Here is a 57,245-nt window from a genome sequence, read left to right on the forward strand (position 1 = left end):
CGCTACAACTTCGACTCGCTGGAATTCGACGACCTGAAGACAGCGCGGGCACTGTATGGCGCGATCCGCGAGCGCGTCGCGCCCCGTGCGGCGGATTCGGCCACCACCTATCTGTTTCTCGACGAGATCCAGGAGGTGGAGGACTGGGAGAGGGTCGTCAACTCGCTCATGGCCGACTTCGACGTGGACATCTACGTCACCGGATCGAACTCGCGCATGATGTCCTCGGAGATCTCCACGCATCTGACCGGTCGCTATGTCACGTTCCGCGTGTTTCCGCTGTCGTTCCGAGAATTCCTCGCCTTCCGGCGTGCGGCGGGCGAGAACGCGGAGGAAGGCGCCGGCGACACCCGCCGGGCGTTGGCGGACTATCTCAGGCGGGGCGGTTTCCCGGCCACCGCGCTCGGCGGGTTCTCCGTTGAGGAGATCTATGCCATCGTCCGCGACATCTACAACTCCACCATTTTCACCGATATCGTGCGGCGCAACCAAATCCGCAAAGTGGATCAGCTGGAGCGCATCGTCAGATACACCTTCGACAACGTCGGCCGCACTTTCTCCGCCGCGGCGATTGCCAAATACCTCAAGAGCCAGCGTCGTGCCATCGACGAGGAGACCGTGTACAGCTACCTCGACAAGCTGGAGCGGGCATACATCCTGCACCGTTGCCGCCGGTACGACCTTGCCGGCAAGGAGATCCTCAAGACACAGGAGAAGTACTATCTGGCCGACACGTCGCTGCGGTACGCGGTGCTGGGGTACGATCCGGACAGCGTGGCCGCCATGCTGGAGAACCTCGTCTACCTGGAGTTACTGCGCCGCGGCTGGGAGGTGTTCGTCGGCAAGGTGGGCGATGCGGAGATCGATTTCGTCGCCACCCGTCGGGAGCGCAGGATGTATCTGCAGGTCTCGCAGGCCATTGGCTCGGCACAGACCGAGGAGCGGGAGTACGGACGTCTTCTCGCCATCCGTGACAGCCACCCCAAGTACGTGCTCAGGACCGACGACTTCGCCGCCGGCGGCCACGACGGCATCCGCACGATGCACGTCGCCGATTTCCTGCTCTCCGACGAGTGGTGAGCTTCAACAGTGGCACACCTCCAGGTTCCACCGCCTTTACGAGCCGCACAAGCATAGGGATTGCGCGATTACTCAGACATTCCCCCTGCGAGTATTCTGGTGAGAACCAGTGAGGGGAATCGATGACAATGGCGGATCCACTTGAAGTGCCGGACCAGCTAGTCTCCATCGGTGATTTCGGCGCGGGCAAAGCCTCCAGCGTCTTCGCCCGCGCCGAGCATGCGCCGGTGTTCGTGGTCAAGCACAACGTGCCCCAATACGTGGTGATGGACCTGCAGGATATCGACAACGCCCCGGAGCCTGACATCGAATGACGTGGAACATCGAATTCCTTCCCGAGGCGGACGAGGCCATTGCGCATGGCCGCGTCGCTCAGCCTTCGGCCTTGTCGAGGCAGGCCAGGGCGTTGAGCGTGCGCGGGTAGCCGATGTACGGCAGGATCTGCGAGAACACGGCGACCATGAAGGCGCGGTCGTTGCCCACCCGCCGGTTCGCCTGGAGGTGGCTGACCAGCTGCGGCTCGCAGCCGCCCTGCGCCGCCAGATAACAGGCGGTGATCATCTCGCGTTCGCGCAGCGACAGCCCGCCGCGCGTGTAGTAGTCGCCGAAACAGTTGCGCACAAGCCAGCCGTGGATGTGCCGGGTCTCCTCCGGCCCGGCTTCGGCGAACCCGCGCATGTGCTCGCCGAAGCATGCGCACTGCGCCCGCTCCCCGGCCTCCCCGCGGTTTTCCGGCGTCACGGTGCCCTGCGGCTCCAGCGGCGTGGCGACGCCGCGTTCGTGGAGCGCCTCGTTCGCCGCCCTGAGGAACGGCAGTGCGCGGCCGAAGCCGAGGTAGGCGCATCCCTGGTACACGACCTCCTTGAGCTGGATGGGCGTCATGCCGGAGTCGAGCGCCACCGTGGCCATCATCGCGAAGGCGTCGGCGCCCTGGCATCCCATCAGGGCCGCCAGGATTGCCATCGAGCGCCGCGCGTCCGTCAGGTCCGGATGGTTGGCGGCCGGCTCGTCCACGACCTCGCGGTAGGCGAAGGCGGAGAACAGGTCCATGAACTCCGGGTCGGATTCGGCGAGCGTCTGGCTGCCGTCCGCGAACAGGCCGCCCTTGCCGGCGTCCTTCTTGCCCCATGCCATCGTTCGGATCTCCTTCCTGCATGCCGCGGCCCGCATGGCCGCGCCCGCATCCCATGGTACGGCGCCCCGCTCCCCCGCGCCAATGCCGCGGTCCGCATCCCGGCCATGCGCCCCGGGCATGGCCGCGGCACAACCCTCTTCCGCAACGGCAAGGGCCGTCGTTCCCGGAAAAGGATTCCGGGAACGACGGCCCTGGTCCGCGCGCGGTCTGCGCGCGCGTCCGTCCCGTCGGACGGGCTCAGTCCTCGTCGATGGCGCCGCCGTTGGCGAACTGGCTGTTGTACAGGTCGGCGTAGGCGCCGCCCTTGGCGAGCAGTTCGTCGTGGGTGCCCTGCTCCACAATGGAGCCGTGGTTGACCACGAGGATGAGGTCGGCGTCGCGAATCGTGGAGAGACGGTGCGCGATCACGAAGCTCGTGCGGCCCTTCCTCAGCTCGTTCATCGCGTTCTGGACCAGCACCTCGGTGCGGGTGTCCACCGAGGAGGTGGCCTCGTCGAGGATCAGGATGTCCGGGTCGGAGAGGAACGCGCGGCAGATGGTCATGAGCTGGCGTTCGCCCTGGCTCAGTTCGCTGGTCTCGTCGTTCAGCTCGGTGTCGTAGCCCTGGGGCAGACGGCGCACGAACTCGTCCACGTGGGTGGCGCGGGCGCCTTCGAGCATGCGTTCCTCGGAGATCGTCTTGCCTTCGCGCACGCCGTAGACCAGGTTGTCGCGGATCGTGCCGTCGAACAGCCAGGTGTCCTGCAGCACCATGCCGAAGTGGCTGCGCAGGTCGTGGCGGGACATCTCGCGCGTGTTCACGCCGTCGATGGTGATGGCGCCGCCCTGGATCTCGTAGAAGCGCATGAGCAGGTTGACCAGCGTGGTCTTGCCGGCGCCGGTGGGGCCCACGATGGCGACGGTCTGGCCGGGCTTGGCGGTCAGCGAAAGGTCCTCGATAAGCGGTTCGGCCGGGTCGTAGCTGAACTTGACGTGGTCGAACTTCACCAGGCCCTTGACGTCCTCGATGTCCTTGGTGTGCGCCGGATCCGGCTCCTCCTCGGGCTCGTCGAGGAACTCGAAGATGCGTTCGGCGGAGGCCAGGGAGCTCTGCAGAATCGTGGCCATGGAGCTCAGCTGGCCGAGCGGCTGCGAAAGCTGGCGCGAGTACTGGGTGAAGGCCTGCAGGTCGCCCAGGCTCATCTGGCCGGAGAGCACCTTGAGGCCGCCGACCACGACCACGATCACGAAGTTCAGGTTGGAGAAGAACATCGTGGCCGGCTGGTTGAGGCCGGCGATGAACTGCGCGTTGAACGCCGAATGGTACAGCTCGGCGTTGCGGCGCTCGAACTCCTGCTTGGTCTGCTCCTCCTGACCGTAGGCGCGCACCACCATGTGGCCGGTGAACATCTCCTCGACGTGGCTGTTGACCTCGCCGGTGGCGGTCCACTGGCGGAAGAAGAACGGCTGCGACTTGCGGATGATGATGTAGGCGACCAGGAGCATCACCGGGATCACGATGAGCGAGACAAGCGTGAGCACCGGGGAGATGGTGAGCATCATCACGACGACGCCGATGATGGTGAACACGGCGAACACGAACTCGCCGAGCACCTGCTGCAGCGTCTGGCCGATGTTGTCCACGTCGTTGGTGGTGCGGCTCATCACCTCGCCGCGCGGCACGCGGTCGAAGTAGTTCAGGGGCAGGCGGTCGAGCTTGTCCTCGATCTGCCGGCGCATGCGGTAGACGGCGTTGGTCACCAGGCGGGTCATCGTCCAGCCCTGCAGCCAGCGCAGCAGCACGGTGCCGAGGAACACGCAGCCCGTGATGCCGAGGATGACCGCCACCTTGCCGAAGTCGACGCCGGAGCCGGGGTGGATGTCCATCGAGGAGACCATGCCGGTCATGGAGTCCAGTCCATGCTGCTTCATCATCTCGATGATCTGGTCCTTGGGCATGTCCGCGGGGATGCCCATCGCCCCGAGCATCTTGGAGATGATGCCCTCGAACAGCGCGTTCGTGGCCTGGCCCATGATCTTCGGGCCGAGCACCATGCAGACGGTGGCCAGGGTGGCGGCCAACACCACGAGGACGCACCTGAGCTTGTCCTCCAGGATGTAGCCGACCATTCGCTTGAGCGTGTGGCTGCGGGGCTTCTTGGTCATCGGAGCGGATTTCGCTGAAACTGCGCGGGGCATGGTCAGTCCTCCTCCTCGTTCTTGAGCTGGGAATCGGCGATCTCACGGTAGGTGGGGCAGCCGCGCATGAGCTCGTCATGCGTGCCCTTGCCCACCACGCGCCCGTTGTCCAGGACGAGGATCTGGTCGGCGTCCATGACGGTGGAGATGCGCTGGGCGACGATGATCACCGCGGACTGGCGGGTGATCGGCTTGAGCGCGTCGCGCAGCCTGCGGTCGGTCGCGAAGTCGAGCGCGGAGAAGGAGTCGTCGAAGGTGAAGATCTTCGGGGCGCGCATGATGGCGCGCGCGATGCACAGGCGCTGGCGCTGGCCGCCGGAGAAGTTCGTGCCGCCCTGGGCCACCGGGGCGTCCAGGCCTTGCGGATCCTCGCGGATGAAGCCGTCGGACTGCGCGATCTCAAGCGCCTTCCACATCTGCGCCTCGTCGGCGTTCGGATCGCCGAAGCGCAGGTTGGAGGCGACGGTGCCGGAGAACAGCAGCGCCTTCTGGGGCACGGGGCCGAAGAGCTGGGCCAGGCGGTGCGGGTCGTATTCGCGCACGTCGTGTCCGTCGACGAGTACGCGCCCGTCGGTCACGTCGAACATGCGCTGGGCCAGACGGATGATCGTGGACTTGCCGGAACCGGTGGCGCCGATGATGGCGGTGGTCTGGCCGGGGCGCACGGTGAAGCTCACGTCGTCGAGCACCGGGTCGTCGGCGCCCGGGTAGCGGAAGCTCACGTGGTCGAAGGTGACCTCGCCCTTCGGGTCGGCCGGCTCGTAGGGGTGCTCGGGCGCGGTGATGGACGGCTCGGTGTCGCGCACCTCGTTGATGCGCTTGGCGGAGACCATGGCGCGCGGGGCCATGACCATCATCATGGCGGCCATCATCAGGGAGGTGAGGATCATCATGAGGTACATGATGAAGGCCTGCAGCGAGCCGATTTCCATGCCGCCGGCGTCGATGCGCTTGCCGCCGAACCACATGATCGCGATGTTCGACAGGTTAATGATGAACATCATGAGCGGCATCATCAGGCTCATGAGGCGGCCGACGGACAGCATGGTGCGGTACAGGTTGTCGTTGCCGCCCTTGAAGCGCTCCGCCTCGGTCTTCTCGCGGGTGAACGCGCGGATCACGCGCACGCCGGTGATCTGCTCGCGCACGATCCTGTTGAGCGCGTCGAGGCGTCGCTGCAGCTCGCCGAACAGCGGGCCCATGCGGCCCATAAGCAGGCCCATGACCACGACGATGACCGGCAGGATGACGACGAGCGAGGCGGTCAGCGGCACATCCTGCTTGAGGGCGAGCGCGATGCCGCCTAGGAACATGATCGGCGCCTGGAGCACGATCATGAAGCCCTGGAAGAACATCATCTGCACCTGCTGGGCGTCGTTGGTGGCGCGCGTGATCAGGGAGCCGGCGGAGAAGCGCTCGACCTCCTGCAGCGAGAATCCCTCGACGGCGTTGAAGTAGTCGCGGCGCAGCTGGTAGCCGATGCGCATGGCCAGGCGGGACGAGAGGTACGCGGCGACGATGGCGGCGATCACCTGCACGACGGCGAAGCCGAGCATGATGGCGCCGTAGCGGTAGATCTCGTTCTTGTCGCCCGAGGCCACGCCTTTGTTGATGATGTCGGCGTTGAGGTTCGGCAGGTACAGGTTGAGGATCGCCTGGACGACCTGGAACAGGACCAGCGCGGCGACCTGCAGCTTGTAGGGCCTCAGGTATTCCTTCATGATGCGGAACATCCGGTGCCGTACTCCTTTCTTGATGGATGGGTTGGGTGGACGTATGCGCGCCGCCGGATCAGGCGGCGGGCGGGACGGCGATGCCGTGCACGACGATGTCGGCGGCCCTCTCGGGGGTGATGCCGAAGTCGTGGTAGCGCCGGCCGAGCGCGAGCGCCGTGGCGGTACTCTGGATGAAGGCCACGGCCTCGTCGGGGTCGATGCGCAGCCGGTCCGCGTAGGGTGCGAGCAGGCCGCGGCATCCGTCGACGAACTGGCCGAGGGCCCCCATGTACAGGTGCTGGATGCGGCGCATCTCGGGGCGTGACGATTCGCGCAGGCTGCGCGCCTTGGACGCCTCCGTGGACCGCAGGAAGCGGTGGAGGATGCCCATCATCCCCGCCCAGGTGTCGATGCGGTCGGCGATCACGGCGATGTACCGGGCGATGCGTTCGGTGAGCCGGGCGGCGAGGTCCTCCCCCGCCGTGCCGTCGGAGGCGTCGAGGCCGAGCTCCTCCTTCCACGAGTCGTCGAGCGCGAGGCGTTCGAGACGGTGGGTGAAGGCGGCGACGAGAAGTTCCTCCTTGCTGCCGAACACGCGGAACAGCGTGCCTTCGGCGACGCCGGAGAGGCGGGCCAGTTCCTTGGTGGTCAGGTCCATCTCGGCGTCGACGACCGCATCCTCGACCGCCGTGATGATGGCCTCGCGACGGCGTTCGCTGGTCATCGCCGCGGCGCGCCGGCGTCGGGGCTGGGCCGCGGCCGCGCCGGAGGCGGCGGTCGCGCCGGCCGGGTCGGTCGGGGAGGTCGGGTCGGTCGTGGGCATGGTCGGTGTGGTCACGGCCGGCCAGTGTAACACGAGTGAGTGAGCACTCACTCATTTAGCTCGTAGAAAAAACGCCCTTGGCTTCCAAGGGCGTTTTCTCAGACCGCGCCGCTCAGCGGGCGAAAGCAGCCCAGCGGCCGTGGTCGTGGGTGACGGCCAAGTCGAGGCCGAAGACGGCGGAGAGCCGCTCCTCGGTGAAGCCGTGCTCCAGGTCGCCGGTGTACACGATGGTGCCGGGTGCGGGGTCGCGCCCGGCCACATTGGCGGCGTACGCGTCGGATTCCGACCCGGTGAGCCGACCCATGATGGCGACATGGTCGAAGCCGGCGGGGATCTCCTCGAGCCGGTGGGTGACCAGCACGACGGTGCGGTCCGCATCCTCGCGGCCGATGCGGCTCAGCGCGCGCAGCGCCAGCTCGCGGCCTCCCAGGTCGAGGCCGGTGGTCGGCTCGTCGAGGATGAGCAGGTCGGGGTCGGCCATGAGGGCGCGGCAGATGAGCACGCGCGTGCGCTCCCCCTCGGAGAGCTTGAACATCTGCTTGCCCTCCAGGTAGGCGATGCCGAACTGCTCCATGAGGCCGCGGGCCTTGGCGTAGTCGGCTTCAGTATACGTGTCGCGCCAGCGGCCGGTGGTGGCGGTCAGCGCGGTGACGACCGCGTCGAGCGGGTCCTCCGCCCCGGGGAAGGCGCGCGCCAGCTCCGCCGAACTCAGACCGATGCGGTTGCGGTAGGAGAACACGTCCACCTTGCCCAGACGGTTGCCGAGGATGTCCACGGTGCCGCAGGAGGGGTGGCCGCGCGTGGCCATCATGGCCACCAGGGAGGATTTGCCGATGCCGTTGGGGCCGAACAGCACCCACTTCTCCCCCCGTTTGACGTCGAGGTTGACGTCGGTGAGGATCACGCGCCGGCTGCGGCGGAACTCCACCCCGGTCAGCGTCAGTGCGGATGCGGTCATGGCATGGTCCTCCTTCGTATCGGCGGTGTTCATATGATGCCTCCCGCCGGAGGCTGGTCCAGCGGGAGGCGGCCCGGCTACTTGGCCTCGTCGATCACGGACTGGTACACGGCCACGGTCCGGTCGGCGATGGTCTCCCAGCTGAACTTGTCGCGGGCGCGCTCGTAGCCGGCCTGGCCCATGGCCTTGGCGCGCTCGGGATCGGCCATGACGCGGTTGATCGCGTCGGCCATGTCGTGCACGAACTTGTCCGGGTCCGTGGGCGTGCCGGTGCCGTCGTGCAGCTGGTCGATCGGCACCAGGTAGCCGGTCTCGCCGTCGACGACGACCTCGGGGATGCCGCCGGTGGCGGAGGCGACGACGGGCAGGCCGCAGGCCATGGCCTCGAGGTTCACGATGCCCAGCGGCTCGTAGATGGACGGGCAGATGAACGCGTCGCAGCCGTGCTCCAGCGCGTTGAGCTCCGGCTTGGGCAGCATCTCCTCGATCCAGATGATGTTGCCGCGCTCGGCGTCCAGCTTGGCGAAGGCGCCCTTGACCTCCTCCATGATCTCCGGCGTGTCCGGAGCGCCGGCGCACAGCACCACCTGCACGCCCGGGTCCACGAAGTGCAGCGCCTTGAGCAGGTAGGGCAGGCCCTTCTGGCGGGTGATACGGCCGACGAACAGCAGCGTGGGCTTGGAGCGGTCGATGTGGTAGCGATCGAACACGCCCCAGGCCGGGTCGTCTTCGGCAGGGGTGGCGAACTCGCTCATCGTGATGCCGTTGTGCACCACGACCACCTTGTCCGGGTCCACGTTCGGGTAGGCGGTGAGGATGTCCTCCCGCATGCCGGCGGACACGGCGATGATGCGGTCGGCGTGCTCATAGGCCTCTCGCTCGGCCCAGCTGGACAACTCGTAGCCGCCGCCGAGCTGCTCGCGCTTCCACGGGCGGAACGGCTCCAGGGAGTGGGCGGTGATGACCAGCGGCGTGCCGTGGAGCATCTTGGCCAGGTAGCCGGCCAGGCAGGCGTACCAGGTGTGCGCGTGGATGATGTCCGCGTCCACGTCGTTGGCGATCTGAAGATCCACGCCGAAGGTCCTCAGGGCCGGGTTGGCGTCCTTGAGCTCGGCGGGGGTGCCGTAGCCCTTGAGCGCGAGGCTTCCCTTCGGGGCGTCGCCGGGGATGGCGGGCACGTCGGCGGGGGTGCGCGGACCGTCGAACGCGCGCACGGTCACGTCCACACGTTCGGCGAGCACCTTGGAAAGCTCCTCGGCGTGCACGCCGGCGCCGCCGTACACCTTGGGCGGGTATTCGCGGGTCAGGATGTCAACCTTCATTGGTCCACCTCATTCATTGGATCTTCGGCATTCGGATGGTGTCATGTCCAACTTTAGGCCATCGGAACACGAAACGGCGTGCGACCCGCACACGTTTCGTGTGCGGGTCGCACGCCGTTATGCTCCGTAACGCCCCGGCGCGGCGCCGGTCAGACCGCGGTGCCGTTCTGGTCGAGGTTGGGGTTGTGCTTCGGATCGCCCGCGGTGAAGAACAGGGAGAGCACACCCACGATGAACACGCCGGCCACGGTCCACACCAGCCACATCGGCCGGGTGGGCAGCCACATGACCACCAGGAAGGCGATTGCCGCCAGGATGATGAGCGTCCAGCTGCCGACGCGCGCCCACTGGCGGGCGGAATGCGGCGCCTTGAGCAGCTTCGGGTTCGAGTAGTTCGGGTTCGTGGTCAGCGTGGCGTCCGCCTCCTCGACGGGGCCGCCGCTGGGCTTCCACGCGCCCTCGGTGTCCGTACCCTCCTGCAGGCGGATGGACTTCTGCTGCAGGCTCCACTCGTCGACCATGCCGCCGCGGCCACGGCCGCGGGTCTGGTCGTACTGGGCGGGGATGCCCTTGCGGGCGCGCTTAGCTTCGGCGCGGCGCTCTGCGCGGTTCGGCATGGTGAAGACTCCTTCGCGAACGAAAACGGTGGGTTCTGCGCATGAGTGTAGCGCAGGACCCACCGAAACCGCGGCTCAGCGCGGCAACGCCATCGGACGGGCGGAGGCCTTGATCGGGGCGGGCAGCTCGGTGGCGCCGGTCAGATACCGGTCCACGGCGGCGGCGCAGGCGCGGCCTTCGGCGATGGCCCACACGACCAGGCTCTGGCCACGGCCGGCGTCACCGGCCACGAACACGCCGTCCTGGCTGGTGGCGTAGGAGTCGTCGCGGGCCACGTTGCCGCGGCCGTCAAGGTCGACGGGCAGCTGCTCGCCCAGCGTCGTGGTGTCGGGGTGGAGGAAGCCGACCGAGATGAGCACCAGGTCGGCCGGGATCACGCGTTCGGTGCCGGGCTGGCGGGTGAACGGGCCGTCCTCGCCAGGGGCCACGTCCACGATTCTCAGGCCGGTGACGTGCCCGTGCCCGTCGGCGACGAAGCCGGCGGCGGTGGCCGACTCCTCCACCGTCACCTTGGCCTGCTCCTCCTCGGAGCCAACGAAGTTGACGGAGTCGGTGTTGTACAGGTACTCGCCGCCCTCCTCCATCGAGGAGGTCTTCTGGTAGGTGCGCGCGAAGGTCGGCCACGGCTGGTTGTCCGGCCGCTCGGCGGGCTCCTTGGGCATGATCTGGAGCACGGTCACGCTCTTGGCGCCCTGGCGGATCGCGGTGCCCAGGCAGTCGGAGCCGGTGTCGCCGCCGCCGATGACGACCACATGCTTGTCCTTGGCGTCGATGCCGTGCTCGACGGGCACGCCATACACGCGGCGGGTGGCGTCGGGCAGATAGTCGAGCGCGAAGTGGATGCCGTCGAGCTCGCGCCCGGGCAGCTTCATGTCGCGCGGCACGCGCGAGCCGATGGCGACAACCACCGCGTCGTAGCGGGAGCGCAGCTCGTCCCAGGTGATGTCGGTGCCGATCTCCACGTTGGTGCGGAAGCGGGTGCCCTCGGCCTCCATCTGCTCGACGCGGCGGTCGAGCAGGCGCTTGTCGAGCTTGAAGTTGGGGATGCCGTAGCGCATGAGGCCGCCGATGGCGTCGTCACGCTCGTAGACGACCACGGTGTGCCCGGCGCGGGTGAGCTGCTGGGCGCAGGCCAGGCCGGCGGGGCCGGAGCCGACCACGGCGACGGTCTGGTCGGTCAGGCGCTGCGGCGGCATCGGCTGCACATAGTCGAGGTCCCAGGCCTGGTCGATGATCGTGCACTCGTCGTTCTTGATCATCGTGGGCGGCTGGTGGATGCCAAGCACGCACGCCTGCTCGCACAGGGCGGGGCAGATGCGGCCGGTCACCTCGGGGAAGTTGTTCGTCAGGCTCAGGCGGTTGTACGCGTCCTCCCAACGCTCCTGGCGCACCAGGTCGTTGAACTCGGGGATGAGGTTGCCCAGCGGGCAGCCGGTCATGCAGAACGGGGTGCCGCAGTCCATGCAGCGGGCCGCCTGCTCGCGCGTCCACGGCTGCAGGCCGGATTCGGCGTGCACGTCGAGCCAGTCCTTGATGCGTTCGGCCACGGGGCGCTCGGCCAGCTCGCGGCGGGTGCGGACTTTCAGGAATCCTCTCGGGTCGCCCATCTCAGCGCGCTCCTTCCATCACTCGTTCGTAGGTCTCTTCCCAGACTCCGGGTTCGTTGAAGTCGACGTGGTTGGCCTCGGCCTGGCGCATCGCCTCGGTCATCGCCACGTACTGGCGCGGCACCAGGTGGGTGAAGCGCCCGGCCGCGTCCCGCCAGTCGGCGAGCAGGCCGGCCGCGAAAGCGGAGCCGGTCTCCTCGGCGTGGCGCTTGACCAGCGCCTTGACGATGGCCTCGTGACGCTCGTCGAGCGGCTCGGTGATGAGCGCGCCGGTGCTCACGGCGGAGGGGTTGACCTTGGCCATGTCGAGGTCGAGCACGTAGGCGTCGCCGCCGGAGAAGCCGGCGCCGAAGTTGCGCCCGGTGGGGCCGAGCACGACGACGGTGCCGCCGGTCATGTACTCGCAGCCGTGGTCGCCCACGCCCTCGACGACGAACGTGGCGCCGCCGTTGCGCACGGCGAAGCGTTCGCCCGCCTTGCCGGCGACGAACATCTCGCCGGAGGTGGCGCCGAAGCCGGTGACATTGCCGGCGATCACGTTCGTGTGCGTGTCGTAGGGCACGCCCTCGGCGGGACGGACCACCATGCGGCCGCCCGACAGGCCCTTGCCGGCGTAGTCGTTGACCTCGCCGAACACGCGGATGGTCTCGCCCTTGGGGATGAACGCGCCGATGGACTGGCCGCCTGCGCCGTGGAAGGTCATGTCGATCGTGTCGTCCGACAGGCCCTCGGCCCCGTAGCGGCGGGTGATCTCATAGCCGACCATGGTGCCCAGGGTGCGGTTGACGTTGCGGATCGGCATCTCGATGCGCACCGGCTCCTTGTTCTCCAAGGCGGGCTTGGCCAGCTCGATGAGCTTGTTGTCCAGCGCCTTCTCGAGCTCGTGGTTCTGCGCCTCGGTGCAGTGCAGGATGGTGCCGGGCACCGGGCCGGGCTGGGCGAGCACGTTGCTCAGGTCGATGCCATCGGCCTTCCAGCGACTGACGGCCTCGTTCTGGTCGAGGCACTCCACATGGCCGACGGCCTCCTCGAGCGTGCGGAAGCCGAGCTCGGCGAGCAGCTCGCGCACCTCCTGGGCGATGAACATGAAGAAGTTGACCACATGCTCGGGCTTGCCGCGGAACCGGGCCCGCAGCTCCGGGTCCTGCGTGGCGATGCCCTGCGGGCAGGTGTTCTTCTGGCATGCGCGCATCATCACACAGCCTTCGACGATGAGCGCCGCGGTGGCGAAGCCGAATTCCTCGGCGCCGAGCAGGGCGGCGATGACCACGTCGCGGCCGGTCTTGAGCTCGCCGTCGCACTGCACCACAATGCGCGAACGCAGGCCGTTGAGGATGAGCGTCTGCTGCGTCTCGGACAGGCCGATCTCCCACGGCGTGCCGGCGTGCTTGATCGCATTGAGCGGAGCCGCGCCGGTGCCGCCGTCGTAGCCGGAGATAAGCACCACGTCGGCATGGCATTTGGCCACGCCGGCGGCGATGGTGCCCACGCCGAACTCAGAGACCAGCTTGACGTGGACACGCGCCTTGGGGTTGGCCATCTTCGCGTCGTTGATGAGCTGCTTCAGATCCTCGATGGAGTAGATGTCATGGTGGGGCGGCGGGGAGATGAGCTCCACGCCGGGCGTGGAGTGGCGCACCTCGGCGATCCACGGCGGCACCTTGGCGCCGGGCAGATGGCCACCCTCGCCGGGCTTGGCGCCCTGGGCGAGCTTGATCTGCAGGTCGGTGGCGTGCACCAGATAGTCGGAGGTGACACCGAAGCGCGCGGAGGCGATCTGCTTGATACGGCTGACGAGCTCGGGGTCGCGCAGACGCTCCGGGGATTCGCCGCCCTCGCCCGAGTTGGAGCGGGCGCCGATCTGGTTCATCGCCTTGGCGAGCGTCTCATGCGCCTCCAGGGAGATGGAACCGTAGCTCATCGCGCCGGTAGAGAAACGCTTGACGATCTCGCTGGCCGGCTCGACCTCGTCGATCGGGATGGGCTTGCGCGTGTGCTTGAAGCTCATCAGGCCGCGCAGCGTCATCAGGCGGTTCGAGGTGTCGTTGATATGCGCCGAGTACTTCTTGAACATGCCGTAGTCGCCGCGCTGGGTGGACTGCTGCAGCAGGAAGATGGCCTCAGGGTCGTTGAGGTGGTCCTCGCCGGTGCGGCGCCACTTGTACTGGCCGCCGGTGCGAAGGTTACGGTGCGGCGAGGCGGTCCACTGGGTCGGGTAGGCGACGCGGTGGCGGATGGCCACCTCCTCGGCGATCTCGTCGAGGCCGGCGCCGCCGACGCGCGAGGTGGTGCCGGTGAAGTACTCGTCGATGAGCTCCTGCTTGAGGCCCACGGCTTCGAACAGCTGGGCGCCGCGGTAGCTCATGATGGTGGAGACGCCCATCTTGGCCATGATCTTGAGCACGCCGGTGGACAGGGCCTTGGTGAGGTTGCGCACGGCGGTTTTCTCATCGACCGTGACGTAGCCCTGGCGGGAGAGGTCCTCCACGGACTCGAACGCGAGATAGGGGTTCACGCAGGCCGCGCCGTAGGCGATGAGCAGGGCCACATGGTGGATCTCGCGCACATCGCCGGCCTCCACGCCCAGGGAGATCTGGGTGCGGGTGTGGGTCCCGAGCAGGTGGTGCTGCACGGCGGAGGTGAGCAGCAGCGAGGGGATCGGGGCCATGATGTGGTTCGACTCGCGGTCGGAGAGCACGATGAAGTTGCAGCCGTCGGCGATCGCGCGGTCCACCTCGCCGAAGATCTCCTCGAGGCGGGCCTTGAGGGCCTGGCCGCCACCAGCCACCTGGTAGAGGCCCTTGACGACGTACGGCTTGTAGTAGCCGCCGAGCACCTTGGCGCGGTCGAGGCGCTTGAGCTGCGCCATCTCGTCGGAGTCGATGACGGGCAGCGGGATGAGGATCTTCTTGGCGTGCAGCTCGGTGTCCTGCAGGAGGTTCGGCTCGGGGCCGATCGCGGACTCGAGGCAGGTGACGATCTCCTCGCGCTCCCAGTCGAGCGGCGGGTTGGTGACCTGCGCGAACTTCTGGGTGAAGTAGTCGAAGAGCATGCGGCTGTGGCGGCTCAGCGCGGGCAGCGGGGTGTCGTTGCCCATCGAGCCGAGCGGCTCCTTGCCGGTGTTGGCCATCGGCGTGAGGATGATCTTGAGGTCCTCCTCGGTGTAGCCGAAGGCACGCTGACGGCGCTGCACGGACTGGCCGGAGTGGCTCACGTGCTCGCGGGCGGGCAGGTCCTTGAGCTGGACGGTGTTGCCCTCCACCCACTGGCGGTAGGGGTGCTGGGAAGCAAGGGTGCGCTTGATCTCCTCGTCGGGGATGATGCGGCCCTCGGCGGTGTCCACGAGGAACATTTTGCCCGGCTCCAGTCGGCCGTTGGCCTTGACGTGCTCGGGGGCGACCTCGGGCAGCACGCCGGCCTCGGAGGCGAGGACCACAGTGCCGTCGTCGGTGACCATCCAGCGGCCGGGGCGGAAGCCGTTGCGGTCGAGCAGGGCGCCCACCTGGGTGCCGTCGGTGAACACGATGTCCGCCGGGCCGTCCCACGGTTCGATGAGCGTGTTGTTGTACTCGTAGAAGGCACGCACGTCCGGGTCGAGGTCCGGGTTCTTCTCCCAGGCGGGCGGCAGCATCATCGAGATGGCGTGCGGCAGGGAGCGGCCGGCCAGGTGGAGCAGCTCCAGGCATTCGTCGAAGGTGCCGGAGTCGGAGTAGCCGGGGGTGGCGATCGGCAGCAGCGGCTTGAACTCGCCGAGCAGCTCGGAGCTCAGGCGTCCCTCGCGGGCCGACAGCCAGTTGCGGTTGCCCTGGATGGTGTTGATCTCGCCGTTGTGCGCGATGAGGCGGAACGGCTGGGCCAGCGGCCAGCTGGGGAAGGTGTTCGTGGAGAAGCGGGAGTGGACGATGGCGACAACGGCCGTCATGCGCGGATCCGCCAGGTCGGGGAAGAAGGGCTTGAGCTGCATCGTGGTGAGCATGCCCTTGTAGGTGATGGTGCGGGCGGAGAGGGAGGCGAAGTACACGCCCACCTCGTGCTCCACGCGCTTGCGCACGCGGAAGGTGCGCCGGTCGAGTTCGATGCCGGCGAGACGGCGCTCCGGATCGGCGAGCACCAGCGTCTTGAAGGACGGCATCGTGGCGAGGGCCTGCAGTCCCAGGCCGTCCGGGTTGGTGGGCACGGTGCGCCAGGCGAGGGTCTCGAGCCCTTCCTCGGCGGCGATGCGGGCGATGGCCTGCTCCTGCTGGCCGGAGGCGGCGATGTCGCGGTCGAGGAACGCGATGCCGGCGGCGTAGTGGCCGGCCTTGGGCAGTTCCACGCCCACGGTGGCGCGCATGAACTCGTCCGGCATGGACATGAGGATGCCCGCGCCGTCGCCGGTGTTCTCCTCGGCGCCGACCGCGCCGCGGTGGTTGAGGTTGACGAGCACCTCGATGGCATCGTCGATGATCTTGCGCTCGGGGCTCTTGTTGAGGGTGGTGACCATGCCCACGCCACAGGCGTCGTGTTCGGCGCCTGGGTCGTACAGGCCCTGGGGTGTGTGGATCGTCAGATCGAGCGGAGCGTGGAAAGTCACCGAAACCACCTTCAGACTTTGATTTGGGCACGGACCGGGCGGTCCGTGCGGTTCTTTGTGAATGCCCGGGTAGTGTACCGCCCGCGCATGTCGGTCTCGCTCCGGCGTCCATATACCGAATGGACCGCGCGTGTCAAGGGTGTGTCCGGCGGCGGCGCGGGGCGGGGGCGTCAGCCGAGCAGCCGTTCGATGACGAGGTCGTTGAGCAGCCGGCCGCGCAGCGTGGGAACGAGCCGTGTGCCGTGGCGTACGACGAGCCCGTCGGCGACGAGTCCCTCCACCACGGCCGGGTCGGGCGGCGCCGGCAGGCCGGCCGTCTCCAGGCCCTCCCGCAGGCGGATGCCGAGCATCACGCGCTCCTCCAGGTCCGCCTCGGGGCCGATGGCCTCGCCGTCTGCCCACGGCACGCGGCCGGCGGCCAGCGCCGCGGCCCACCGGCGCGGATGGGCGAGGTCCCAGGCGCGCAGCCCGCGCGGGGCCGCGGCGGGGTCCGCCGCCGGGCCCGGGGCGACGCCCTCCGGGCGGGGGCCGCCCTCCCCCGCCCCGCCGGCGCGGGCGACGGGGCGGAAGCCTTCGGAGTCGTCGGCCCCGTCCACGTCGGCGTCGGGGAACAGGTCCGTGGCGCCGGCGACGGCGCGGTAATGGCTGTGGGCGCCGGGGCCGATGCCGGCCCAGTCGACGTTGCGCCAGTAGCCGAGGTTGTGCCGGCTTTCGTAGCCGGGGCGCGCCCAGTTGCTCACCTCGTACCATCGCAGCCCCGCGGCGGCGAGCAGTCCGTCGGCGATCTCGTATTTGGCGGCCTCGTCGTCGTCGTCGGGCCTCGGCAGCGTGCCGGCGGCGATGCGCCGGCCCATCGCCGTGGTCGGCTCGACGGTGAGGGCGTAGGCGGACACATGGTCAGTGCCCAGGTCGATGGCGGCGCGCACCGACGCGCGCCAGTCGTCCAGGCTCTCCCCCGGCGCCCCGTAGATGAGGTCGACGCTGGCGTCGAGGCCCGCGGCACGGGCGGCGCGCACCCCGGCCTCCACGTTGGCGGGGGTGTGCGTGCGGTCGAGCGTGGCGAGCACATGCGGCACGGCGGACTGCATGCCGAAGGAGAGGCGGGTGAAGCCGCCGTCGGCAAGCTCGCGCACATAGCCGGCGTCCACCGTGTCCGGGTTGGCCTCGCTGGTCACCTCGGCCCCGGGCTCCAGGCCCCACAGCTCGCGGATGGCGGCGAGCATGCGGTTGAGGTCGCGGGCCGGCAGGATGGTCGGCGTGCCGCCGCCGAAGAACACGGAGGCGGCGCGGGGCTCCTCGATGCCGCGCGCGGCCTGCCACGCGCGCACCAGGCGCATCTCGCGGATGGCCAGGTCGGCGTAGTTGCGGCGCGACGCCCCGCCGCCCAGGTCGGCGGCGGTGTACGTGTTGAAGTCGCAGTACCCGCATCTGCGCAGGCAGAACGGGACGTGCACGTAGACCTCGAACGGCGTCGTCGGCATGCGCGGGTCAGTTCTCGGTCTTCTGGGCGGCGCGGATCTTGTCCTTGGTGTCGCGGTCCACGGACTTGTCGTCGCCGGTGGACAGGGCGGCGATGAACGCCTCCTGCGGCACCTCCACATGGCCGAGCATCTTCATGCGCTTCTTGCCGGCCTTCTGCTTCTCAAGCAGCTTGCGCTTGCGGGAGATGTCGCCGCCGTAGCACTTGGCGAGCACGTCCTTGCGCAGCGCGCGGATCGTCTCGCGGGCGATGATGCGCGAGCCGATGGCCGCCTGGATTGGGATCTCGAACTGCTGGCGCGGGATGAGCTCGCGCAGCTTCTTGGTCATCATCACGCCGTAGGAGTACGCCTTGTCGCGGTGCACGATGGCGGAGAAGGCGTCCACCTTCTCGCCCTGGATGAGGATGTCCACCTTGACCAGGTCGGCCTCCTGCTCGCCGTCCTCGTGGTAGTCGAGGGAGGCGTAGCCCTTGGTGCGGCTTTTGAGCTGGTCGAAGAAGTCGAACACGATCTCGGCCAGCGGGATGTGGTAGTGCATCTCCACGCGGTCGGCGGACAGGTACTCCATCGTGCCCATGATGCCGCGGTTCTCCTGGCACAGGTCCATCACGGCGCCGATGAACTCCTTGGGCGTGATGATGTCGGCCGCGACCATCGGCTCGACGATCCGCTTGACCTTGCCGTCGGGGAATTCGCTGGGGTTGGTCACATGGTGCACGGAGCCGTCCTCGCTGGTCACCTCGTAGGTGACGTTCGGGGCGGTGGAGATGAGGTCGAGGCCGAACTCGCGCGAGAGGCGCTCGGAGACGATCTCCATGTGCAGCAGGCCGAGGAAGCCGCAGCGGAAGCCGAAGCCGAGGGCCACGGAGGTCTCCGGCACGTACTCCAGGGCGGCGTCGTTGAGCTTGAGCTTGTCGAGCGCGTCGCGCAGCTCGGGGAACTGGGCGTTGTCGATCGGGAACAGGCCGGCGTACACCATCGGCTTGGGGTCGCGGTAGCCGGGCAGCGGCTCGCTGGCCGGGTTGGCGGCGGAGGTGACGGTGTCGCCCACCTTGGACTGGCTCACATCCTTCGCGCCGGTGATCACGTAGCCGACCTCGCCGGCGCCGAGCGCGTCTGTGGGGGTCATGTCCGGGCTGATCACGCCGATCTCGATCGGGTCGTGCGTCATGCCGATGCCCATCATGTGGATCTTCTCGCGCTTGCGCAGCTCGCCGTCGACCATGCGGATGTAGGTGACGATGCCGCGGTACGAGTCGTACACGGAGTCGAAGATCAGCGCGCGCGCCGGCGCCTCGGGGTCGCCGGTGGGCGCGGGCACGTCCATGACGATGGTGTCGAGCAGGTCGGCCACGCCCTCGCCGGTTTTGCCGGAGACGCGCAGCACGTCGCCCGGCTCGCAGCCGATCAGGCCGGCGATCTCCTCGGCGTGCTTGTCCGGCTCGGCGGAGGGCAAGTCGATCTTGTTGAGCACCGGGATGATGGTCAGGTTGTGGTCGATGGCCATGTACAGGTTCGACAGCGTCTGCGCCTCGATGCCCTGGGTGGCGTCGACGAGCAGCACCGCGCCCTCGCAGGCGGCCAGCGCGCGGGAGACCTCGTAGGTGAAGTCCACGTGGCCGGGGGTGTCGATCATGCCGAGCGTGTACTCCTGGTCGTCGAAGGTCCACGGCACGCGCACGGCCTGCGACTTGATGGTGATGCCGCGCTCCTGCTCGATGTCCATGCGGTCGAGGAACCGGTCGCGCATCTCGCGTTCGGGCACGATGCCGCTCAGCTGCAGGATGCGGTCGGCCACGGTGGACTTGCCATGGTCGATGTGCGCGATGATGCAGAAGTTGCGGATCAGCGATTGATCCGTGGAACCGGGCCGGTTATGCTGGGCGACCACTGGATGTGCCTCCTGGCTGGGGGATGGGTTGTGTCAAACTGCACCAATGATAGCCGATGCCGGCGCCGACGGGGCGCGACCCGGGCCATGGCCGTTTTCCCTCCCCCGTGCTATCATCCCAGTCTTGTATGTCCTTACATAGCTAACGTCGTTTGGAGTTACATTGGCTAACATCAAGTCGCAGAAGAAGCGCGTCCTCACCAACGAGAAGGCGCACAAGCGCAACGTGGCCGTCAAGTCCGGCCTGAAGACCGCCATCCGCGCCACCCGCGAGGCCATCGCCTCCGGTGACAAGGCCGCCGCCGAGGCCGCCTACAAGGTCGCCTCCCAGAAGCTCGACAAGGCCGCTGGCAAGGGCGTCATCCACAAGAACCAGGCCGCCAACCGCAAGTCCGGCCTGGCCGTGGCGATCAACGCGATGTGATTCGGCCGGCTGGAATCCAGCCGCTGGAACGACGGGACCCCGCCTTCCCCTTCGGGAGGGCGGGGTCCCGTCGTATGTTCCGGACGTCCGGGGCGGCTGGCGGTCAGCGCCCCTCGCCGGAGCGTCCGGGTGCGTCGGACCGGGCGGTCTCCCGGCGCTGGGCGCGCGATTCGCCGGGCAGATACACGTTGCGCCGGGCGACGGCGCCGGGCACGGTGATGTCGAAGCGGACGGACAGCAGGCGCATCGCGATGACCAGCGCCACGACGCCTAGGTCGAGGGCGATCTCCCCCTCCATGCCGACCCATCCGTGTTGCAGCGCCTTGCACACGAACACGGTGAGCACGGAGCCGACCGCGGAGGGCACGAAGTACCAGTGGCGGTCGCGGATGATCATCGGCACCTCGTTGATGAGCATGTCGCGCACCATGCCGCCGCCGATGGCGGTGAACATGCCCATGAACACGGCGGTGGTGCCCGAGCTGCCCAGGCCGATGGCCTTGGAGGTGCCGTTGACGGCGAACAGCGCGACGGCGAGGGCGTCGAGGGTGAGCATCGACCATTTGAGCTTGTCGACCTCGGGGTGGATGACGGCCACGGCCACGCCGGAGGCGAGGGCGGTGAGGATGATGCCCTTGTCGGAGACGCCCACGGGGGTGACGCCGAGCATGACGTCGCGCATGATGCCCCCGCCCAGCGCGGTCAGCCAGGAGGTGATGACGATGGCGGTGAGGTCGTAGCCTTTGCGCACGGCAGCGAGCCCGCCGACCATGCCGCAGCAGAAGATGGCCACGTATTCGATGCCCATGAGGAACCCGTTGCTTTCCAGCGCCACTTCCATGCCGTGCCTCTCCCTGCCTTGCCCGTGGAACGCGAAAGGGCCGTGCCATGTGGCACGGCCCTTGTCAGTGTAGCGCGCAGAGGTCAGCAGACCTTCCACATCCAGTTGTGCGGATCGTCGATCTCGCCCATCTGGATGCCGAGCAGCTCGTTGCGCAGGTCGAGCGTGAGCTTGCCGGAGCCGCCGTCGGCGACGGTGACGTCGAACTTCTCGGACTTGAAGCGGCCGATCGGGGTGATGATGGCGGCGGTGCCGCAGGCGAACACCTCGGTGACCTCGCCGGACTTGATGTCCTCGAGCAGCTGCTCGAGCGGGATCATGGTCTCCACCACGTCGCGGCCATGGTCCTGCATGAGCTGGATGAGGGAGCGGCGAGTGACGCCGGGCAGGATGTTGCCGGTCAGCGACGGGGTCTCCACGTGGCCGTCCTTGTGGACGACCATCATGTTCATGCCGCCGAGCTCCTCGAGGTAGGTCTTGGTCGCGGCGTCCACGAAGCACACCTGCTCGCAGCCGTTCTCGATGCCCTTGTACTCGCCGAGCAGCGAGGCGGCGTAGTTGCCGCCGCACTTGGCGAAGCCGGTGCCGCCGGGGCCGGTGCGGAACCACTTGTCCTCCACCCAGATGCTCACCGGCTTGACGCCGCCGGGGAAGTACGGGCCGGAGGGGCTGGCGATCACGCAGTAGTCGACCTCCTGCGGGGCGCGCACGCCGAGGAACGGTTCGGAGGCGAACATGAACGGACGCATGTACAGCGTGTACTCGCGGCGGGAGGGCACCCAATCCACGTCACGCTTGACGAGCGCGGCGACGGAGCCGAGGAAGTCGTCGACGGGCAGCTCGGGCAGGTACAGGCGCTTGGCGGAGTTCTGGAAGCGCTCGGCGTTCGCGTCGGGGCGGAACAGCCAGGTGGAGCCGTCGGCGTGGCGGTACGCCTTGAGGCCTTCGAACACCTCCTGGGCGTAATGGAGCACGGAGGCGCCCGGGTCCATTTTCAGCGGCGCGTAGGGCTCGATGCGGCGGTCGGACCAGCCCTCCCCCTTGGTCCAGGTCATGTGGGCCATGTTGTCGGAGAAGACCTGCCCGAAGGCGGGCTTGTCGATGAGCTCCTGGCGCTTGGCGTCGGAGGCGGGGTTCGGGTTCGGCAGGACGGTGAACGGCTCGGTGAGCTTGTCGAGGGCCGCGGGGTCGTGGTGGGTGTTTTCGGTCATGATCACTTCTTCATTGTCATTGGTGAAAACGTGCCGGCACGCCACCCAGGGCGTGCCGGCGGGATGCGTCGTTCGGCTTGTGGCCGATGCTGGTGTCCACTGTCTCACAGCCATGTGCGGCCGGCGGACGGTGGTTCACATCGTGAAAGGCGATGGTACGGGGCAGGCCCACGGCCCGCATGGGGCCGTGGGCCTGCGAAGGAAGGCCATGGTGGCTCCGGGCCGGCCCGGCGGGCCGTGCCGCGGAAAGGGTCACTCGGCGTCCGTGGCCGCGGCGGTGTCCGCGGTGGCGTCGGCCTCGGTGGTGACGGAGGCGTCCTCCGGGACCTCGACGGTCACGACCGGCTCGTCCAGGTCGTCCATGTCGAGCTCGACGCCCTCGGGCAGCGCCACGTCCTTGAGCAGGACCTTGGTGCCGTCGACCATGCCGTCGACGTTCACGACGATGCGCTCCGGCAGGTTGGCCACATCGGCGCGGACCTTGAGCTCCTGAATCTCGACGAACGCGACGGCGACGCCCTTCGGGGTGCCCTCGGCGAACACCGGCACCTCGACGTCGATCTTCTCGCCGGCCTTGACCTCGTAGAAGTCCACGTGCTCGACGGTGCGCTTGAGCGGGTTGCGCTGCACGTCCTTGACGACGGCCATGCGCTTGTCGTCGCCGAACACCAGGGTGAACAGGGCGTTGGTGTGGCGCAGGGCGTTGGTGGTCTCCTTGGCCGGGAGCTTGATGAAGGCGGGCTGCTCGCCGCCGGCGTAGATGGTGGCCGGGATGAGGTTGGCGACGCGCATGCGGCGGGCAGCGCCCTTGCCGAACTCGTCGCGAATCTGGCCCTCGAGGGTGATGGTGTTGGCCATTGCTGACTCCTTGGTTGATCGATTCGTCCGTTCCGTCCCGGCGCCTCGACGCGCCGCACGCCGGACCCGCCCCAAGGAGGGATTCGCGTGACGTCGAGTCGATTACGGAGGCCGCATGGGTCTCCCTCGCCAAGACAACGGTTCTCAAGTGTACACAGGACGCGGACAATCTGCCGCTCCCGCGGACCGGCCGCGGCGCGGGCGGCGGCTGGCGCGGGGCCGGAGGGGCGATAATGGAGGGTATCGCCGTCATCCGACCAGTCACTGAAGAACCGAGGCTCGCAATGGTACGCACGCCGACCCGCACACCGCATCCCGCTCCCCCGTCCCGCCGAGGGCGGCTCCTCCCCGCGACCGCCGTGGCCGGCGCCGGCCTCGGCCTGGCCGCCGCCGGGGCGGCCGCGGCCGTCCTGGCCACCGCGGACTCGCTGTTCGCGACGCTGATCGACACCCAATCGCCGAAGTCGGTGCTGCGCCGGAAGGAGCAGGCGGCGGCCGACGGCCGGGCCGAGGCCGGCGCGGGACGGCCCGCGGCGGGTACACGTCCCGTCCGCGACGCCGGGGAGCAGGCCGAGGCCGCCCGTTGGTTCGAGGAGAGCCGGCAGCCGGTGGCCATGCGCAGCCATGACGGCCTGCGCCTGCGCGCGTGGCTGGTGGACCCGGATTGCGCCGACCCCACCCCGCACCGGTATGCGGTCTGCTGCCACGGCTATTCCGGCGGTCCGGACGAGATGGCGAAGGTCGCGCACCGCTACGCGCGCATGGGGTTCACGGTGATGGTGCCGGCGATGCGCGCCCATGCGCCGTCGGAGGGCCGCTACGTGGGCATGGGCTGGCTGGACCGCATCGACCTGCTCGGCTGGATTCGGCTCATCGTCCAGGCCGATCCCGAGGCGCGCATCCTGCTGCACGGCCAGTCCATGGGTGCCGCCGCGGTGATGATGGCGGCGGGCGAGGCCAGCCTGCCCCGCAACGTGGTGGCCGCGGTGGCCGACTGCGGCTACACCTCGGTGTGGGACGAGTTCCTGGCCCAGGCGCGGGTGCTGTACCATGCGCCCCGCTGGCTGGCGGCGCCGGTGCTGGCCGCGATGAGCGCCCTCGCCAGGCGCCGCGCCGGCTACGGGTTCAAGGAGGCGTCCTGCCTGCGCCAGCTGCGCCATACGACGATCCCGATGCTGTTCGTGCACGGCGGCGCCGACGACGTCGTGCCCGTCGCCTGCCTCGAACGCCTGTACGAGGCGTGCAACAGCGTGCACCGGGAGAAGCTGCTGGTCCGCGGAGCCGGGCATACGATGAGCTCCAGCGTGGACCCGATGCGGTACTGGGGCACGGTCGGCCGATTCGTCGGCGAGGCCTTCGGCCGGTGAGCGGGCCGCGTCCCCGGTAGCGCCCTCCGATACGGAGACGGGGCGCCTCCCCCGCCAGGGGAGAGCGCCCCGTCGATTATCCGGACGCGTCAGGCGCTCAGGCGAGCAGCTCCTTGACGGCGGCGATGACGGCCTGCAGGCCGGCCTTCGCGTCGCCGAACAGCATCTGCGTGTTGTCCTTGAAGTACAGCTCGTTCTCAATGCCGGCGTAGCCCTTGCCGCGGCCGCGCTTCATGACGACCACGTTCTGGGCCTTGTCCACGTCGAGGATCGGCATGCCGGAGACCGGGGTGCCGGGGCGGCGCGCGGCCGGGTTGGTCACGTCGTTCGCACCGACCACAAGCGCCACGTTGGCGGACGGGAACTGCGGGTTGATATCGTCCAGGTCCACGAGCTCCTCGTACGGCACGTTGGCCTCGGCCAGGAGCACGTTCATGTGGCCGGGCATGCGGCCGGCCACCGGATGGATCGCGTAGGACACCTCCACGCCATGGCCCTTGAGCAGCTCGCCCAGGTCGGCCAGCTCGCGCTGCGCCTGCGCCTGCGCCAGGCCGAAGCCGGGCACGAAGATGACCTTGTCCGCGTAGACGAGCTGCACGGCCACGTCGTCGGCGGTGGTCTCCTTCATCGTGCCCTCGGGGCCCTCGGCGGCGTCGGACGCGGCGTCGGAGCCGCCGAAGCCACCGGCGAGCACGGACACCAGCGGACGGTTCATGGCCTTGGACATCGCGATGGACAGCGTCACGCCGGCCGCGCCGACCAGGGCGCCGGCCACGATCAGGGCGATGTTGTTGATGGCCAGGCCGCTCATGGCCACGGCGGTGCCGGTGCAGGCGTTGAGCACGGAGATGACGACGGGCATGTCCGCGCCGCCGATCGGGATCACGAACACCAGGCCGTAGCACAGGGCGAACACGGTGACGAGCACGCTCCACAGCAGGCGCTGCTCCGGCTGCGCGCACAGCATCACGAAGGCGAGCACGGCGAGCACGGCGAACGCGACGTTCCACACGGCCTTGGCCGGCAGGGTGAGCTTGCGCATGAACTTGAGGCCTTGCAGCTTGCCGGCGGCCACGAGGGAGCCGGTGAAGGTGACGGAGCCGATGAGCACGCCCAGGCCGGCGGTGATGAGCACCACGAGGGACGGGGCGGATTCGGAGGTGAGGATGTCGTTGAGCGCGACGAGCGCGGCCGCGCCGCCGCCCACCGTGTTGAACACGGAAACGAGCTGCGGCATGTCGGTCATCTTAACCTTCTTGGCGCTCCAGACGCCGGCCACGGCGCCGATCACGATGCCGAGCACGAGCAGGGCGACCGCCACGGCGTGCTGGAAGCCGTTGGAGGCCTCGTTCACGAACAGCACGGCGAAGGCCATCACGCAGGCCATCACCATGCCGGCGGCGGAGATGAGATTGCCGCGGCGGGCGGTCTTCGGGGAGTTCATCAGGTGCAGGCCGATGACGAACATCACGGCGGCGAGCAGGTAGACGAACCATTCGACGACGCCAAGCGGGGTGGAAAGCGTCTGTTCCAGGGTGCCCATCACTTGGCCTCCTCTTCCTTCTTCTTGGACTTGTCGGACTTGAACATCTCGAGCATGCGGTCGGTGACCACGTAGCCGCCGACGACGTTCATCGTGCCGAGCACGGCGGCCAGGAAGATGAACACCCAGGCCAGCGGGCTGGTGGCGTGCGCGGCGACGATGACGACGCCGACGATGACGATGCCGTGGATGGAGTTGGCGCCCGACATGAGCGGGGTGTGCAGGGTGGCGGGCACCTTGCCGATGACCTCGACGCCGATGAGCAGCGCGAGGATGAACAGGGTGACGGCGACGACGATATCCATGGGCCTTCCCCTCCTTTACTTCTCTGCAGCGGTTGCTGACGCGGCGCGGCCGGCGACGACAAGCGCGTCGTCCAGCTCCTCGCCCGGGGCCTGGGCGAGCTTGCCGTCACGCACGAAGTGCGCGAGCACATCGGCCACGTTGCGGGCGAGCAGGTCCGAGGCGGTGGTGGCCACGCCGGAGGCGAGGTACGGGGCGCCGATGATGGTGACGCCGCCGTCGGTCACCTGGGTGCCGACCGTGGAGCCCTCGACGTTGCCGCCGAGGTCGCTGGCGGCGCAGTCGACGACCACGGCGCCGCGCTTGAGGCCCTCGACTCCGGCACGGGTCAGGAGGACCGGCGGCTTGCGGCCGGGGACCTTGGCGGTGGTGATGACGATGTCGAATCCGGCGGCCTTCTCGTCGACGGCGGCCTGCTGGGCGGCCTGCTCCTCGGCGCTCAGGGCGCGCGCGTAGCCGCCCTCGCCCTGGCCGGCGGAGAAGTCGAGGCCCAGGTCGAGGAACTTGGCGCCCAGGGACTCGACCTCGCCCTTGGAGGCGGGGCGCACGTCGTAGGCGGTGACGACCGCGCCGAGGCGCTTGAGCGTGCCGATGGCCTGCAAGCCGGCGATGCCGGCGCCCAGGACCAGCGCCTTGGCCGGGCGGATGGTGCCGGCGGCGGTGGTCATCATCGGCAGGAAGGAGGCATAGGCGTCGGCGGCGACGATGGCGGCCTTGTAGCCCATCACGGAGTTCTGGGAGGTCATCTCGTCCATCGACTGGGCGCTGGAGAGCTGGCGAGGCAGCCGCTCGATGGCCACGCCGACGAGGCCGGCCTTCTCCAGGGCGTCGATGTAGTCGGCGTCGGTGAAGGAGCCAAGCATGCCGATGATCCAAGTGCCGGCCTTCGCCTTGGCCAGGACGGCGGCGTCGGGCCTGTCGACGAAGCCGAGCGCGTCGGCGGCGGCGATGACCTCGTCACGGGAGGCGACGGTGGCGCCGGCGGCGACGTAGGCATCGTCCGTGTAGTTCGCTGCGGCGCCTGCGCCGCGTTCGATGAGGCAGGAGACGCCGCTCTTGCCCAGTCTGGTGACGATGTCCGGCGTCAGCGCGACGCGCGACTCGGTGTCGCCCGTCTCGTTGAGCACGCCGAACCGCACCGTGGCCTCGTGGGTTTCAACCATGGGAGCCCTTTCTTCTGGTTCGGGAACCTTCCCGGTCCGTCCCGCCCGGCGCCCTGGCCGGTGCGCGGGGAGGACCGCGGTGTACGCAGGAAAGTGTAATCGCACCGGGCGAACGAGGGCATCGGCTACGGCACCGTAAGGTGACGTGTCGCGCGCGAAGGTCTAAGGTGGTGGGCAGCGGCGGGGCGCGCCGCGTGTTTTCGCGCGCCCTGCATGAGATGCCAGCCGAGGTCAAGGAGCCTTCCATGTCCGTTCTCACCAGTCTGAGGCAACACACCAACGAGCTCACGCGCAAGGCGCTGCGCCTGGGCAAGGACTTCATGCATCCCACCAACGACGATTCGGGCAGCCAGCCCGACTACGCCGTGAACGAGCCCACCCCCACCGGCTCCATCGCGCTGCCGAACACGGCGGAGTGGGGCCCGGGCTTCCCCACGCTCACCCAGATCGACCGGGCCACGGGCCTGATGACCACGAAGACGGAGGACCTGCCGCCGCTGGACGAGGGCACGTCGATCTACGACATCTACGCCGACCGCGCCCGCCGCATGGGCGACTCCCCGCTGTACACGTACAAGGTGGACGGCGAATGGCGCACCAAAACCGCCAACGAGTTCCTCGCCGAGGTGCGCGCCGTGGCCAAGGGCCTCATGCACTGGGGCCTGCGGAAGGGCGACGCGGTGGCGTTCATGTGCCGCACCTCCTACGAGTGGGATCTGACGGACGCGGCCATCATGGCCGTGGGCGGCGTGCTCGCCACGATCTACGACACCGACTCGGCCGAACAGATCCGCAACATCGTGAACAATTCGGACGCGCGCCTGCTCATCGTGGAAAGCAAGGAGATGCGCGCCAAGGCGGAGGGCGCCGAGACCGAATGCCCGTCGCTGGAGCGCACGCTGTGCATCGAGACCGGCGCGCTCGACGAGCTCAAGGCCTACGGCACGTCGGTGCTCGACGAGGAGCTGGACGAGCGCATCGCGTCGATCAGGAAAACCGACCTGTGCTCCATCGTGTACACCTCCGGCTCCACCGCCGCGCCCAAGGGCGTGGAGATGACGCACGAGCACTACTGCGCCACCGCCTTCAACCTGCCGCCGTATATGCCCGCCCTGCTCAAGGACGGCGAGAACAAGTCCGTGCTGCTCTTCCTGCCGCAGGCGCATTCCTTCGCGCGCGCCGTCAACTACATCGTCGTGGCGGCGAACCTGCGCATCTACATCGCGCAGGGCATCTCCACGCTCATCCAGGACCTGCAGGTGGCGCGTCCCTCCGTGATGATCGTGGTGCCGCGCGTGCTGGAGAAGGTGTACAACGCCGCCTCCCAGAAGGCCGGCCATGGCGCCAAGGGCGTCGTGTTCGCCTCCGCCGTGGTCGCGGCGCAACGCTACATGAAGGAGCTGGGCGAGACCGGCCGGGTGTCCGCCGTCACGCGGGCCAAGCGCGCCGCCTACGATCCGCTGGTGTACAAGGCGCTGCGCGAGGTGCTCGGCGGCCGCGCCGAGTGGATCGTGGCCGGCGGCGCCCCGCTGGACCCGGAGCTGCTCGCGTTCTTCCGCGGCGCGAACGTGCCGGTGTACGAGGGCTACGGTCTGACGGAGACGACCGCGCCGTGCGCGTTCAATCCGCTGGGCGTGCCGTACCACGCCGGTTCCGTGGGCATCGCGTTCCCCGGCTTCTCGCTGCGCATCGCCGAGGACGGCGAGATCCAGGTCAAGGGCCGCTCCGTGTTCCACCGCTACCACAAGAACGACGCGGCCACCGAGGATTCCTTCACCCCGGACGGCTGGTACGCCACCGGCGACCTGGGCCGTCTCGACAACGACGGCTTCCTGTACATCACCGGCCGCAAGAAGGACCTCATCATCACCGCCGGCGGCAAGAACGTGGCCCCCGGTCCGATCGAGGAGGTCATCAAGCGTTGCGAGTTCGTCTCGCAGGCGCTGGTGCTCGGCGACAAGCGTCCGTTCATCTCCGCGCTCATCACTCTGGACGAGGAGGCGCTGCGCCTGTGGCTGACGGCCAAGGGTCTCGACCCGGACATGCCGATGGAGCAGGCCGCGGACAACGCGGCGGTGCGCGCCGAGGTGCAGAAGTGGGTGGACAAGGCGAACGAGGGCGTCTCGCGCGCCGAGTCCGTGCGCAAGTTCATCATCCTGCCCGAGGACTTCAGCCAGGAGAACGGGCTGATGACCGCCTCGATGAAGGTCATCCGCCCGAAGGTCATCCAGCGCTACGCCGACCTGCTCAACACGCAGATGTACACCAAGCGCCGGTGACGGCCGGCGCGGGGCCGGCGGTCGGTCAGAAGCCCAGGCGTTCGAGCTTCTTCGGATCCGACTGCCAGCCCTTGGCCACCTTGACATGCAGGTCGAGGCGGGCCTTGCGTCCGACGATGCGGTTGACCGGCGTGCGCAGCTTCTTCTTGACGGCGGTGAGGTTGGAGGCGCCCTTGCCGATGATGATCGGCTTCTGCGAGTCGCGCTCCACGTAGATGGAGACATGCACGTCGGCCTTGCCGTCGTAGGCCTCGCCGGTCTCGTTGTCCTCGGGATAGTCGATGGAGTCCACCACGACGGCAAGGGAGTGCGGCAGCTCGTCGTCCAGCTGCTCGAGGAAGGCGCCGCGGATAAGCTCGGCGATGGTCTCCTCGGGCCTCTCCTCGCTCACCTGCCCGGCGGGGTACATCTGGGGGCCTTCCGGCGTGTGGTCGATGAGCACGTCGCGCACCTCGGCGAGATTGTCATGTTTGAGGGCGGAGACGGGCACGATGTCCGCGAAGTCGGCGAACTCGTTGATCTCGATGAGCTTGTCGATGAGCTGCGCGCGGCTGAGCTCGTCGATCTTGGTGACCACCGCGATCAGCGGCACCTTCCACTTGAAGGTGCCGTCGTCGCGTTTGGCGGCGAACTCGGAGCGCAGGCGGGAGAGGATGCGGCGGTCGCCGGGGCCGATCTCTTGGTCGGCGGGCAGCAGGAAGGCGACCACGTCCACGTCGGCGAGGGACTCGTCGACGATGTCGTTGAGCCGCTGGCCGAGCAGCGTGCGCGGCCGGTGGATGCCGGGGGTGTCCACGAGCACGAGCTGCGCGTTGTCGGTGGTGAGGATGCCGCGGATGGCTTTGCGCGTCGTCTCCGGACGGGAGGAGGCGATGGCAATCTGCGTGCCGATGAGCGCGTTGATCAGCGTGGATTTGCCCACGTTCGGCCGTCCCACCACGGCCACGAAACCGGAACGGTACGGCTCGGACGCCTTCACGGGGCCGCCGGCGTTGGTCTGCTCGTCTGTCATGTCACTCCTTGCCGCCGGCTGCGTCCTGGCCGGCCTCGTCCGCGGCCGGGCGCCGCGGTTCCTTCGTGCTGCCATCTTCCCCATCGGCCTCGACGTGCGCGGGTTCGGCGACGATCGTGGAGACCTTCTTGCGCCGGCCCGCGGAGTCCACCGCCGTCAGCCTGATGCCGCGGGTCACGGCGGAGGCGCCCACGATGGGCACGCGGCCGAGCACCTTGGTCAGCAGCCCGTAGACGGTGTCCACATCGTCCTCGTCGATGTCGACCTCGAACAGCTCCTCGAGCTCGGCGATGGGCGTGCGCGCCGGCATGCGCCAGGTACGCTCCCCCACCTTCACCGGCTCCAGGCGCTGCACGCGGTCGTGCTCGTCCTCCAGCTCGCCGACGATCTGTTCGATGGCATCCTCGATGGTGACCATGCCGGCGATGCCGCCGTACTCGTCGACGACGATGGCGACGTGCTGGCGGGAGCGCTGCATCTGGTGGAACAGGTCGTCCACCGGCTTGGACTCGGGCACGAGCATCGGGTCGCGCACGATGGATTCGACGGAACGGTCCTTGGACGCCGGGTTGAACGCGGTGGCGCGCACGGCGTCCTTGAGATAGGCCACGCCCACCAGGTCGTCCACGTCCTCGCCGATGACGGGCACGCGGGAGAAACCGGAGCGCGAGCACAGGCGCAGCATGTCCTCCAGCGTGGCGGCGCGGTCGATGGTGATCATGTCGGTGCGGGGCACCATGATCTCGCGCGTGAGCGTCTCGGACAGCGTGAGCACGTTGCGCAGCATCTCGGAGACCTCGGGGTCGAAGCCGTTCGTCTCGACGAGGCGGTCGATGGCGGCGCGGCCCTGCTCGATCTGGATCTTCTCGAGCTCCTCGTCATCCGACAGGTCCGCCAGGCGCTTCTTGGCCTTCTGGGAGCCGAGGCGGGCGAAGGGGGTCAGGCGCACGGCGACGGTGGCCATGCCGGCGTGGCGGATGAGCGTCTCCGCGGGCTTGGGGGCGCCGGGGTTGCGCGGGCGTGCGAGCACCGCGACCACGGCCACGGCGAGCGCGAACACGAGGCCGGCGAGCAGCTCGGCCCACAGCGGCGCCCCGTACAGGGCCGCGATGCCGCACACGATCACGCCGTCGAGCACATTGCAGGCCACGCGGAAGAACGAGCATCCGCCGACGGTGGCGTGGCGGTCGGCGATGAGCCGCTGCACCTTGTGGATGCGGTCGATGCGCTTCATGCGCATGAGCTGGCCGATCTCCTGGTCGGTCTGCACCTCGAGGATGAGGTTGTTGAGGTTGGAGCGCGTGACGCGCGCGACGGCGCCTTCGACGGCGGCCATCGTCAGCGACAGCCATACGAGCAGCACGGCGACGAGCACGAGCGCGGCGGTGATGGCGATGAGGGCGGTACTGGAATACTCCATTTCGGCGGTCCTTGTGGTCCTTGTGGTCCTTATGGTCCTGGGTTCGGTGGTGCGGTCAGTGGCCGAGCTGGCGGCCGGAGCCATGCGCCGCGTCGTATTCGGCCAGGGCGTCGGGCGTGCCGGCGGGCAGCTCGACGGGTGCGCCCGCACCGTGGCGCACGGCGATGAAGGTGAGCAGGAGCTGGCGTTGCAGGCCGAACATCTGACGCTCCTGATCAGGGGTGACATGGTCGTAGCCGAGCAGGTGGAGCACGCCGTGGATGGTCAGCAGCATCATCTCCTGGAGCGTGGAATGGCCGGCGGCGGCGGCCTGCTGGGCGGCCACCCACGGGCACAGCACGATGTCGCCGAGCATGCCCTCGGGCGTGGTCTTGCCGTCGCCGGGGCGCAGCTCGTCCATCGGGAAGCTCATCACGTCGGTGGGCCCCTCGAGGTTCATCCAGCGCAGGTGCAGCTCGGCAATCGACTCGGGGTCCACGAACATGATGGACAGGTCGGACTGGGTGCTCACGCGCATCTGGTCCATCACCCACACGCCGAGGTCGGAGAACACCTTCGGGTCGATGGTCCATGCGGTCTCGTTGGTCACTTCGACGCTCATGCGCGCGGGTTCTCCTTCGTCATGCGGTTGTGGGCGGTGTGGTCCCCGGCGAGGGCGGCGTGCCGTTCGTAGGCTTCGACGATGCGTCCGACGAGCGCGTGGCGCACCACGTCCTGCGCCTCGAGCCGGGCGAAGGCGATGCCTTCGATGCCGCCGAGGATCCGTTCGATGGTGGCCAGGCCGGAGCGGGGCACCGTCAGGTCCACCTGGGTGATGTCGCCGGTGATGACCATCGTCGTGTTGAAACCGAGGCGGGTGAGGAACATCTTCATCTGCTGCTCGGTGGTGTTCTGCGCCTCGTCGAGGATGACGAAGGCGTCGTTGAGGGTGCGGCCGCGCATGTAGGCGAGCGGGGCGACCTCGATGGTGCCGTCGTCCATGTAGCGGCGCAGCTGGTCGGCGCCGAGCATGTCGGAGAGGGCGTCGTACAGCGGGCGCAGGTACGGGTCGACCTTCTCGTTGAGGGTGCCGGGCAGGAAGCCGAGGTTCTCGCCGGCTTCGACGGCGGGGCGAGTGAGGATGATGCGGCGCACCTGGCGGTCCTGGAAGGCGCGCACCGCCTTGGCGACGGCCAGATACGTCTTGCCGGTGCCGGCGGGGCCGATCGCGAAGGTGATGGTGTGGGAGGCGATGGCGTTGACGTAGGCGGTCTGTCCGGCGGTTTTGGGCCGCACCGGCTGGCCGTTGGCGTAGGTGATGACGCCCGGCACGTTCGGCTTCCTGCGGCGTTCGCCCGGTCCCTGGCCCGCGCGGGGCGCCTCGCGCCGTTCCGCCTCGCGCAACGCCTCGACGGCGGGGCCGTGGCCGGGGTGCTCGCCGCGCACCGCGTTGGGCAGCACCTGCTGGTCGAGCATGCGGCGCACCGTGTCGGCGTCCATCGGCGCCGTGTGCGCGGCCTCGACAATGGAGGCGAGCACGTCCTCGGCGCGGGCGGCGTCGGACTCGGTGCGCTTGGAGCGGGACACGACGGCGATGCGGTTGCCGCGCACGATGAACATCAAGTCGGGGAAGGCGTGCTCGACCTCGCGCAGCACCTCGTCCACGGGGCCGAGCACGGCCACCGGATCGAGCTGGTAGGGGATGGTGATGGTTCGGGTTGTGGTTGCCACGGGTTCCTTCGCTCGCGTGGGTGGTTACTCGTCCAGCTTCTCGCCGGTCATCACGTGGGCGTGCACGTGGAAGACGGTCTGGCCGGCGTCGAGGCCGGTGTTGAAGACCAGGCGGTAGGCGCCGTGGTAGGCGTCGTCGGCGATGCGCTGCGCCACTTCGATAAGATGCGCCAGCCCGGCCGGGTCGGCGGCGGCGAACTCGGCGACGTTCGCGTAGTGCTGTTTGGGCACGACGAGCACATGCACCTTGGCCTTGGGGTTGATGTCGTTGAAGGCGTAGACGGCATCGTCCTCGTACACCTTGGAGCTGGGGACCTCGCCCGCGATGATCTTGCAGAACAGGCAGTCGTTCGATTCGCTCATTGGCGCTCCTTCGTCATATGGTTCCGCGGCCCATCCTATTGTCCCGCCCCGACGCTCAGGCGTAGCGCCCCAGCGCGCGGCTGAGCAGCGACAGCGCGACGGGGCCGGCCGCCGAGGCCCTGAGGATCGTATGCCCGAGCACGCACACATGCGCGCCGGCGTCGCGGAAGGCCTCCACCTCGGCGTCGGCGATGCCGCCCTCGGGGCCGACGACGACGGCGATGGAACGGGGCCGGCCGTCGTCGACGCAGCGCCCGGCCAGCGCGTCCACCAAGGATTCGATCGAGGACCAGGTGTCGGTGGCGTCCTGATGGAGCACGATGACCAGGCCTCCGTGCACGTTGGAGCGCAGGATTTCGGAGACGACGCCCTTGGAGGTGACGCACTCCCCCAGCTCGGGCCGCCAGGAGCGGCGCGACTGTTCGGTGGCCGCGTCGAGCGTCTGGCGCCATTTGCGGTCGGTGCGCCCCGCCTTCCACTTGGCGATGGACCGGTCGGCCTGCCAGGGGATCACGGCGTCCACGCCGATCTGCGTGGCCATGTCGATGGCCTGCTCGTCGCGGCCGTTCTTGGCGAGGGCCTGGATGAGGGTGAGGCGGGTGACGGGGCGCGGCTCGCGCGTGAAGGCGCGCACCTCGGCCACGCCTTGGTCGGGGTCGCGCAGCACAGCGGCCACGCGCAGGCCGCGGCCATCGGACAGCTGCAGCTCGTCCCCGGCGCCCAGCCGCATCGCCTGCACCGCATGGCGGCGCACGGCGGTAGGCAGCGTGAGCCGCCAGCCGACGTCGAGGCCGTCGGCGTCCAGGGGCACGTCGTCATGGTCGGGGTCCAGCAAGAACAGCGCATCGGTCATGAGGCCCTAGGCTACACGGCGCCGCGCCGATTGCCGCGACACGCCGATGCCCCTTTCGGTTTGCATCCCCGTCGATCGCTGCTATAGTCATCACCTGTCGCCAAGACACCTGCCCGGGTGGCGGAATGGTAGACGCGCTAGCTTGAGGTGCTAGTGCCTATTTTTAACAGGCGTACGGGTTCAAGTCCCGTCTCGGGCACAGACGAAACCCCCGGTTCTCCGGGGGTTTCTTCGTATCTCAACGACATCGAGCACCATCCGACCAATGGCCCGGCGCCGGCGTGGCCGCGCCCCGGGGCGTGGAAAGGGCCAGCCTTGCGGTTCATCACCCTCGAATCCATCGACGACGAACGCGTCGCCGCCTACGTGAACCTCACCGAGATGCAGCTGCGCAACCGGCTGGAGCCGGAGAAGGGCCTGTTCATCGCGGAAAGCCCCAAGGTCATCGACCGGGCGCTGGTGGCAGGCCGCGAACCGATCTCCCTGCTCGTCGAGGAGCCGTGGATCGAGGGCATGGCCGCCACCTTCGCCGCAATCGACCGGGCCTGGGGCCCACAGGTGCCGGTGTACGTGGCCTCCCCCGAGCAGCTGAAGCGCCTGACCGGCTACCGGCTGCACCGCGGGGCGCTGGCGGCGATGCGCCGCTGGCCGCTGCCCACGGTGGCCGAGGTGTGCGCCGGCGCGCGCCGCGTGGCGGTGATGGAGAACATCGTGGACCACACCAATGTGGGCGCGCTCATGCGTTCCGCCGCGGCCCTAGGCGTGGACGCGGTGCTCGTCACCCCCTCCTGCGGCGACCCGCTATACCGGCGCGCCGCGCGCGTGTCGATGGGCACCGTGTTCCAGGTGCCGTGGACGCGCATCACCGGCGTGAATCCGGACGGCACCCCGGACCGGCACTACTGGCCGTTCCGCGGCATGGCCGAGCTCAAGGAGCTGGGCTTCACCACCGTGGCGATGGCCTTGGAGGACGATTCCATCCCGATGGACGAGCTGGCGCGGCGCATGGCCCTGCCCGAGGGCGCACCGGGGCATATCGGCAAGGTGGCGCTCATCTTCGGCACCGAGGGCGACGGCCTGTCACGCCACACCATCGCCAGGGCCGACCTGACGGTGCGCATCCCGATGGAACACGGCGTCGATTCGCTCAACGTGGCCGCCTCCAGCGCCGTCGCCTTCTACGCGACTCAGCCGCGTTGATATGCCGCGCTGACATGCCGCGCGACACGCCGCGCGGCGCGCCGTCGGACCTCCTTGCGTGTCGCGGAAAATCTGCAATCATGGTCAGTGACCGAGGGCGATGATGCTCCGGTGAGACGTGCGGTGTCGCGAGACGCTTTGGATGGATGTTACGAGAGGAGCATCACATGGCCAAGAACAAGCAGAAGATATTGTCGATCGTGCTGGCGGGCGGCGAGGGCACCCGCCTGATGCCCCTGACGAGGGACCGCGCCAAGCCGGCCGTCCCCTTCGGCGGCGCGTTCCGCCTCATCGATTTCCCGCTGAGCAACCTGGTGAACTCGGATTACCGCCATATCATCGTGCTCACCCAGTACAAGTCCCATTCGCTGGACCGCCATATCTCGCAGATGTGGCGCTTCTCCAACCTGCTGGGCAACTACGTCTCCCCGGTGCCGGCGCAGCAGCGCCTGGGCAAGCACTGGTACCTCGGCTCCGCGGACGCCATCTACCAGACGATCAACATCATCGAGGACGTGCAGCCGGACATCGTCATCATCGTGGGCGCCGACCATGTCTACCGCATGGACTTCGGCCAGATGGTCCGCCAGCACATCGAGTCGGGCGCCGAGTTCACGGTGGCGGGCATCCGCCAGCCGATCGAGCAATCCCACCAATTCGGCGTGATCAACGTCGACCCGGACCACCCGAACCAGATCAAGAGCTTCGAGGAGAAGCCCGACCATTGCGACGGGCTTCCGGACGCCCCGGACTCCTTCCTCGCCTCGATGGGCAACTACGTGGCCAACACGGACGCGCTGTTCGACGCGCTGGCCAAGGACGAGAAAAGCGAGAACACGAAGCACGACATGGGCGGCGACATCGCCCCGTACTTCGCGGCCCGCGGCGAGGCTGGCGTGTACGACTTCAACTCGAACATCGTGCCGGGCGCCTCGGACGTCGACCACGCCTACTGGCGCGACGTGGGCACCATCAAGCAGTTCTACGACGCGCACATGGACCTCATCGCCTATGTGCCGGAGTTCAACCTGTACAACCAGGAGTGGCCGATCTACACGAACACCGGCACGTTGCCGCCGGCCAAGTTCGTGCACGCCGGCCGCGACCGCCTGGGCCACGCCACCGATTCGATCGTCTCCCCCGGCGTGATCGTCTCGGGCGGCGAGGTGCACCATTCGGTGCTGTCCCCGAACGTGCGCATCCATTCGTGGGCGCAGGTAGTGGACTCGGTGCTGTTCGACGGCGTGGTCATCAACCGCCGCGCCCGCGTGTACAAGGCGATCCTCGACAAGAACGTCGTGCTCACGGAGAACTCCACGGTCGGCATCGACACCGAGCATGACCTGGCCCGCGGCTTCACGGTGACCCCGGAGGGCATCACCGTCGTGCCGAAGGGCACCGTCGTGGACGACTGAGTCGGTTCCCGCCAGCATAAGGCAAGGCCCCTTCCGCAGGATCTGCGGAAGGGGCCTTGTCTGTGTGTGCGCGGCTCCGGTCAGTACTTGGGCAGGTTGTCGAGGTTGAAGCCGAGGGCGGCGAGCTGGTCGCGGCCCTCCGGGGTGATGCGCTCCACCGTCCAGCGGGGCTGCCAGGTCCAGTCGATGCGGAACTCCTCGACCAGACCGGCCAGCGTGGAGGCGCATTCGTCCTCGATGAGGTCGGTCAGCGGGCAGGCGGGAGTGGTCAGCGTCATCGTGATGATGGCGCGGCCCTTGTCGTCGATCTCGATGCCGTAGACGAGGCCGAGGTCGATGACGTCGATGCCGAGCTCCGGGTCGATGACCTGGTGCAGGGCCTCGCGCACGTCGGCGGCGGTGGCACGGCCGATCTCGTCGACGAACTTGAGCGGGATGGACGCCTCGTCCTCGCAGCCGCACTCCCCCGTGCCGCCGCAGCCGCAGGAGCCTTCGCGGGCGCCGGTGGCGTTGGCGGGGTCGCCGCCGGGGAATCTGGCGAGGTCGGGATTCGCCATCACGCGGCGGGCGGCGTCCTCGTCGCCGAGGGCCTTGTTCACGGCGTCGAACACCGAGGTGGTGGGTTCGGGCACCAGGTTGTCGTTCATCGTTACCTCCATGATGACGGAATGGTTGGGATGCCGTGGCCAGCGGGGCCGCGGCGCGGGGGCTCAGGCCACGGCGGCGCCGTCCTTGGCGGCGAGGGCCTTGGCGATGGAATCCTTGAGTCCCTCCCAGGCGAGCAGTGCGCATTTGATGCGCATCGGGTACTTGGAGACGCCTTGGAACACGATGGCGTCGCCGAGGCGTTCCTCGGCGGCCTCGTCGTCCAGGCCCTTGCCCCGGGATTCCATGAGCCGGTGGAAGTCGGCGGCCAGGCCCATCGCCTCGTCCACGGTCCGGCCTTCGGTCAGGTCGACCATGATGGACAGGCTCGCCTGGGAGATGGAGCAGCCCTGGCCGTCCCAGATGACCTGGGTGAGGCGGTGGGGCTCGGCGTCGGAGACCTCGACGTGGATCGTCGCCTCGTCGCCGCAGGTGGGGTTGAACTGGTGGGACTCCCCCGGCGTGCAGGCCGCGTGGTTGAGCTGCAGCGTCGTCTCGCCGGCGCTGGAGCCGCCGGCGGACTCCTGGGTGAGGTCGGCGGCGAAACGCCGCCTGCCGTGCGGGTCGCGGGCGGCCTCGAGGATGACCTCCTGGTACATCTGCTCGAGATCGTCGCCGCCCATGCCGTAATCGTTCATCCGAATCTCCTTATCCGCGCGTATGGCGCCGTTCAGGCGCCGAAGAAGCCACGCACCCGCGACACGGCCTCGACGAGGGCGCGGGCCTCGTCGACGGTGTTGTACACGCCGGTGGAGGCGCGGTTCGAGGCGAACAGCCCGAAGTGGCGGTGCACCGGCTGGGCGCAGTGGTGGCCGACGCGGATCGCGATGCCCTGCGCGTCGACGAACTGGCCGACGTCGTGCGGGTGCACGCCGGCCACGTCGAAGGCGACGGTGCCGATGCGCTCCCGGTTCTCCGTGGGGCCCAGGATGCGCACGCCGTCCAGCTCGCCGAGCTTGAGCAGCTCGCCGGCGATGGCGCGCTCGTGGGCCGCCACCTGGTCCATGCCGATGGCGCGCAGCCAGTCGGCAGCGACGCCGGCGGCGACCACCTGGGCGACGGGCTGGGTGCCGGCCTCGAAGCGGGCGGGCGGATCCATGTACTGGGCGGGGCGGTCCATCCAGGCGAGCTCCACCATCGACCCGCCGAAGCTGGCCGGCGGCAGGGCCTCCAGCAGCTCGCGGCGCCCGTAGAGGAAGCCGACGCCGGTGGGGCCGTACATCTTGTGCGCGCTGAAGGCGGCGAAGTCGACGTCGAGCGCGTGGAAGTCGACGGGGATGTGCGGCACGGACTGGCAGGCGTCAAGCACGACGAGCGCGCCGACCTCGTGCGCGCGGCGCACGAGCGGGGCGACGTCGGTGATGGCGCCGGTGACGTTGGCCACGTGGGTGACGGCGACGACCTTGGTGCGTTCCGTGATGACGTCGCCGGCGTCTTCGACGCGGATGCGGCCGTCGTCCTCAAGCCCCAGCCATCGCAGCGTGGCGCCGGCGCGGACGGCCAGCTCCTGGAACGGCAGAAGGACGGAATGGTGCTCGGCCTGGGAGACGACGATCTCGTCGCCGGGCCCCAGCGCGAAGCGCTTCGCCGCCTCGCCGCCGCGGCCGAGGCTGGCGTTGCCGAAGGCGGTGGCCAGCAGGTTGAGGCCTGCAGTGGCGCCGCCGGTGACGACGATCTCCTCCTCGCCTTCCTGCGCGTTGGCGCCGACGAGGCGGGCGACCTTGGCGCGCGCCTGTTCGAAGGCGACGGTGCTACGGGCGGCGAGCTCATGCGCGCCGCGGTGCACGCCCGCGTTGATGGTGCGGTAGAAGTCGGCCTCGGCGTCGATGACGCACTCCGGCTTCTGCGCGGTGGCGGCGGAGTCGAGGTAGATCAGCGGATGCCCGTGCACCTGCTGGTCCAGGATCGGGAACTCGTCGCGGATCGTGGCGAAATCAGCCATCGCAATCTCCTGTTCTGTCGATGCCGTGGCGCCCCGTGGGCCGTGCCGGCCCCACGGGGCGCGCTCCCCCACGCTCAGGCGAGGGCGGACTCGGAGTCGGAGCCCTCGGGCAGGTACTGGTCGTAGCCGCTTTCCTCGAGCTCGTCGGCCAGCTCGGGGCCGCCGGTCTTGACGAAGTGGCCGTCGGCGAACACGTGCACGATGTCCGGCTTGATGTACTTGAGGATGCGGGTGTAGTGCGTGACCATGAGGATGCCGAACTGGTTGGCTTCCTTGGCGCGGTTGACGCCTTCGGAGACGATGCGCAGCGCGTCCACGTCGAGGCCGGAGTCGGTCTCGTCGAGAATCGCGAACTTGGGCTTGAGCAGTTCGAGCTGGAGCACTTCGGCACGCTTCTTCTCGCCGCCGGAGAAGCCCTCGTTGACGGAGCGGGAGGCGAACTTCGGATCCATCTTGAGCCGCTTCATCGCCTCGCCGAGCTCCTTGGCCCAGGTGCGCAGGGACGGCGCCTTGCCGTCGATCTCGGTTTTGGCGGTCCTCAGGAAGTTGGTCATCGACACGCCGGGCACCTCGACCGGGTACTGCATCGCCAGGAACAGGCCGGCCTTGGCGCGCTCGTCCGGGGTCATGGCCAACAGGTCCTGGCCGTCGAGCAGCACCTGGCCGGAGTCGACGACGTACTTGGGGTGACCGGCCAGCGTGTAGGCCAGCGTGGACTTGCCGGAGCCGTTGGGGCCCATGATGGCGTGGGTCTCGCCGGAGTTGACGGTGAGCGTGGCGCCCTTGAGGATCGGCTTGATGCCGTCCTTGGTCTCGACGTGGGCGTACAGGTCCTTGATTTCCAGTGTGGACATTGGTGTTCTCCTCAACAGGTGTGTGGTCTCGTCCGTTACTTCTCTTCGAGCACGCGGGCCATCGCGTCGCTTTCACCGCGTGCCAGGCGCCGGTCGACGGCGTCCATGAGATGGCCGGCGATGGCGGGGATGCCGATCTCGTCGACGAGCTCGCCGAAGAAGCCCCGCACGACGAGCTTGCGGGCCTCGGCCTCGGGGATGCCGCGGGACTGCAGGTAGAACAGCTCCTCGTCGTCGAAGCGGCCGACCGAGGAGGCGTGGCCGGCGCCGATGATGTTGCCGTTCTCGATCTCCAGGTTCGGCTCGGAGTCGGCGATGGCGCCGGGAGTGAGCACGAGGTTGCGGTTGAGCTCGTAGGAGTCGGTGCCGGGGGCGGTGGGCTCGATCAGGGCGTTGCCCACCCAGGCGGAGTGCGCGTCCTTGCCGGACAACGCGCCCTTGTACACGACGCGGCTCTTGCAGTCGGGGTGGTTGTGCACGACCATCGTGCGGTGCTCGACATGCTCGCCCGGATCGGCGAAGTAGATGCCGAGCATGGTCAGGTCGCCCTGCTCGCCGCCGAAGTCCTGGTCCATGCGCAGGCGCACCACGTCGCCGCCGAGGGTGACGACCGCATGGCGCAGCGAGGCGCCGGGGCCGACGTGGATGCGATGGCTGCCGACGTGCTTGGAGCCGGCGGACCATTCCTGGATGAACGTGGCGCTCACATGGCTGTCGCGGCCGGTCATGATCTCGACGCCCTCGGCGAGGCGCGCCTCGCCGTCGTGCTCGACGACGACGTCCGCGTGGACGCGGTCCGCGGCCACGATGACGAGGTGGAACGCGTCGGGCGCCAGCCCGGCGCCATGCACCCGCACCAGCACCGGGGCCCCGGGGTCCGCGGACAGCGTGAGCACGTGGGCCTGGCGCACGCTGTTCCATTCGACGGCGGCGGCGCGGTCGGACGGCTTGGAGACGGTGCCGGACGGGGCCTGCCCGATCGGCACGACGGTCCATGCGGCGCCGTCGGCCAGCGGGGAGCCGTCGATCATCGTCGCCTCGACCGCCGTGGCCCCGGACGGGGCGAAGGGCTCGAGGAACTCGGCGAGACGCTCCACCGGCGTGTAGCGCCAGTCGTCCTGCTTGCGGTCCGGCATCGCGAAGTCGGCGACGTCGAAGCTGCGGGGCGCGCGGTCGGCGCTCGACGGCATCGCGGCCGGCACCACGTACGGGTCGGAGGGATCCGCGACGGGGATATTGAGTTCTGCGTTCTTCTGTTCGGCCATGGGGTCAGCCCACCGATCCTTCCATCTGCAGTTCGACGAGTCTGTTGAGCTCGAGCGCGTATTCCATCGGCAGCTCGCGGCTGATCGGCTCGACGAAGCCGCGCACGATCATGCCCATGGCCTCCTCCTCGGACAGGCCGCGGCTCATGAGGTAGAACAGCTGGTCCTCGCTCACCTTGGAGACGGTGGCCTCGTGGGCCATCGACACGTCGTCCTCGCGCACGTCCACATGCGGATAGGTGTCAGAGCGGGAGAAGTCGTCCACGAGCAGCGCGTCGCACACGGTGGAGTTCGAGGATCCCTCCGCGCCCTTGACGATTTTGACGAGGCCGCGGTAGGCGGAGCGGCCGCCGCTGCGGGAAATCGACTTGGCCACGATCGTGGAGCTGGTGTGCGGGGCCAGGTGAATCATCTTGGCGCCGGTGTCCTGGTACTGGCCCTTGCCGGCGAAGCCCAGGGACATCGTCTCCGCCTTGGCGTACGGCTCCGCCAGGATGCAGGCGGGGTACTTCATCGTGGCCTTGGAACCGATGTTGCCGTCCACCCATTCCATCGTGCCGTGCTCCTTGACGTAGGCGCGCTGGGTGACCAGGTTGTACACGTTGTTCGACCAGTTCTGCACCGTGGTGTAGCGCACGCGGGCGTTCTTCTCGACGATGATCTCCACGATGGCGGCGTGCAGCGAGTCGGTGGAGTAGATCGGCGCGGTGCAGCCCTCGACGTAGTGGACGTAGGAGCCCTCGTCGGCGATGATGAGCGTGCGTTCGAACTGCCCCATGTTCGGCGTGTTGATGCGGAAGTATGCCTGCAGCGGGATGTCCACGTGCACGCCCTTGGGCACGTACACGAAGGAGCCGCCGGACCAGGCCGCGGTGTTGAGCGCGCCGAACTTGTTGTCCTCCGGCGGCACCACGGTGCCGAAGTACTTGCGCACCAGCTCGGGGTAGCGCTGGACGGCGGTGTCGGTGTCCACGAAGATGACGCCCTGCTTGGCCAGGTCCTCCTGGATGGAGTTGTAGATGACCTCGGACTCGTACTGGGCGGCCACGCCGGAGACGAGGCGCTTCTTCTCCGCCTCGGGGATGCCCAGGCGGTCATAGGTGTTGCGGATGTCCTCCGGCAGGTCCTCCCAGCTCTTGGCCTGCTCGCCCACCGGCTTGACATAGTACTTGAAGTCGTCGGCGTCGAAGCCCGTCAGGTCCACGCCCCAGTCGGGCATGGGCGTGTCGACGAAGGCGCGGTAGCCCTTGAGGCGCATGTCGAGCATCCAGTCGGGCTCGTGCTTGTCGGCGCTGATGGCGCGCACGACGTTCTCGTCGATGCCTTTCTTCGCGGCCTCGCCGGCGGCGTCCGAATCATGCCAGCCGTAGGTGTAGTCGCCGAATTGGGCGATGATCTCGTCATCCTGCTTAATCTTGTCCTCGTTGACGCGGTTGCGGTCGGCCACGTACTGGCTCATCTCCACGTCAGCCGCGGCTCCCCCGGAATCGACGGACGATCGCTGCGCGGTTTCGTCACTCACCGTCATATATCTCCTTTGCGGCCCGATGCTTGCGTTTCCAGCAGCCCAGACTAATCGAATGACGGCGCACACGCCAGAGTCCGCGGCAAAAATCCCACGCCACGGCTGTGACCTGGCTCACGGACAGGGCGCGCGCAGCCGCCTGCTGACGCGATGGGCCGCCATCCCCTGCTCGGGATGGCGGCCCATCGTCGTTTTTGACGGGGCCGGCGGCACGGCGCCGACGGACCCGTCAGGCTCAGCGTTCGCGCTGGTGGTCGAGCGCGGCGGAGACCAGGCCGGCGAACAGCGGATGCGGCTTGGTCGGGCGGCTCTTGAACTCCGGATGCGCCTGGGTGGCCACGTAGAACGGGTGCACCTCGCGCGGCAGCTCAACGAACTCGGTCAGGTTGCCGTCGGGGCTCTGGCCGGAGATGACCAGGCCGGCGTCCTCGATCGCCTGCTTGTACGCGACGTTCACCTCGTAGCGGTGGCGGTGGCGCTCGGTGACATGCGTGGTGCCGTACAGCTCGGCGACCAGCGAGCCCTCCTTGAGCTCGGCCGGGTAGGAGCCCAGGCGCATCGTGTGGCCCATGTCGCCATGGCCGGCGACGATGGCCTTCTGCTCCTCCATCGTGGCGATGACCGGGGTGGCGCAGTCCGGCTCGAACTCGGTGGAGTTCGCGTCCTCGAGGCCCATGACGTGGCGGGCGTACTCGATGACCATGGACTGCAGGCCCAGGCACAGGCCGAGGGCGGGCAGCTTGTGCTCGCGGGCGAACTTCAAGGCGCCGATCTTGCCGTCGATGCCGCGGATGCCGAAGCCGCCGGGCACGACGATGCCGTCGACCTGGTCGAGCGCGGCGGCCGCGCCCTCCTCGGTCTCGCATTTGTCGGCCGCGACCCACTTGACGTTCACCTTGGCCCAGTTGGCGAAGCCGCCGGCCTTGATGGCCTCGGTGACGGACAGGTAGGCGTCCGGCAGGTCGATGTACTTGCCGACGATCGCGATGTTCACCTCGTGCTTGGGATGGTGGACGCGCTCGAGCAGGTCCGCCCACTCGTCCCAGTCGACGTCGTGGAACGGCAGGCCCAGCTCGCGCACCACGTAGGCGTCGAGGCCCTCGTTGAACAGGATCTTCGGCACGTCGTAGATGCTCGGGGCGTCCACGCAGTTGACCACGCCCTCGGCGTCGACGTCGCACATGAGGCTGATCTTGTCCTTGATCGACTGGTTAAGCGGGCGGTCGGAACGCAGCACCAGCGCGTCGGGGCTGATGCCCAGCTGACGCAGCATCATCACGGAATGCTGGGTGGGCTTGGTCTTGAGCTCGTGGGCGGCGGAGATGTACGGCACCAGGGAGACGTGCACGAACATGCAGTTCTCCGGGCCCAGGTCGCGGCGCACCTCGCGGGCCGCCTCGAGGAAGGGCTGGGATTCGATGTCGCCGACGGTGCCGCCGATCTCGGTGATGATCACGTCCACGTCGTCGCCGGCCTGGGCGCGCATGCGGGACTTGATCTCGTTGGTGATGTGCGGGATCACCTGCACGCACTGGCCGAGGTATTCGCCGGCGCGCTCCTTGCGCAGCACCTCCTGGTAGATCTGGCCGGTGGTCACGTTCGCCTTCTGGGAGAGAAAGACGTCGAGGAAGCGCTCGTAGTGGCCGATGTCGAGGTCGGTCTCGGCGCCGTCCTCCGTCACGTACACCTCGCCGTGCTGGAACGGGTTCATGGTGCCGGGGTCGACGTTGATGTAGGGGTCCAGCTTCTGCTGGAGCACACGGATGCCACGCGAGCGCAGAAGGCGGCCGAGGGAGGATGCGGTCAGGCCCTTGCCAAGGGAGGAAACCACGCCGCCGGTGACGAAGATGTGCTTGGTGACGTGTTCCTGGGAATTGCCATGCTGTCTTCTAACCATGGAACTCCAGCGTATCATCGCCGCGTGACCCGGCGTGTTCCGCAGGTCCCTCAGCCGCGCTCCTTGGCGGCGAGCTGGCCGCAGGCGCCGTCGATGTCCTGGCCGCGGGTGTCGCGCATCGTGGCGGTGATGCCGGCCGCGTGGAGGATATCGAGGAAGCGGGCCTCGTCCTCGGGCTTGGAGGCCGTCCACTTGGAGCCCTCGATGGGGTTCAGCGGGATGGGGTTGACATGCGCCCAGTTGTCGCCGTAGTGGTTGAGGCGCTTGGCCAGCAGGCGGGCGTGCTCGGCCTGGTCGTTGATGCCGCGCATCAGCGCGTACTCGATCGAGACGCGGCGCTTGGAGGCGAGCCAGTAGTCGTGGGCGGCGTCGAGCACCTGCGTGGTGTCGAAGCGCTGGTTCATCGGCACGAGCTCGTCGCGCAGCTCGTCGCTGGGCGCGTGCAGGGAGACGGCCAGGCGCACCGGAAGGCCTTCGGCGGCGAGCCGGCGGATGCCGGGGACGACGCCGACGGTGCTGACGGTGATGTTGCGCGCGGAGATGCCGAAGCCCTCCGGCGGCAGGGCGCAGATCTGGCGCACGGCCGAGATCACGGAGTTGTAGTTGCCCATCGGCTCGCCCATGCCCATGAACACGATGTTGCTCAGGCGGCCGGGGCCTCCGGCGACCTCGCCGTCGCACATCATGCGGGCGGCCGCGCGCACCTGTTCGAGGATCTCGCCGGCGGACATGTTGCGGGTGAGCCCCAGCTTGCCGGTGGCGCAGAAGGGGCAGCCCATGCCGCAGCCGACCTGGCTGGAGATGCACAGCGTGGTGCGGGACGGGTAGCGCATGAGCACCGATTCGATGAGGGAGCCGTCGAACAGGCGCCACAGGGTTTTGACGGTGGTGCCCGCGTCGGCCACCTGGCGGGTGACCTCGTGGATGAGCTCGGGGAAGAACGCGGCGGCCGCGTCCGCGCGGACGGCGGCCGGCAGGTCGGTGAACTCGGCGGCGTCGGTGTCGAAGTGCGCGTAGTAGTGGTTGGCGAGCTGCTTGGCGCGGAAGGCGGGCATGCCGAGCTCCTTGGCGCGCTCGGCGCGCTGCGAGGGGGTCATGTCGGCGAAATGCAGCGGCGGCTTGCCGCGGCGGGCGTGGTCGCGCGACAGCACGTCGCGGAAGGGGCCGGTGGTGCCGCCGGGCGTGATGCCGGTCTCGGGGGCGTCGTTCGTGGTGTCGGTCATGGCGTTCTTCCTTTCACAGGCCGGTGGCCCACAGCAGGGCGCAGACGAACGGGGCGGTCATGAGGATCGAGTCGACGCGGTCCATCACGCCGCCGTGGCCTTTGAGCAGATGCCCCATGTCCTTGATGCCCAGGTCGCGTTTGATCATCGAGGCGCACAGGTCGCCGAAGGTGCCGACCACGCCGACGAGCACGCCCATGACGACGGGCACCCACCAGCGGGTGGCCCATGCGGAGGCGTCGTAGGTGCAGGCGAACACGGCGAAGGCGCCGGCCATCGCAAACAGGCAGGATCCGACGAGGCCCTCGACGGACTTCTTGGGGCTGATGCGCGGGGAGAGCTTGTGCTTGCCGAGCCAGGCGCCGGCGAACAGGCCGCCGGTGTCGGAGAGGGCGGGCAGGAACACGAACATGATGGCGTGCGCCACCGGGTGGCCGTGGAAGGTCAGCCCGATGATGATGGCCGAGGCGAGCAGCGGGATGTACAGCACGGTGAGCACGGACACGGCCACGTGGCTCAGGCGGCTGTGGTGCCGTTCGCCGCCCTCGTGGTTGAAGGAGGAGCCGAGGCGGGCGCCCGCGTCGGTGGCGGAGAGCTTGCCGGCCACCGCCAGCGACAGGCGGTTGCCGAAGCTCAGGCGCGCGGTGGCGGCGAGGGACACGAGGATGAGGGAGGCCATCACGCACAGGGACATCGTGGCGAGGTGGTACGGCGAATAATAGGTGCCGATGAGCGTGACGGCGGAGCATATCCAGAGCATGACGACGGGGATGTGCAGGCCGACGGTGGCGAAGTCGACGCGCAGCTCCCACAGGGCCAGCAGCATGAACACGACGACGAGCAGCACGAACAGGTCGATGCGGATGAGCAGGCAGGCGAGGATGGCCACGATGAGCACGATCGCGGTGCCGATGGCCTGGGGCATGTTGCGCCCGGTCCTCTTGTTGATGTTGTCGATGGTCTCCTCGGCCTCGTCGTGCAGCGACTCGTTGCGTCCCATCGGTCCCTCCCCGTCACGGAAAAATGCCTCATCCACTATAGCGGGTGGACTGGCGCGTCCCATGGTCCGCTCCCGCAAGGCGCCATGGGACCGGATGCGCGCGGGGCCGGCCGCCCCATGCTGGGTGTGCGGCCGGCCCCGTGCCTGGCGTCGGCGCGGCCTTCGTGACGGGGCCGCGCGGGGAGGCGTCAGACCTCCATGATCTCCTTCTGCTTGCCGTCGAGCAGGGTGTCGATCTCGTCGGTGACGGACTTGGTGACCTTGTCGAGGTCCTTGAGGAGGCGGTCGCCCTCGTCCTCGCCCATCTCGCCGTCCTTGACGGCCTTGTCGATGGTCTCCTTGGTCTTGCGGCGAATGTTGCGCACCGCGACCTTGCCTTCCTCGGCGCGCTCCTTGGCGAGCTTGACGTACTCCTTGCGGCGCTCCTCGGTGAGCTCCGGCATGGTCAGGCGGATGACGTTGCCGTCGCGGCGCGGGGAGGCGCCCAGGTCGGAATCGCGCAGCGCCTTCTCCACGGCGTTGGCCTGGGAGGCGTCGAAGGGGGTGACCGCCAGCGTGCGCGGCTCGGGCACGCCAATCGTGGCGACGGCCTTGAGCGGCGTCGGGGCGCCGTAGTAGTCCACGACGATGCCGTTGAGCAGGGCCGGGTTGGCGCGGCCGGTGCGGATGCCCGCGAAGTTGTCCTTGGTGTTGGCGACCGTCTTGGTCATCTGCTCCTTGGCCTGGTCGACGAGGTTTGCCATTGTTCGCTCCTTTGTGTGTGATGGTCTGTTGCTGGGATGCTCGATGCCCCGGATGCCCGGCGCGTCACTCGGCGATGCGCGAATGGGCGGTGGAGACGAGCGTGCCGAGGTCCTCGCCGACGAGGGCGCAGGTCACGTTGCCCGCTTCCTCGAGGCCGAAGACGCGGATCGGGGTGCGGTTGTCGCGCGCCATCGACAGCGCGGAGGCGTCCATGACGGCGAGGTTGTCCACGAGCGCGCGGTTGTAGCTCAGGGTCTCGTAGCGCTTCGCGTCGGGGTTCTTGCGCGGGTCGGCGGTGTACACGCCGTCGACGCCGTTCTTGCCCATGAGCACCTCCTCGCAGTGGATCTCGAGGGCACGCTGGATGGAGACGGTGTCGGTGGAGAAGTACGGCATGCCGGCGCCGGCACCGAAGATGACGACGCGTCCCTTCTCGAGGTGACGGATGGCCTTGAGTGGGATGTACGGCTCGGCGACCTGGCCCATGGTGATGGCGGTCTGCACGCGCGTGGCCTGGCCCTCCTGCTCCAGGAAGTCCTGGAGGGCGAGGCAGTTCATCACGGTGCCGAGCATGCCCATGTAGTCGCCGCGGGAGCGGTCGATGCCGGCCTGCTGGAGCTCGGCGCCGCGGAAGAAGTTGCCGCCGCCGACCACGATGGCTACCTGGACGCCCTGCGCGACGGCGGGTACGATCTCCTCGGCGATGCGGCGCACCACGTGGGTGTCGATGCCCACCTTGCCGCCGCCGAACGCCTCTCCGGACAACTTGAGCAATACGCGGCGCGGCTTGTCTCCTGCGTCTTCGACAGTCATTCGATGCCTTTCTCTCGGCCTTCCCAGGCTTAGGGCTGTATACCGGCTCACCAGCATATCGACGGCGGGCGACGCGCGGGCCCCGCAAAACGCGCGGGGCCCGCGCCCCGGGTGGGACGCGGGCCTCGCGTTGCGCAAACGGTCCGAAGACGGATCAGCGAGCGGTCAGGCTCACTCCTCCTCGCCCTTGCCGACCTCGACGCGGGCGAAGGCGATGGCCTTGCCGCCCACTTCCTTGAACAGGTCGCCGACGGTCTTGGACGGATCCTTGACGAACTGCTGCTCCAGGAGCACGGTCTCCTTGTAGAAGGCGTTGAGGCGGCCCTCGACGATCTTGGGGATGATCTTCTCCGGCTTGCCTTCGGCCTGGGACTTCTCGGTGGCGACGCGGGTCTCGGACTCGACCACGTCGGCCGGGACGTCCTCGCGGGTCAGCCACTTGGCGCCCATCGCGGAGATCTGCAGCGCGGCCTCGTGCGCGACGGCGGCGCCGGCCTTGTCGGTGGCGATCATCGCGACGATGCTCGGCGGCATCTCGGCGGACTTCTTGTGGGCGTAGATCTCGACGTGCTCGCCGGAGACCTTCGCGAACTGGCCGATCTTGATGTGCTCGCCGAAGGTGGAGGCCTCCTCCTTGACGAACTCCTCGACGGTGCCCTCGCCGGCCTTGGCGGCGTTCGCCTCGGCGGCGGAGTCGGCGCCGGCCTCGATGGCGTAGCCGAGCACGGTGTCGGCGAACTCGACGAACTTCGGGGTCTTGGCCACGAAGTCAGTCTCGGAGTTCAGCTCGATCGCGTAGCCGGTCTGGCCCTCGGCGGTCACGACGACCTTGGAGGCGATGGTGCCCTCCTGGGCCTTGCGGCCCTCGCGCTTGCCGGCCGCGGCGATGCCCTTGGCGCGGATGATCTCCTTGGCGCGGGCGACGTCGCCTTCGGCCTCGGTCAGGGCCTTCTTGACGTCGAGCATGCCGGCGCCGGTGTCCTCGCGGACCTGCTTGATCAGAGCGGCGGTAATAGCTGCCATGTTGTGCTCTCCCTGTTCGTTAGCGGAAAAACTTGGACGTGATGGGACCGGGGCCGCGCGGGATGCCCCGCGCGGCCCGACGGGTCACTCGGCCTTCGGGGCCTCGACCTCGGTCTCGGCGGACTCGGCGGCCGGAGCGGACTGGTTCTCCAGCAGGTCCTTCTCCCAGGCGGCCATCGGCTGCTCGGCGGACTCACCCTCGGCCTTGGCGGCCTTGCCGGAGCGCTCGAGCAGACCATCGGCGACGGCGTCGGCCATGAGCGTGGTCAGCAGCTCGATGCCGCGGATTGCGTCGTCATTGGCCGGGATCGGGTACTCGACGGACTCGGGGTCGGTGTTGGTGTCGACGATGGCGACGACCGGGATGCCCAGCTTGTGGGCCTCCTCGACGGCCAGCGCCTCCTTGTTGATGTCCACGACGAACATCGCGGAGGGGGTGCGGGTCATGTTACGGATGCCGCCCAGCTGCTTGGCCAGCTTGTCCTTCTCGCGCTCGAGGAGCAGCAGCTCCTTCTTGGTCAGGCCGGAGCCGTGCACGTCGGAGAAGTCCATCTCCTCGAGCTCCTTGAGGCGGGAGACGCGCTTGGAGACGGTCTGGAAGTTGGTCAGCATGCCGCCGAGCCAGCGCTCGGAGACGTAGGGCATGTTCACGCGGGTGGCCTGGGCCGCCACGGCCTCCTGGGCCTGCTTCTTGGTGCCGACGAAGAGCACGGTGCCGTTGTGGGCGACGGTGGTCTTGATGAAGTCGTACGCCTTGTCGATCATGTCGAGCGACTTGAACAGGTTGATGATGTGGATGCCGTTGCGCTGGGTGAGGATGTACTGCTTCATCTTCGGGTTCCAGCGGCGGGTCTGGTGGCCGAAGTGCAGGCCGGCCTTCAGCATCTCGCTCATGGTGATCTGAGCCATGGTATCGCTACCTCTTTCTTGTCGGTTCTTGCCTGGCCATGCGCACCTGCGTGCAACGCTCCCCGCTGGTGCGGGTTCGCGCCGACCGACACAGGCCGTCGCGGGCATGGCGCGTATTGGGTGGTGCGCCGGTAGGCATTGTTCGGGTGGTCCGGAGCGCCTGCGACCGCGCCCCTCGCCGGGGTGGCACACCGCATGCCACGATACGTGGGACGTTGGACCGGCCCCGGCGGCCGCGTTCTCAGCGGGCGGCCTGGCGCATCTGGCGCATCGCGGCGCGCCGCTCGTCCTTCTCCAGACGGTCGAGGTAGACGTGGCCGGCCAGGTGGTCGGTCTCGTGCTGGAGCATGCGGGCGAACAGGCCGTGGCCCTCGAGCACGACGGTTTTGCCATCGAGGTCGATGCCGCGCACGCGCGCGTACTCGGCGCGGCGGGTCTTGTACCACAGGCCGGGCACGGACAGGCAGCCCTCGTCGCCGTACTGCTCGCCGCTTGTTTCCTCGAGGACGGGGTTGAGCACATAGCCGATCTTGCCGTCGATGTTGTAGGAGAAGGCGCGCAGGCCCACGCCGATCTGGTTGGCGGACAGGCCGGCGCGGCCGGGGTCGTCCACGGTCTCCAGCAAATCGTCCACCAGACGGCGGACGGCGGGCGTGATCTCCTTGATCTCGTCGCAGGGCGTGCGCAGCACGGGGTCGGGCACGACGCGGATCTGACGCATGGACACGGTGGTTACTCCTTCTCGGTCTCGTTCCTCTGGCCGGCGGCCGGGGCCGACGGGACTCCGCCGTCGGCGGACGGGGCGTTCTGGCCGGCCCCGTCGGAGGCATCACCGACGGGGCCGGCCCCGTCGTCCTCCTCGTGCTGCCGCTTGATCTTCTCGGACACGCTAGCAAGCGAATCCGACACGTTGGCCTTGGCCTGCTCGTAGGCCTGGGTCATGTTCTCGGCGGCCTGGCGGGCGGTTTCGGAGGTGCGGTCGAGAATCCGCACGGTGGCCGGCAGCGGCCGGGCGGCGGCCTTGGGGGCGTACAGCTCGCCGTCGATGACGCCGGCGTAGCGTTCCAGCACCTTGGGGCGGACGACCTTCATGCTCGGGGTGAGCGTGCCGGTCTCCTGGCTGAACTCCTCGTCGAGGATGGCGAATTTGCGCACGGATTCGGCGCGCGAGACGTTCGCGTTCGCCTGGTCCACGTACTGCTGGACGAAGGAGCGCACCGCGTCGTTGCGCGCCGCCTCGGCCATCGGCATGTCCGCGTCGAGGCCGCGGGAGGCGAGCCAGGAGCGCGTCATCTCGGGGTCGAGCTCGATGAGCGCGGAGATGAACGGACGGCCGTCGCCGATGACGACGGCGTGGCTGACAATCGGGCAGGTGCCGATGACGTCCTCCATCGGGGCAGGGCTGACGTTCTTGCCGCCGGCGGTGATGATGACGTCCTTCTTGCGGCCGGTGATGAACACGTAGCCGTTGTCGTCGATGGTGCCGAGGTCGCCGGATTTGATCCAGCCGTCGGCGGTCATCGTCTCGGCGGTGAGCTCGGGCTGCTTGTAGTAGCCGAGGAACACGTTGGGACCCATGAGCTGCAGCTCGCCGTCGTCGGCGACGCGCACGCCCATGCCCGGGCCGGGCTTGCCGACGGAGCCGACCTCGTTGTCCGCGGCCCAGCACACGAGCATCGGGGCGGCGGTCTCCGTCATGCCGTAGCCCTGGATGAACGTGATGCCGTCCATGCCGTTGAAGAAATGCGCCAGGTCCGCATTCAGCGGCGCGCCGCCGCAGGCCAGGTACCTGAGGTTCGGCCCCAGCGCGGAGCGGATGGAGGCGCCGACGGTGCGCATGTAGAAGAGGTGCTCGGCCCGGGCCCGCAGGCTGTGGCCCTGGCCGGCCTGGTCGTCCTTCGACCACTGGGCGAAATGCGCGTAGGCGCGGGCGAAGATGCGTCCGGCGATGCCGTTGCCCGCCTTCTGCGAGGCGGCGTTGTACACCTTCTCGAAGACGCGGGGCACGCCGAGCAGATATGTGGGCTTGAAGGAGCGCAGGTCGGCGAGCAGGTGGGCGGCGCCGGGCAGGTAGCCGACGACGCCGTGCCCGCCGATGGCCACGTACTGGATGTAGCGGGCGAAGCAGTGCGCCAGGGGCAGGAACAGCATGAGGCGGTTCGGCCGGTAGAGCATGTCCTCCAGGACGATGTAGCCGTTCTTGACGATGTGGGTGAAGTTGCGGTGGGAGAGCATCGCGCCCTTCGGCTTGCCGGTGGAACCGGAGGTGTGCACGATGGTGGCCATGTCGTCCGCCTTGACGCGGGCGATGGCGCGGTCGAGGTCGTCGTCGGAGACGGCGGCGCCGAAGTCCGCGACAGCATCCAGACCGTCGGCGGCGAAGTTGAACACGTACTTGAGAGCCGGGTCGGCGGAGCGCACCTGCTCCAGCGTCTGGGCGTGGGCGTCGTCGCCGGCGAAGGCGATCATCGGCTCGGTCTCGGCGATGATGCCCGCGGCCTGGCGGGCGGAGTCGGTCTCGTAGATCGGCACGCTCACCACGCCGATGGCGGCGCAGGCGAAGTCGACGACGCCCCACTCGTAGCAGGTGGAGGCGTAGATGGCGACCATCGTGCCGGGCCGGGCGCCCAGACCCATGAGGCCCTTGGCGATGGCGCGCACACGGGCGAGCATCTCGCCGGCGGTCACGTCATGCCAGGCGCGGGTCCGCCGGTCCTGCCACTGGGCGATGAGGTCGTCGGGGTCGGCTTCGGCGCGGTCGGCGAGCAGCGAGAAGATCGTGTCATCCTCGGTGGTGACATATGCGGGGTCGGAAATGTACTCACGAAGCATGTCCCCAACTATAGGCCCGGCCGGCCCGCGCCGTCATCCCATGTCGGCGAAGGTGCACTTCCAGATGCCGCCGAAGCGGTTCAGCTTGACGTTGGACAGGTAGATGACACCGCCGATGGTCAGCGCGGAGTCCATCTCGAGACTGGTGGGGTTGACGAGCATGCCGTTGAGCCACACCGGCACGACCGGCATCCGGGTGAAGCTGTCGAGCATCCGCTTGTCCTTGAGCATGTGATGGTCGAGCAGGCGGGCCATCAGCCGCATCCGGTCCAGGCATTCGTCGGTGACGACCTTCCTCAGGCGGTCCGGGTCGAGCCGCCCGCGCAGCACATCCGCCGTGTAGCAGGCGATCCGGCACGCGTGCAGGGCCAGGCTGTGGCATTGGTCGGCGAAGCTGTCCCCCGGGAACACGCAGGCGATGTGATAGGGCACCGCGCCGCCCGCGAAACCCACCGCAAGGCTGCCCTCGTAGACGTGCAGATCCCCCGGCGAGGGAATTCCATCATATGTGGATTGACGGTGCTCGGACTGATGGTATGCGAACTGACTCGGCATGGAAGAACTACGGTCCATGATCCAGCTTCCTTTCCCCGGTCGCCTTGGCGGCGACCAAAATCTCACCACACCACCGAACGCCGTCACCGTCAAATCCGAGGCATCCCCCCGTATCAGGGAGCCCCGGACCGGGAAGGGGGTGTCTGTCTCACGATGTGACCGTTGCGTGCGGGTTGCGCGATGGATCGGCCGTGGATGATCGGTTTGCGTCGCGGTTGCGCGATGGCGACGGGGAAGTTCGGGGCAATGACGCGACACGCCCGGAGTCCGCGTGACATGCCCGGTGCCATGCCCCTCCCCTCCCCCGCGCCATCGTTCCTACGCCTCAGACGACGACGGGGCGGCCCTCCCGTCCGGGAGGACCGCCCCGTGAAGCACTGGAGCGGGCCGCCTGTCAGCCGGCGGCCCGCGGCGCCGTCACCTGCCGTAGGGCGTGACCACGACGCCGCACTTCTGGAACCCCTTGAGGTCCACGTAGCCGGTGGACGCCATCGCGCGGCGCAGCGCGCCGATGAAGTTCGTGGAGCCGTCGGCGGTGTGGCTGGGGCCGTACAGCACCTGCTCCAGCGGCGCGACGGTGCCGACGACGGTGCGGAAGCCACGCGGCAGCGTCTGGTGGCGGGCCTCGGCGCCCCAATGGGTGCCATGGCCGGGGGCCTCGGTGGCCCGGGCGAGCGGGGAGCCGAGCATGACGGCATCCGCGCCGAGCGCCAGCGCCTTGACAAAGCTGCCGGAATCGCCCATGCCGCCGTCGGCGATGACCTGCACATAGCGGCCGCCGGACTCGTCCATGTAGTCGCGGCGGGCCTCGGCCACATCGGCGATGGCGGTGGCCATCGGCGCGGTGACGCCCAGCGTGGCGCGGGTGGCGGAGACGGCGCCGCCGCCGAAGCCGACGAGCACGCCCGCGGCGCCGGCGCGCATCAGGTGCAGGGCGGCGGTGTAGTTGGCGGCGCCGCCGACGATGACGGGCACGTCGAGGTCGTAGATGAACTGCTTGAGGTTGAGCGGCTCGTGGTCCTGGCTCACATGCTCGGCGGAGACGACCGTGCCGCGGATGACGAACAGGTCGACGCCGGCGTCGACCACGATGGAGTAGAACTGCTGGACGCGCTGGGGCGACAGGGATCCGGCGACGGTCACGCCGGCGCTGCGGATCTCATGCAGCCGCGCCGTGATGAGCTCGGATTTGATTGGCTCGGCGTAAATCTCCTGGATGCGCTTGGTCGCGCTCTCGGCAGGCAGGTCGGCGATCTCGGCCAGCAGCGGCTCCGGATTCTCGTAGCGGGTCCACAGGCCCTCGAGGTCCAGCACGCCGAGGGCACCGAGCCGACCCATCGCGATGGCGGTGGCGGGGCTGGTCACGGAGTCCATTGGGGCGCCGATGACCGGCACGTCGAATTCGTAGGCGTCGATTTGCCAGGTGGTGGAGACGTCCTGCGGGTCGCGGGTGCGTCGGGAGGGGACGATGGAGACGTCGTCGAGGGCGTAGGCCAAACGGCCTTTCTTGCCCAGTCCAATTTCGATTTCCTGAGACATGCTTCCAAGGCTAATACCCGTCCACGTCATCGCACGGGGCGACACGGGGCGCCGTCCACATTGTCGAACGGGGCACACGCAGGACACATCGATGCGGTAGAGATGGACTGCGGATGCCGGGGCCCCGCCGTCGCCTACGCCGGGCGGACGGCCCCGTCTCCCCCATAGCACCGCACGACAGGAGGAAGCATGGCCAAGATCAAGGTCGAGGGGAAGGTCGTCGAGCTCGACGGCGACGAGATGACCCGCGTCATCTGGAAGGACATCAAGGACCGTCTGATCCTGCCGTACCTGGACATCGACCTCGACTACTACGACCTGGGCATCGAGAACCGCGACGCCACCGACGACCAGGTGACCATCGATGCGGCCAACGCCATCAAGCGCGAGCATGTGGGCGTCAAATGCGCCACCATCACGCCCGACGAGGCCCGTGTCAAGGAGTTCGGGCTGAAGAAGATGTGGAAGTCCCCCAACGGCACGATCCGCAACATCCTGGGCGGCACCATCTTCCGCGAGCCCATCGTGATGAGCAACGTGCCGCGTCTCGTGCCCGGTTGGACCAAGCCGATCGTGGTGGCCCGCCACGCCTTCGGCGACCAGTACAAGGCCACCGACTTCAAGGTGCCGGGCGCGGGGCGCCTGACCGTCACCTTCACGCCCGCGGACGGCTCCGAACCCATCGAGCACGTGGTGTACGACTACGGCGCCGACGGCGGCGTGGCGCAGGTGCAGTACAACGTCAACGACTCCATCCGCGGCTTCGCTCGCGCCTGCTTCAACTACGGCCTCATGCGCCACTACCCGGTGTACCTGTCCACGAAGAACACGATCCTCAAGGCCTATGACGGCCAGTTCAAGGACATCTTCGCCGAGGTGTACGAGACCGAGTACAAGGACCGCTTCGAGGCTGAGGGCCTGACCTACGAGCACCGTCTCATCGACGACATGGTCGCCAGCTCGCTCAAATGGCATGGCGGCTACATCTGGGCGTGCAAGAACTACGACGGCGACGTGCAGTCCGATTCCGTGGCCCAAGGCTTCGGCTCGCTGGGGCTCATGACCTCGGTGCTCATGACGCCGGACGGCCAGACCGTGGAGGCGGAGGCCGCGCACGGCACCGTGACGCGCCACTA

48 protein-coding genes and 1 tRNA gene (2 of these 49 running past the window's edge) are annotated in these 57,245 nt (G+C 68.5%); 9 read left to right on the forward strand and 40 right to left on the reverse strand.

What is annotated here, in order from left to right:
- Both H7U32_RS03325 and H7U32_RS03330 read left to right on the forward strand, forming a co-directional pair.
- Window positions 1–1,080, forward strand: partial view of an ATP-binding protein gene (locus H7U32_RS03325; RefSeq protein ID WP_204468043.1) — the 3' portion only. It extends 174 nt beyond the left edge of the window; the window shows 1,080 of its 1,254 coding nt (coding positions 175–1,254); the start codon falls outside the window, past its left edge; the stop codon is at window positions 1,078–1,080.
- 128 nt (window positions 1,081–1,208) lie between these two features.
- The gene (locus tag H7U32_RS03330) at window positions 1,209–1,394 is read left to right on the forward strand and encodes a hypothetical protein (RefSeq protein WP_204468045.1); all 186 of its coding nucleotides are present in this window, start codon (window positions 1,209–1,211) and stop codon (window positions 1,392–1,394) included.
- A 58-nt stretch (window positions 1,395–1,452) separates the two neighbouring features.
- On the opposite strand, the gene H7U32_RS03335 is transcribed toward H7U32_RS03330, so the two are convergent.
- From H7U32_RS03335 to lepA, 11 genes are all read right to left on the reverse strand, one after another.
- On the reverse strand, window positions 1,453–2,214 hold the full coding sequence (locus H7U32_RS03335) for a carboxymuconolactone decarboxylase family protein (RefSeq protein WP_204468047.1): 762 nt from the start codon (window positions 2,212–2,214) through the stop codon (window positions 1,453–1,455).
- A 238-nt stretch (window positions 2,215–2,452) separates the two neighbouring features.
- The gene (locus H7U32_RS03340; RefSeq protein ID WP_204468049.1) at window positions 2,453–4,360 is read right to left on the reverse strand and encodes an ABC transporter ATP-binding protein; all 1,908 of its coding nucleotides are present in this window, start codon (window positions 4,358–4,360) and stop codon (window positions 2,453–2,455) included.
- 35 nt (window positions 4,361–4,395) lie between these two features.
- Window positions 4,396–6,126: an ABC transporter ATP-binding protein gene (locus tag H7U32_RS03345; protein ID WP_204468051.1), complete on the reverse strand. Its 1,731-nt coding sequence runs from the start codon at window positions 6,124–6,126 to the stop codon at window positions 4,396–4,398.
- A 58-nt stretch (window positions 6,127–6,184) separates the two neighbouring features.
- Window positions 6,185–6,946, reverse strand: coding sequence for a TetR/AcrR family transcriptional regulator (locus tag H7U32_RS03350; RefSeq protein WP_204468053.1), 762 nt, complete (start codon window positions 6,944–6,946; stop codon window positions 6,185–6,187).
- A gap of 97 nt (window positions 6,947–7,043) precedes the next feature.
- Window positions 7,044–7,889, reverse strand: a complete 846-nt coding sequence (locus tag H7U32_RS03355; RefSeq protein WP_204468055.1) for an ABC transporter ATP-binding protein — start codon at window positions 7,887–7,889, stop codon at window positions 7,044–7,046.
- Window positions 7,890–7,966: 77 nt separating this feature from the next.
- The gene (gene glgA, locus H7U32_RS03360) at window positions 7,967–9,211 is read right to left on the reverse strand and encodes a glycogen synthase (protein ID WP_204468056.1); all 1,245 of its coding nucleotides are present in this window, start codon (window positions 9,209–9,211) and stop codon (window positions 7,967–7,969) included.
- A gap of 149 nt (window positions 9,212–9,360) precedes the next feature.
- A complete protein-coding gene (locus H7U32_RS03365) occupies window positions 9,361–9,828 on the reverse strand; it encodes a tripartite tricarboxylate transporter TctB family protein (protein ID WP_204468058.1) in 468 nt (155 codons plus the stop codon).
- A 75-nt stretch (window positions 9,829–9,903) separates the two neighbouring features.
- Window positions 9,904–11,436, reverse strand: a complete 1,533-nt coding sequence (locus H7U32_RS03370) for a glutamate synthase subunit beta (protein WP_204468060.1) — start codon at window positions 11,434–11,436, stop codon at window positions 9,904–9,906.
- A gap of 1 nt (window position 11,437) precedes the next feature.
- Window positions 11,438–16,009 carry a glutamate synthase large subunit gene (gltB, locus tag H7U32_RS03375; protein WP_204468061.1) on the reverse strand — a complete coding sequence of 1,524 codons (4,572 nt, stop codon included), beginning with the start codon at window positions 16,007–16,009 and terminating at the stop codon, window positions 11,438–11,440.
- Window positions 16,010–16,179: 170 nt separating this feature from the next.
- Window positions 16,180–17,490, reverse strand: a complete 1,311-nt coding sequence (gene hemW / locus H7U32_RS03380) for a radical SAM family heme chaperone HemW (RefSeq protein ID WP_239457455.1) — start codon at window positions 17,488–17,490, stop codon at window positions 16,180–16,182.
- Window positions 17,491–17,497: 7 nt separating this feature from the next.
- Window positions 17,498–19,381, reverse strand: a complete 1,884-nt coding sequence (gene lepA, locus H7U32_RS03385) for a translation elongation factor 4 (RefSeq protein ID WP_204468065.1) — start codon at window positions 19,379–19,381, stop codon at window positions 17,498–17,500.
- Window positions 19,382–19,544: 163 nt separating this feature from the next.
- On the opposite strand from lepA, the gene rpsT reads away from it, so the two are divergent.
- Window positions 19,545–19,805 (forward strand): 30S ribosomal protein S20, encoded by a 261-nt coding sequence (gene rpsT, locus H7U32_RS03390; protein ID WP_204468067.1) that lies wholly within the window; start codon window positions 19,545–19,547, stop codon window positions 19,803–19,805.
- Window positions 19,806–19,908: 103 nt separating this feature from the next.
- Here rpsT and H7U32_RS03395 read toward each other — a convergent pair whose 3' ends face one another.
- From H7U32_RS03395 to H7U32_RS03405, 3 genes are all read right to left on the reverse strand, one after another.
- Window positions 19,909–20,646 carry a trimeric intracellular cation channel family protein gene (locus H7U32_RS03395; RefSeq protein ID WP_204468069.1) on the reverse strand — a complete coding sequence of 246 codons (738 nt, stop codon included), beginning with the start codon at window positions 20,644–20,646 and terminating at the stop codon, window positions 19,909–19,911.
- Between the two features lie 83 nt (window positions 20,647–20,729).
- Window positions 20,730–21,857, reverse strand: coding sequence for a branched-chain amino acid aminotransferase (locus tag H7U32_RS03400; protein ID WP_204468071.1), 1,128 nt, complete (start codon window positions 21,855–21,857; stop codon window positions 20,730–20,732).
- A gap of 252 nt (window positions 21,858–22,109) precedes the next feature.
- The gene (locus H7U32_RS03405; protein WP_204468073.1) at window positions 22,110–22,715 is read right to left on the reverse strand and encodes a 50S ribosomal protein L25/general stress protein Ctc; all 606 of its coding nucleotides are present in this window, start codon (window positions 22,713–22,715) and stop codon (window positions 22,110–22,112) included.
- Window positions 22,716–23,074: 359 nt separating this feature from the next.
- Here H7U32_RS03405 and H7U32_RS03410 point away from each other — a divergent pair, with 359 nt between their 5' ends.
- Window positions 23,075–24,082, forward strand: coding sequence for an alpha/beta hydrolase (locus H7U32_RS03410; RefSeq protein WP_204468075.1), 1,008 nt, complete (start codon window positions 23,075–23,077; stop codon window positions 24,080–24,082).
- A 97-nt stretch (window positions 24,083–24,179) separates the two neighbouring features.
- Here H7U32_RS03410 and H7U32_RS03415 read toward each other — a convergent pair whose 3' ends face one another.
- From H7U32_RS03415 to H7U32_RS03425, 3 genes are read right to left on the reverse strand one after another with little or no spacing between them, the layout of a single operon-like run.
- Entirely contained in the window at window positions 24,180–25,625 is a 1,446-nt protein-coding gene (locus tag H7U32_RS03415; RefSeq protein ID WP_204468077.1) for an NAD(P)(+) transhydrogenase (Re/Si-specific) subunit beta, read from the reverse strand.
- Window positions 25,625–25,930, reverse strand: coding sequence for an NAD(P) transhydrogenase subunit alpha (locus tag H7U32_RS03420; RefSeq protein ID WP_204468079.1), 306 nt, complete (start codon window positions 25,928–25,930; stop codon window positions 25,625–25,627). The genes H7U32_RS03415 and H7U32_RS03420 overlap by 1 nt, the downstream gene beginning before the upstream one ends.
- Window positions 25,931–25,945: 15 nt before the next feature.
- Entirely contained in the window at window positions 25,946–27,091 is a 1,146-nt protein-coding gene (locus tag H7U32_RS03425) for an NAD(P) transhydrogenase subunit alpha (protein WP_204468081.1), read from the reverse strand.
- A gap of 245 nt (window positions 27,092–27,336) precedes the next feature.
- Here H7U32_RS03425 and H7U32_RS03430 point away from each other — a divergent pair, with 245 nt between their 5' ends.
- Window positions 27,337–29,370, forward strand: a complete 2,034-nt coding sequence (locus tag H7U32_RS03430) for an AMP-dependent synthetase/ligase (protein ID WP_204468083.1) — start codon at window positions 27,337–27,339, stop codon at window positions 29,368–29,370.
- Window positions 29,371–29,395: 25 nt separating this feature from the next.
- On the opposite strand, the gene era is transcribed toward H7U32_RS03430, so the two are convergent.
- Genes era through H7U32_RS03460 form a run of 6 tightly spaced genes read right to left on the reverse strand, consistent with a single transcriptional unit; the run spans window position 29,396 to window position 34,728 of the window.
- A complete protein-coding gene (gene era, locus H7U32_RS03435; RefSeq protein WP_204468084.1) occupies window positions 29,396–30,382 on the reverse strand; it encodes a GTPase Era in 987 nt (328 codons plus the stop codon).
- A 1-nt stretch (window position 30,383) separates the two neighbouring features.
- On the reverse strand, window positions 30,384–31,802 hold the full coding sequence (locus H7U32_RS03440) for a hemolysin family protein (RefSeq protein ID WP_204468086.1): 1,419 nt from the start codon (window positions 31,800–31,802) through the stop codon (window positions 30,384–30,386).
- Between the two features lie 55 nt (window positions 31,803–31,857).
- Window positions 31,858–32,403 carry an rRNA maturation RNase YbeY gene (gene ybeY / locus H7U32_RS03445; protein ID WP_204468088.1) on the reverse strand — a complete coding sequence of 182 codons (546 nt, stop codon included), beginning with the start codon at window positions 32,401–32,403 and terminating at the stop codon, window positions 31,858–31,860.
- Complete coding sequence (locus tag H7U32_RS03450; RefSeq protein WP_204468089.1) at window positions 32,400–33,512, reverse strand: PhoH family protein; 1,113 nt, start codon at window positions 33,510–33,512, stop codon at window positions 32,400–32,402. Before H7U32_RS03450 ends, ybeY begins: the two co-directional genes overlap by 4 nt.
- Before the next feature lie 24 nt (window positions 33,513–33,536).
- The gene (locus H7U32_RS03455) at window positions 33,537–33,875 is read right to left on the reverse strand and encodes a histidine triad nucleotide-binding protein (protein ID WP_204468091.1); all 339 of its coding nucleotides are present in this window, start codon (window positions 33,873–33,875) and stop codon (window positions 33,537–33,539) included.
- Window positions 33,876–33,930: 55 nt separating this feature from the next.
- A complete protein-coding gene (locus H7U32_RS03460) occupies window positions 33,931–34,728 on the reverse strand; it encodes a 16S rRNA (uracil(1498)-N(3))-methyltransferase (protein ID WP_204468093.1) in 798 nt (265 codons plus the stop codon).
- A 111-nt stretch (window positions 34,729–34,839) separates the two neighbouring features.
- Here H7U32_RS03460 and H7U32_RS03465 point away from each other — a divergent pair.
- The 3 genes from H7U32_RS03465 to glgC all read left to right on the forward strand — a co-directional run bounded on the left by H7U32_RS03465 (window position 34,840) and on the right by glgC (window position 37,343).
- A tRNA-Leu gene (locus H7U32_RS03465) sits at window positions 34,840–34,927 on the forward strand.
- 116 nt (window positions 34,928–35,043) lie between these two features.
- Complete coding sequence (locus H7U32_RS03470; protein ID WP_204468095.1) at window positions 35,044–35,928, forward strand: TrmH family RNA methyltransferase; 885 nt, start codon at window positions 35,044–35,046, stop codon at window positions 35,926–35,928.
- Between the two features lie 167 nt (window positions 35,929–36,095).
- The gene (glgC, locus tag H7U32_RS03475) at window positions 36,096–37,343 is read left to right on the forward strand and encodes a glucose-1-phosphate adenylyltransferase (protein WP_204468097.1); all 1,248 of its coding nucleotides are present in this window, start codon (window positions 36,096–36,098) and stop codon (window positions 37,341–37,343) included.
- A gap of 80 nt (window positions 37,344–37,423) precedes the next feature.
- On the opposite strand, the gene H7U32_RS03480 is transcribed toward glgC, so the two are convergent.
- The 17 genes from H7U32_RS03480 to H7U32_RS03560 all read right to left on the reverse strand — a co-directional run bounded on the left by H7U32_RS03480 (window position 37,424) and on the right by H7U32_RS03560 (window position 56,109).
- Window positions 37,424–37,990: a metal-sulfur cluster assembly factor gene (locus H7U32_RS03480; RefSeq protein ID WP_204468098.1), complete on the reverse strand. Its 567-nt coding sequence runs from the start codon at window positions 37,988–37,990 to the stop codon at window positions 37,424–37,426.
- A gap of 63 nt (window positions 37,991–38,053) precedes the next feature.
- Window positions 38,054–38,626, reverse strand: coding sequence for a Fe-S cluster assembly sulfur transfer protein SufU (sufU, locus tag H7U32_RS03485; RefSeq protein WP_204468100.1), 573 nt, complete (start codon window positions 38,624–38,626; stop codon window positions 38,054–38,056).
- Window positions 38,627–38,658: 32 nt separating this feature from the next.
- Window positions 38,659–39,930, reverse strand: coding sequence for a SufS family cysteine desulfurase (locus tag H7U32_RS03490; RefSeq protein ID WP_204468103.1), 1,272 nt, complete (start codon window positions 39,928–39,930; stop codon window positions 38,659–38,661).
- Window positions 39,931–40,004: 74 nt separating this feature from the next.
- Entirely contained in the window at window positions 40,005–40,784 is a 780-nt protein-coding gene (gene sufC, locus H7U32_RS03495) for a Fe-S cluster assembly ATPase SufC (protein ID WP_204468105.1), read from the reverse strand.
- 35 nt (window positions 40,785–40,819) lie between these two features.
- The gene (sufD, locus tag H7U32_RS03500) at window positions 40,820–42,049 is read right to left on the reverse strand and encodes a Fe-S cluster assembly protein SufD (protein WP_204468107.1); all 1,230 of its coding nucleotides are present in this window, start codon (window positions 42,047–42,049) and stop codon (window positions 40,820–40,822) included.
- Between the two features lie 4 nt (window positions 42,050–42,053).
- Window positions 42,054–43,508 carry a Fe-S cluster assembly protein SufB gene (gene sufB / locus H7U32_RS03505; RefSeq protein WP_204468179.1) on the reverse strand — a complete coding sequence of 485 codons (1,455 nt, stop codon included), beginning with the start codon at window positions 43,506–43,508 and terminating at the stop codon, window positions 42,054–42,056.
- A gap of 301 nt (window positions 43,509–43,809) precedes the next feature.
- Window positions 43,810–45,471, reverse strand: a complete 1,662-nt coding sequence (locus H7U32_RS03510; RefSeq protein WP_204468109.1) for a CTP synthase — start codon at window positions 45,469–45,471, stop codon at window positions 43,810–43,812.
- Between the two features lie 50 nt (window positions 45,472–45,521).
- A complete protein-coding gene (gene rlmN, locus H7U32_RS03515) occupies window positions 45,522–46,694 on the reverse strand; it encodes a 23S rRNA (adenine(2503)-C(2))-methyltransferase RlmN (protein WP_204468111.1) in 1,173 nt (390 codons plus the stop codon).
- A gap of 13 nt (window positions 46,695–46,707) precedes the next feature.
- The gene (locus H7U32_RS03520; RefSeq protein ID WP_204468113.1) at window positions 46,708–47,694 is read right to left on the reverse strand and encodes a phosphatidate cytidylyltransferase; all 987 of its coding nucleotides are present in this window, start codon (window positions 47,692–47,694) and stop codon (window positions 46,708–46,710) included.
- A gap of 188 nt (window positions 47,695–47,882) precedes the next feature.
- A complete protein-coding gene (gene frr / locus H7U32_RS03525; protein WP_204468115.1) occupies window positions 47,883–48,437 on the reverse strand; it encodes a ribosome recycling factor in 555 nt (184 codons plus the stop codon).
- Between the two features lie 64 nt (window positions 48,438–48,501).
- Window positions 48,502–49,251 carry a UMP kinase gene (pyrH, locus tag H7U32_RS03530; protein WP_204468117.1) on the reverse strand — a complete coding sequence of 250 codons (750 nt, stop codon included), beginning with the start codon at window positions 49,249–49,251 and terminating at the stop codon, window positions 48,502–48,504.
- A 171-nt stretch (window positions 49,252–49,422) separates the two neighbouring features.
- Window positions 49,423–50,274: a translation elongation factor Ts gene (gene tsf / locus H7U32_RS03535; protein WP_204468119.1), complete on the reverse strand. Its 852-nt coding sequence runs from the start codon at window positions 50,272–50,274 to the stop codon at window positions 49,423–49,425.
- Window positions 50,275–50,358: 84 nt separating this feature from the next.
- Window positions 50,359–51,183: a 30S ribosomal protein S2 gene (gene rpsB / locus H7U32_RS03540; protein ID WP_204468121.1), complete on the reverse strand. Its 825-nt coding sequence runs from the start codon at window positions 51,181–51,183 to the stop codon at window positions 50,359–50,361.
- A 241-nt stretch (window positions 51,184–51,424) separates the two neighbouring features.
- The gene (gene def, locus H7U32_RS03545; protein WP_204468123.1) at window positions 51,425–51,910 is read right to left on the reverse strand and encodes a peptide deformylase; all 486 of its coding nucleotides are present in this window, start codon (window positions 51,908–51,910) and stop codon (window positions 51,425–51,427) included.
- A 5-nt stretch (window positions 51,911–51,915) separates the two neighbouring features.
- Window positions 51,916–54,015, reverse strand: coding sequence for an AMP-dependent synthetase/ligase (locus H7U32_RS03550; RefSeq protein WP_204468124.1), 2,100 nt, complete (start codon window positions 54,013–54,015; stop codon window positions 51,916–51,918).
- Window positions 54,016–54,048: 33 nt separating this feature from the next.
- Window positions 54,049–54,588, reverse strand: a complete 540-nt coding sequence (locus H7U32_RS03555; RefSeq protein ID WP_204468126.1) for a hypothetical protein — start codon at window positions 54,586–54,588, stop codon at window positions 54,049–54,051.
- A 399-nt stretch (window positions 54,589–54,987) separates the two neighbouring features.
- Complete coding sequence (locus tag H7U32_RS03560; protein ID WP_204468127.1) at window positions 54,988–56,109, reverse strand: GuaB3 family IMP dehydrogenase-related protein; 1,122 nt, start codon at window positions 56,107–56,109, stop codon at window positions 54,988–54,990.
- 189 nt (window positions 56,110–56,298) lie between these two features.
- Between H7U32_RS03560 and H7U32_RS03565 the strand changes: the two genes are divergently transcribed.
- Window positions 56,299–57,245, forward strand: the 5' portion of a protein-coding gene (locus H7U32_RS03565) for an NADP-dependent isocitrate dehydrogenase (RefSeq protein WP_204468128.1). It continues 274 nt past the right edge of the window; only the first 947 of its 1,221 coding nucleotides appear in the window; its start codon is at window positions 56,299–56,301; its stop codon lies off the right edge, out of view.

Origin of the sequence: Bifidobacterium pullorum subsp. saeculare, from assembly GCF_016899725.1 — a bacterium.
In the GTDB taxonomy this organism is placed as follows: domain Bacteria; phylum Actinomycetota; class Actinomycetes; order Actinomycetales; family Bifidobacteriaceae; genus Bifidobacterium; species Bifidobacterium pullorum_C.

Excerpts from the sequence above, each read along its gene's own strand:
- tsf (WP_204468119.1), bottom strand. The coding sequence starts at position 50,274 with ATGGCAGCTATTACCGCCGCTCTGATCAAGCAGGTCCGCGAGGACACC.
- H7U32_RS03335 (WP_204468047.1), bottom strand. The coding sequence starts at position 2,214 with ATGGCATGGGGCAAGAAGGACGCCGGCAAGGGCGGCCTGTTCGCGGAC.
- H7U32_RS03430 (WP_204468083.1), top strand. The coding sequence starts at position 27,337 with ATGTCCGTTCTCACCAGTCTGAGGCAACACACCAACGAGCTCACGCGC.
- glgC (WP_204468097.1), top strand. The coding sequence starts at position 36,096 with ATGGCCAAGAACAAGCAGAAGATATTGTCGATCGTGCTGGCGGGCGGC.
- glgA (WP_204468056.1), bottom strand. The coding sequence starts at position 9,211 with ATGAAGGTTGACATCCTGACCCGCGAATACCCGCCCAAGGTGTACGGC.
- H7U32_RS03420 (WP_204468079.1), bottom strand. The coding sequence starts at position 25,930 with ATGGATATCGTCGTCGCCGTCACCCTGTTCATCCTCGCGCTGCTCATC.
- H7U32_RS03440 (WP_204468086.1), bottom strand. The coding sequence starts at position 31,802 with ATGGAGTATTCCAGTACCGCCCTCATCGCCATCACCGCCGCGCTCGTG.
- H7U32_RS03400 (WP_204468071.1), bottom strand. The coding sequence starts at position 21,857 with ATGACCGAAAACACCCACCACGACCCCGCGGCCCTCGACAAGCTCACC.
- H7U32_RS03415 (WP_204468077.1), bottom strand. The coding sequence starts at position 25,625 with ATGGGCACCCTGGAACAGACGCTTTCCACCCCGCTTGGCGTCGTCGAA.
- ybeY (WP_204468088.1), bottom strand. The coding sequence starts at position 32,403 with ATGAGCGTCGAAGTGACCAACGAGACCGCATGGACCATCGACCCGAAG.
- H7U32_RS03370 (WP_204468060.1), bottom strand. The coding sequence starts at position 11,436 with ATGGGCGACCCGAGAGGATTCCTGAAAGTCCGCACCCGCCGCGAGCTG.
- H7U32_RS03460 (WP_204468093.1), bottom strand. The coding sequence starts at position 34,728 with ATGACCGATGCGCTGTTCTTGCTGGACCCCGACCATGACGACGTGCCC.
- H7U32_RS03480 (WP_204468098.1), bottom strand. The coding sequence starts at position 37,990 with ATGAACGACAACCTGGTGCCCGAACCCACCACCTCGGTGTTCGACGCC.
- H7U32_RS03490 (WP_204468103.1), bottom strand. The coding sequence starts at position 39,930 with ATGGCTGATTTCGCCACGATCCGCGACGAGTTCCCGATCCTGGACCAG.
- pyrH (WP_204468117.1), bottom strand. The coding sequence starts at position 49,251 with ATGACTGTCGAAGACGCAGGAGACAAGCCGCGCCGCGTATTGCTCAAG.
- sufD (WP_204468107.1), bottom strand. The coding sequence starts at position 42,049 with ATGGCCGAACAGAAGAACGCAGAACTCAATATCCCCGTCGCGGATCCC.
- H7U32_RS03510 (WP_204468109.1), bottom strand. The coding sequence starts at position 45,471 with ATGGTTAGAAGACAGCATGGCAATTCCCAGGAACACGTCACCAAGCAC.
- sufB (WP_204468179.1), bottom strand. The coding sequence starts at position 43,508 with ATGAGCCAGTACGTGGCCGACCGCAACCGCGTCAACGAGGACAAGATT.
- era (WP_204468084.1), bottom strand. The coding sequence starts at position 30,382 with ATGACAGACGAGCAGACCAACGCCGGCGGCCCCGTGAAGGCGTCCGAG.
- rpsB (WP_204468121.1), bottom strand. The coding sequence starts at position 51,183 with ATGGCTCAGATCACCATGAGCGAGATGCTGAAGGCCGGCCTGCACTTC.
- sufC (WP_204468105.1), bottom strand. The coding sequence starts at position 40,784 with ATGTCCACACTGGAAATCAAGGACCTGTACGCCCACGTCGAGACCAAG.
- rlmN (WP_204468111.1), bottom strand. The coding sequence starts at position 46,694 with ATGACCGACACCACGAACGACGCCCCCGAGACCGGCATCACGCCCGGC.
- H7U32_RS03560 (WP_204468127.1), bottom strand. The coding sequence starts at position 56,109 with ATGTCTCAGGAAATCGAAATTGGACTGGGCAAGAAAGGCCGTTTGGCC.
- frr (WP_204468115.1), bottom strand. The coding sequence starts at position 48,437 with ATGGCAAACCTCGTCGACCAGGCCAAGGAGCAGATGACCAAGACGGTC.
- H7U32_RS03340 (WP_204468049.1), bottom strand. The coding sequence starts at position 4,360 with ATGACCAAGAAGCCCCGCAGCCACACGCTCAAGCGAATGGTCGGCTAC.
- hemW (WP_239457455.1), bottom strand. The coding sequence starts at position 17,490 with ATGCCGACGACGCCGTTCGAGGTCTACGTGCACGTCCCGTTCTGCCTG.
- H7U32_RS03555 (WP_204468126.1), bottom strand. The coding sequence starts at position 54,588 with ATGGACCGTAGTTCTTCCATGCCGAGTCAGTTCGCATACCATCAGTCC.
- H7U32_RS03405 (WP_204468073.1), bottom strand. The coding sequence starts at position 22,715 with ATGGCCAACACCATCACCCTCGAGGGCCAGATTCGCGACGAGTTCGGC.
- H7U32_RS03425 (WP_204468081.1), bottom strand. The coding sequence starts at position 27,091 with ATGGTTGAAACCCACGAGGCCACGGTGCGGTTCGGCGTGCTCAACGAG.
- H7U32_RS03330 (WP_204468045.1), top strand. The coding sequence starts at position 1,209 with ATGGCGGATCCACTTGAAGTGCCGGACCAGCTAGTCTCCATCGGTGAT.
- H7U32_RS03355 (WP_204468055.1), bottom strand. The coding sequence starts at position 7,889 with ATGACCGCATCCGCACTGACGCTGACCGGGGTGGAGTTCCGCCGCAGC.
- H7U32_RS03520 (WP_204468113.1), bottom strand. The coding sequence starts at position 47,694 with ATGGGACGCAACGAGTCGCTGCACGACGAGGCCGAGGAGACCATCGAC.
- H7U32_RS03550 (WP_204468124.1), bottom strand. The coding sequence starts at position 54,015 with ATGCTTCGTGAGTACATTTCCGACCCCGCATATGTCACCACCGAGGAT.
- H7U32_RS03395 (WP_204468069.1), bottom strand. The coding sequence starts at position 20,646 with ATGGAAGTGGCGCTGGAAAGCAACGGGTTCCTCATGGGCATCGAATAC.
- H7U32_RS03455 (WP_204468091.1), bottom strand. The coding sequence starts at position 33,875 with ATGAGCGAATCGAACGACTGCCTGTTCTGCAAGATCATCGCGGGCGAG.
- sufU (WP_204468100.1), bottom strand. The coding sequence starts at position 38,626 with ATGAACGATTACGGCATGGGCGGCGACGATCTCGAGCAGATGTACCAG.
- H7U32_RS03345 (WP_204468051.1), bottom strand. The coding sequence starts at position 6,126 with ATGTTCCGCATCATGAAGGAATACCTGAGGCCCTACAAGCTGCAGGTC.
- H7U32_RS03365 (WP_204468058.1), bottom strand. The coding sequence starts at position 9,828 with ATGCCGAACCGCGCAGAGCGCCGCGCCGAAGCTAAGCGCGCCCGCAAG.